Genomic DNA, 57,671 nt, shown 5'->3' with positions numbered 1-57,671 from the left:
GAGCAGCGACAACCCAATGGTTCCGTACAAAGCGATTTACGCTTCGTCGATCAGGGCTTCAACCTTGAGGATTTGCGCTTGCAACGTCGCCATGTCAGCGCAGCGCAGGTTGGCGTGACCGACTTTGCGGCCGACCTTGAACGCCTTGCCATAGTGATGCAGATGGCAATCAGCAATCGCAATCACCTTCTCAACCGGCGGCACGCTGCCGATGAAGTTGAGCATGGCGCTTTCACCCACTTTGGCTGTCGAACCCAGCGGCAGGCCGGCGATGGCGCGCAAGTGGTTTTCGAACTGGCTGCACTCGGCACCTTCGGTGGTCCAATGCCCGGAGTTATGGACACGCGGGGCGATTTCGTTGGCCTTGAGGCCACCGTCGACTTCAAAGAATTCGAATGCCATCACCCCAACGTAATCCAGCTGCTTGAGCACACGGCTGGAGTAGTCTTCAGCCAGGGCTTGCAACGGGTGATCGGTACTGGCAACCGACAGCTTGAGAATGCCGCTGTCGTGAGTGTTGTGTACCAATGGGTAGAACTTCGTTTCGCCATCACGGCCGCGTACGGCAATCAGCGACACTTCGCCGGTGAACGGCACAAACCCTTCCAGCAGGCACGCCACACTGCCCAGTTCAGCAAACGTATCCACGACATCGGCAGGGGTGCGCAGCACTTTCTGGCCCTTGCCGTCATAACCCAGGGTGCGGGTCTTGAGCACGGCAGGCAGGCCAATGGTGGCCACTGCTGCGTCCAGATCAGCCTGGGACTGGATGTCGGCAAATGCCGGCGTCGGAATGCCCAGATCCTTGAACATGCTCTTTTCGAACCAGCGATCGCGGGCAATGCGCAACGCTTCGGCGCTCGGGTATACCGGGACGAATTGCGACAGGAAAGCCACGGTTTCAGCGGGAACGCTTTCGAACTCGAACGTCACCAGGTCGACTTCGTCAGCCAACTGGCGCAAATGGTCCGGGTCGCTGTAGTCCGCACGCAGGTGTTCACCCAGCGAGGCGGCACAGGCATCAGGAGCCGGATCCAGGAAAGCGAAGTTCATCCCCAGCGGAGTGCCCGCCAGAGCCAGCATGCGGCCCAATTGACCGCCACCGATTACACCGATTTTCATCGTCAGAAACCTCAGGCTACGCGCGGGTCTGGATTGTCCAGCACGCTGTCTGTCTGTTCAGCACGGAATGCTTTCAAAACGGTATGGAACTGCGGATGCTTGGCGCCCAGGATGCTCGCCGACAACAGGGCAGCGTTGATCGCGCCCGCTTTGCCGATGGCCAGGGTTGCAACCGGGATGCCCGCCGGCATTTGCACGATCGACAGCAGCGAGTCTACGCCCGACAGCATGGCCGACTGGACCGGTACACCGAGTACTGGCAAATGGGTTTTGGCTGCACACATGCCTGGCAGGTGGGCTGCGCCACCGGCACCCGCGATGATGACCTCGATCCCGCGGCCTTCGGCCTCTTCGGCATACTGGAACAGCAGATCCGGAGTGCGGTGGGCAGAGACCACTTTCACTTCGTAAGGAATGCCGAGTTTTTCCAGCATATCGGCGGTGTGGCTGAGGGTGGACCAATCGGACTTGGAGCCCATGATCACGCCTACCAGTGCACTCATCGTCGCGCCTCTTCTCTTGGGCGCCCGCAGGCGCGTCAAAAAACAACAAGCCACGTGGAGGATCCGACGTGGCTTGTTATAGGAATTAAGGCCGGTCAAGCCAGCCGAAGGCCGCGCAGTATACCCCAAACATGTGCCTTGAAAGCACCTTTGACGACCATCTGTCATGCACATCGGATAATCCTGAATCCCCCGGTTTTATTGACCTGCAGGTCAACGCACTCCTCCTCGGCTACGGCCTCTGATCATCGGGTGCCACGCCTACATCGCACAGAGATAGAAACGACATAACTCGACGAATTCCAGCCACGGCGAAGCCTGGAATTAACGTCTTCACTTAAATTCAAACCGGTAACAGCAAAAACGTAAACAGTCCTGCAAGGATTGCAGGCTCCTTATTAAAAGGATATTTCCCATGCAACCGATCACACTTTATATTTTTATCCACAACGATGTCCCGCACCGCGCCATCAACACATTGGGGCGTGCATACTTCAAAGAGTTTACCGACGAAATCACGGCAATTACAAAACGATCTTTTATATTCAAGGACATACGTAACGTGCAGGGCATGACTGACTTCAACTATAAAAGTCAGTCCATAGACGATGTTCTTCATCGATGGGAATTGGCGGCCATCCGATACAAAAACCAACACGGGCTAAAGTGGGGTAAAACCGAACGCTACATTCTGGTTACGCACTCCCCGCTCAACGAAACCACCCTGGGCTGCGCTTACCCCGGACAACCCGCCGTCATTGCCAGCCTTAAACACTATCAAGTGATCGCCCATGAAGTAGGCCACAGTTTCAATGCATCCCACAACAATGCAGCACTCGGCCACAATCCATGGGGAAGCGTGTGTGAAACGTTCATGTTTCCCAACGCTTCAACTTTTCGAAGTAATTGTTACCGTTTCACGCCGGAAAACAGAGATAACATAAGAGCGTTCTTAAGTGATGCCCCCTAAGACCGGAGTCTCTAACAGACTTGTCAGTCATCACCTGAATGAAGGGCTAAAAATGCGACCGATCAATATATATACATTTGTTCATGACACTGTTCTTCAGAAAAACGATCGCCACCTAAAATATTTATTTTTCGATATTTTTACGCCCCAGCTATCAAAGATGACTGGCCGTTCGGTTAACGTTGTATTTCTGCGGAATATTCCCGACATCACAAATTTTGACTACCTGTCCTTCTCAGATAACCGTCTGGATATTGATCCAGTTATTGAAGCGCTGAGCACGGCCATTAAAGCCGTCTTTGCTGCATACATGGCTGAACATCGGCGGGCCGGAAAACCTGCCGATTTATACCTGATCCTGATTGATGGACTCCTCATGCCCTCGTTGGGGGTGGAGGGCCTGGCTATTCCAGAGGCCAACATCGCAATCGCCACAACACTTGGACGAACGGTGGTGGCCCATGAAATAGGGCACTGCCTCGGCGCTACCCATGAGGATGTTGCCTTGTATCGTGAGCCCGAACGTAATGATCCTTCTCACTGTGCAACCTTTATGGCAACGGGCCGCGAGGAGGGTGCTTGCTCTATCTTCAGCTTTAGCAGTGAAAATTACGCCAACATAAAGCAGCACCTAAAAAAAGCCCCTTAAAACCCGTAACAAAAAACCCATTCACTCCGGTTGAGTTCCACTTTCCAGCTTGCGCCACAACAACCGTACGTTGGCCTTGCGTACCAGGGCACACCGGTACAGGCGAATCTCCAGCGGCACATGCCATTGCGGGCCACCGCACACCACCAGCTCGCCCCGCGCCAGCTCGGCACGCACGCTCAAATGCGGCACCCAGGCGATGCCCAACCCTTCGAGCGCCATGCTTTTAAGGCTGTCGGCCATCGCGGTCTCATAAATAGTGGTAAAGCGCAGGCTGCGCTGGCGTAGCAGCAAATTCACCGAGCGGCCCAAAAATGCGCCAGCGCTATAGGCCAGCAATGGCACGCTGACATCGCCTTCCAGATCGAAAAGCGGCTTGCCGTCGGCATCGGCAGCACATACCGGGAGCATTTCGGTATTACCCAGGTGCAAGGACGGGAAAATTTCAGGATCCATCTGCAAGGCCGCATCCGGATCGTAAAAAGCCAGCATCAAATCGCAGCCACCTTCGCGCAAAGCATGCACCGCGTCTCCGACGTTAGTCGCAACCAGTCGTGTCGCGATGTTCAGCCCTTCATTGCGCAACTGGGCGATCCAGCGCGGGAAAAAACCCAGGGCCAGGGAGTGAGCGGCAGCCACTTGCATGACCTCACCCTGCCCGCCTTCGAGGTGATGAAGGTGACGCAGCACCTCACCCAACTGTTCGACGACCGTACGTGCGGTAACCAAAAACAGCTGACCGGCCGCAGTCAACTCCACCGGGGTGCGGGAACGATTCACCAAGGTCAGCCCAAGCGCCGCTTCAAGGCTGCGAATTCGCCGACTAAAGGCCGGCTGAGTGACGAAACGGCGCTCTGCTGCCTGGGAAAAACTGCGGGTAGCAGCCAGGGCACTGAAGTCCTCTAACCATTTACTTTCGAGATTCATCGAGTCCTCCCGGACGCGCACCAAAATGGGTCACACGCTCGACGCGCCTGCCGCGTCACGTCGCTATTATGCCGTTTATGCATAGGTTAGTGTTTAAAGGCATTGGCCCAAAATAGTCTGCAGGCCTAGGATTCGCAGCGTTCCGGCCCAGACCGGGTTCATATCGAGATGATTTCTATCATGTCCTCCGCTGCATCTTTCCGTACCGAAAAAGACCTGCTTGGCGTACTCGAAGTACCCGCTCAAGCGTATTACGGCATCCAGACCCTGCGAGCGGTGAACAACTTCCGTCTCTCCGGCGTTCCGATCTCGCATTACCCGAAGCTGGTTGTGGGCCTGGCCATGGTTAAACAAGCCGCTGCTGACGCCAACCGCGAGTTGGGTCATCTGAGCGACGCCAAGCACGCTGCCATCAGCGAAGCGTGTGCACGTCTGATCCGCGGCGATTTCCACGAAGAGTTCGTGGTGGACATGATTCAAGGCGGCGCTGGCACTTCAACCAACATGAATGCCAACGAAGTGATCGCCAACATCGCGCTGGAGGCCATGGGCCATCAGAAAGGCGAATACCAATACCTGCACCCGAACAACGACGTCAACATGGCGCAGTCGACCAACGACGCCTACCCGACGGCCATTCGTCTGGGCTTGTTGTTGGGTCACGACGCGCTGCTGGCCAGCCTCGACAGCCTGATCCAGTCGTTTGCAGCCAAAGGCGCCGAGTTCAGCCACGTCCTGAAAATGGGCCGTACCCAGCTGCAAGACGCCGTGCCAATGACCCTGGGTCAAGAGTTCCGCGCTTTCGCCACTACATTGAGTGAAGACCTGGCTCGCCTGAAAACCCTGGCACCAGAGCTGCTGACTGAAGTGAACCTGGGTGGCACCGCCATCGGTACCGGCATCAACGCCGACCCGCGTTACCAGATGCTGGCCGTGAACCGCCTGGCCACCATCAGCGGTCACCCGCTGGTACCGGCGGCCGACCTGATCGAAGCCACCTCCGACATGGGCGCCTTCGTACTGTTCTCCGGCATGCTCAAGCGTACCGCGGTCAAGCTGTCGAAGATCTGCAACGACTTGCGCCTGCTGTCCAGCGGCCCACGTACCGGCATCAACGAAATCAACCTGCCAGCACGTCAGCCAGGCAGTTCGATCATGCCAGGCAAGGTCAACCCGGTTATCCCGGAAGCCGTGAACCAAGTGGCATTCCAGATCATCGGTAACGACCTGGCCCTGACCATCGCTGCCGAAGGTGGCCAGCTGCAACTGAACGTTATGGAGCCGCTGATCGCGTTCAAGATCTTCGACTCGATTCGTCTGCTGCAACGCGCCATGGACATGCTGCGCGAACACTGCATCACCGGCATCACGGCCAACGAAGCGCGCTGCCGTGAACTGGTCGAGCACTCGATTGGTCTGGTGACTGCACTTAACCCGTACATCGGTTATGAAAACGCCACCCGTATCGCCCGTATCGCTCTTGAAAGCGGCCGCGGCGTACTGGAACTGGTGCGCGAAGAAGGCTTGCTCGACGACGCCATGCTCGACGACATCCTGCGCCCGGAAAACATGATTGCTCCGCGTCTGGTGCCACTCAAGGCCTGATGCTGTAACACGCTCAACGCTCACCAGGTCGAGGGACTAGACACCTCTCACCTTTTGAGGGCTTGCAGATACGTCTGCAGGCCCTTTTTTTTGGCCCTGGGATTTTGAAACCCCTCCCCCCTCTCCCAGAGGGAGAGAAGACTAAAGGCAAAAGCAGATCAGATTAACGCCACAAATCGAGCCCTTTGACCCTCAGGGAGAGGGCTGGGGTGAGGGCAATTTGACAATAAACAAAGCCATATCGGACAACTCACACATGAAAATTCAGTCACTTATGCAGACGCTTCCTGCGCTCCTAGGTATAGTGCCGCCCCTCTTCCTGTGCCCGGCCCCAGCACCAGCGGCCATCGTCAGCACGGAAACAGCATCGTAAACCAAGCAGCAACATGGCCAGGGTCACACTGATCGCCTACGTTTATGCCTTGCTCAAGCAGGTGTAACGCGATATTTCGATCCGGCCGTGTTGCCATCAGATAAAAACAGCGAGGAATAATCCATGCTTGAAGTCATCAATGACTTCCTCTCAGGGAAAGTGCTAATCGTGCTCATGGTCGGGCTCGGTGGCTACTTCACGATCCGCTCGCGTTTCGTTCAGTTTCGTTACTTTCTGCACATGTTTTCGGTTTTCAAGGACAGCCTGCGCAGCAGCGCCGGTGAGCTGAGCTCATTTCAGGCATTGATGCTGAGCCTGGCCGGCCGTGTCGGCGCGGGCAACATTGCCGGCGTCGGTATTGCCGTTACCCTGGGTGGCCCCGGTGCCGTGTTCTGGATGTGGGTGACCGCCCTGGTCGGCATGTCCAGCAGCCTGATCGAATGCTCCCTGGGCCAGCTGTACAAGCGTCGTGATTCGGAAGGCCAACTGCGCGGCGGCCCGTCCTTCTATATGAAGTACGGCCTGGGCAAAGTGTGGATGGGCAAACTGATGGCCGTGCTGTTGCTGATCACCTTCGGTTTTGCCTTCATGGGCCTGCAAGCCCATGCCGTGACCCACTCGCTGCAAGACGCCTTCGGCTTCAAGGTCAACTACTCGGGGCTGGCTATCGCCATCCTGCTGGGCCTGGTGTTTATCGGCGGGATCAAGCGTATCGCTTCGGTGGCCGACCTGCTGGTACCGGTCAAGACCCTGGCCTATATTGCGGTCACCCTGTATGTGATCGTACTGCAGTTCGACCACGTACCCGCCATGCTGGGCCATATCGTCAAGAGCGCCTTCGGCCTGGACCCTGTGTTCGGTGGCCTGATCGGCAGCGCAATCGTGATGGGCGTCAAACGTGGCGTCTTCGCCAACGAAGCCGGTCTGGGCAGCGCCCCGAACGTGGCTGCCGTGGCCGATGTTGAGCACCCGATCGCCCAAGGCGTGGTGCAGGCATTCAGCGTATTCCTCGACACCTTTGTGATCTGCACCTGTACGGCTTTGCTGATTCTGTTGTCGGGCTTCTACACCCCAGGTTTTGAAGGCGACGGCATTGCCCTGACCCAGAACTCCCTGGCAGCCGTGGTCGGCGAATGGGGTCGTGTCTTTATCAGCGTGGCCCTGGCGCTGTTCGTATTCACCTCGATGCTCTACAACTACTACCTGGGCGAGAACAACCTGCGCTTTTTGGTTGGAGAGAGCCGCAAAGCACTGATGGGTTATCGCGCACTGGTACTGGTGCTGATCTTTTGGGGGTCGATCGAAAACCTGCAAACGGTTTTCGCTTTCGCCGACATTGCCATGACCATGCTCGCCTTCGTTAACCTGGTTGCGCTGGCGATGCTGTTCAAGATCTGCATGCGCGTGCTCAAGGACTACGATGACCAGCGCCGCGCGGGGATCAAGACACCTGTCTTCGATTCCAGTAAATTCCCGGATCTGGATCTCGATCTAAAGGCCTGGCCGCCAAAGCCGGCCGCCCAGGTCGACGAAACAAAACGCTGATACTTGACGCGGCGGTTCTCCAGAACCGCCGCGTTTTTGCTTATGGAGACTCAATAATGACCGCAGCCACTCATCACACCTGCCAACACGTCATGGTGCTCTACACCGGCGGCACCATCGGCATGCAGGCCAGCGCCAGCGGTCTGGCACCAGCCTCGGGTTTTGAGGCACGCATGCGCGAGCACCTGGCCAGCCAACCGCAGCTGCAAGTACCGCAATGGGCCTTTCGCGAAATGAGCCCGCTGATCGACAGCGCCAACATGACGCCTGCCTACTGGCTACGCCTGCGCAGCGCGATCATCGAAGCGGTCGAGCAGGATGGCTGCGATGCTGTACTGGTCCTACATGGCACTGACACGCTGGCCTACAGCGCTGCGGCGATGTGCTTTCAACTGCTGGGCTTGCCTGCACCGGTACTCTTCACCGGCTCCATGCTGCCAGCGGGCGTACCTGACAGCGATGCCTGGGAAAACATCAGCGGTGCCTTGCAGGCGCTGGGCCAGGGCCAGCCTAACGGCGTGCAGTTGTACTTCCACGGCAAGCTGATGGCTCCAACTCGCTGCGCCAAAGTGCGCAGCTTTGGCCGTAACCCGTTTGTGACGCTGACACGCAACGGCGGCGGGACCAGGGCCAGCACCCTCCCGGCAGAACTGGCCTACAGCTACCCCAAACACCAGGCCAGCGTAGGCGTGCTGCCACTGGTGCCAGGGATTGGCGCCGCCCAGCTCGATGCCTTGCTCAACAGCGGGATCGAAGCCCTGGTACTGGAGTGTTTCGGCAGTGGCACCGGCCCTGGCGACAACCCGGACTTTCTCGCCAGTCTGCAACGGGCACAGGAAAATGGCATTGTGATCGTGGCCATTACCCAATGCCATGAAGGCGGTGTAGAACTGGACGTGTACGAAGCTGGCAGCCGCTTGCGTGAGGCGGGTGTGCTGTCAGGTGGCGGAATGACCCGCGAGGCCGTGTTCGGCAAACTGCATGCCTTGCTTGGCGCTGACCTGCCGCTGGCCGAGGTGCGCCGCCTGATCGAACTGGATGTGTGCGGGGAGCTGGCCTAAAAGCCCATAACCCGGCCTATGTAGCCGCTCTAGCAGGCTGTGATGGACTGTGCACCAGACCCGCCTTGATTGAAGGTCCTGCGGCCCTTATCGCAGCCTGCGGCAGCGGCTACAGGTTCGGTGTACATCCCCCGGCACACAACTTGCTCGCTTCCTGCACCTCCCAGGCAGGAAACGAGCATGCTCCACTCCCATCTCACAACGCTCAACGCCGTATCCCTGGTGCTCAGCACCTTCAACGCAGAAGGCTTGCCCAGCGAGATGCTGCTGGCCGGCAGCGGCATTCGGGCGGCGGACCTGAGCCGTGCAGACACTCGCATCACCACCAATCAGGAAATGCGCGTGTGCGCCAATGCCGTGGCTCTGCGCCGCGAAATCGGCCTTGAACTAGGGCGACGCATGCATGTGTCGTCCTACGGCATACTCGGTTACGCCCTACTCACCAGTGCCACCTTAGGTGACGCATTGCGTCTAGCTTTACGCTACCCGGCGCTGCTGGGAACACTTTTTGAGCTGAGCCTGGAGGTCGAGGGCGAACAGGTCCGGTTCTGTGCCAATGGCTATGCCGAGAGCCCGCAAATGGCGGTGTTCAATACCGAGCTATGCCTGGTTTCGCTCAAGGTTATATGCGAAGACTTGCTAGGCCAATCGCTGCCGCTATTGGGTGCACGCTTTATCCACAGCGCACCCGACTACCACGCCAGCTACGGGCAAAGCTTCGATTGCCCGCGTCAGTTCGATGCCGACAGCAATGCTTTCGCCTTCGCCAAGCGATGGCTCGACCAGCCTTTGCCACTGGCCGATGCGGTGACCCATCAAGCGATGGCCGAGCGTTGCCGCAAACAGAATCTGGAGTTCACCGGGAGACAAACCTGGCTGGAACGCATCCGCCAGTTGCTGGCCGCACAACTGCATGCAGCCCCCGGCCTCGAAGGGCTGGCCGAGCACATGAACTGCTCGCCGCGCACCCTGCGCCGCCACTTGCACGATATGGGTTGCAGCTACCAGACGCTGCTCGATGACCTGCGTTTTGAGCGCGCCAAGCTGCTGCTCAACGAAACCGAATGGCCCATTTACAAGATTGCCGAGACCCTGGGTTTCAGTGAAACCGCGAGCTTCCGCCATGCCTTCGTGCGCTGGAGCGGGGTTGCACCCAGCCAGTTCCGGGCCTGATTCAGAGGGGATGGGCAGGGGCCAATTACGGTCAACCATTTTGGCCACATACATCTCCTTTTGGCCGCTCCTGCCGTTCTCTCAAACCCCCGGCGCCGCAAGACTGTAGCCAACCGCTCATGCCCTGGGAGAACAAGACAATGCTGACGATCTATTCGGACGATCACCACCTGCATCATGGCCGTTGTGAGTTGATGGACGGGCAACTGTTGCCCTGCTTTGAAATGCCATCACGGGCCGACCATATTTTGCAACGTGTACAAACCCGTGAACTCGGCCCAGTGAGCGCCCCGCAAGACTTCGGCCGCGGGCCTATCGAGCGGATTCACAGTGCGGCCTACCTGGACTTTTTCCAGGGTGCCTGGGACCGCTGGGCCCAACATGGCCGCGACGGTGACTTGCTGCCTTATACCTGGCCTGCCCGTACTTTACGTGCCGTTCTGCCCACCAGCCTGCATGGCCAGCTTGGGTATTACAGCTTCGACGGCGGAGCGCCGATTACTGCGGGCACATGGCAAGCGGCTTACAGTGCAGCGCAAGTAGCCCTGACTGCCCAAGCCGAAATTCAAAACGGCGCCCACAGTGCTTTCGCACTTTGCCGGCCACCGGGGCATCACGCCGCCAGCGACTTGATGGGCGGTTACTGCTACCTGAATAACGCCGCCATAGCAGCCCAGGCCTTTCTCGATCAAGGCCACAGCAAGGTGGCTATCCTCGACGTTGATTACCATCACGGTAATGGTACGCAGTCGATTTTCTATGAACGTAACGACGTGCTGTTTACCTCGATTCACGGCCATCCTGAGGCCGAGTTTCCGTTCTTTTTAGGGTATGAAGATGAACTGGGCGAAGGGCCCGGGGAAGGCTTTAACTTCAACTACCCGCTGGCTGCGGGTTCGGCCTGGGATCGCTGGAGCGCGGCGCTGGAATTGGCCTGCGCTGAAATCGAGCGCTATGACGCTGGCGTAATCGTGGTTTCTCTGGGTGTGGATACATTCAAGAACGATCCAATCTCCCAATTCAAACTCGACAGCCCGGACTACCTGCGCATGGGTGAGCGTATTGCGCGGCTGGGCAAACCGACACTATTTGTGATGGAAGGTGGTTACGCCGTAGAGGAAATCGGCGTGAATGCGGTGAATGTGCTGGAGGGGTTTGAAAGCGCACAATGATCAAGCCCTTCCTGTGGGAGCGGGCTTGCTCGCAATTCAGCCGGTGCGGTCTGTCTGAATTAATGCGGTGCCCCCCTCGCGAGCAAGCCCGCTCCCACAGGTTCAACGGCTGCCATTCCACACCTTGCCCAGGCGCTCCAGCGCCGCTTTGATCTCCACTTCGGGTACCGCTGCAAACCCCAGCACCAATCCCGCGCGGTTATCCACAGGCTCACTCGAATCCTGCAACCAATAACTGCTCAGCCCGTTGATCTCCACGTCCACTGCCCGGGCCTGCGCCAGCAGTTGCTGCTCACGCGCCAAACTCGCCACCGGCACCGCCACATGCAAGCCCGCCGCGATACCCGGCATGGCCCCAACCTCCGCCAACCCCTGTGGCCAGTTGGCCAGCAACACATCACGGCGACTCAAAGCCGCGCGACGCATCCGCCGTATATGCCGCTGAAAATGCCCCGCCGCCATAAACTCGGCCATCACCGCCTGAGTGCCGACCTCCGAATGGCGCATATCCAGCGAGCGCCGGCGGGCAAACGGCTCGATCAGCCCCTTGGGCAGCACCAGATACCCCAGGCGCAACGCCGGAAACGCCACCTTGCCGAAGGTACCGACATAAATCACCCGCCCGCTGCGGTCCAGTGCTGCCAGCGGGGCCAGCGGCGCACCGCTATAGCGGTACTCGCCATCGTAGTCGTCTTCGACAATCCAGCCCTCTGTACGCTCGGCCCAGGCCAGCAGTTCCAGGCGCCGGGCCAGGCTCATGGTGACCCCGCTGGGGTATTGATGGGAGGGCGTGACATAGGCCAGCCGGCAGTTGCTCAAATGCGCCAGCGCCGAACAGTCCATACCGTCCTGATCCACCGCCACGCCCTGCACATTCGCCCCGGCAATCGCAAAGGCATAGGCAGCTGCGCGATAGCCGGGGTTTTCCACAGCCACCCCTTCGCCCGGCTCCACCAGCAGCTGTGCACAAAGGCTAATTCCTTGCTGCGCGCCACTGGTGATCAAAATTTGCTCAGCCGTACACGATAAACCTCGTGAAGTACGCAAATAAGCCGCAATCAATGCACGCAGACGCTCATCACCTGCAGGATCGCCGTAGCACAGGTGCTGCAACTCCGGCTTACGCCAAAAAGCCGCCTGCAGCTTGCTCCATACCTCGAAAGGGAATAAGTCGAACGCCGGAACACCCACCCGAAATGCGCGGGGAACACCACTGGGTGGCAGGTCCAATGCATGGGTTGCAACCCTGCTCAGAGCCGTGCTGTGGATAACTTTACTGGATGTAATTACAGGTATTTCAGGCTGTTTTGTGGATAACCCTGGGGATAAGCCTGTTGAAAAGCCTGTGGATAAGTTGGTGGACAACTTTTTTAGCGGCAGGGCTTTTTCTGGCAATTTGGCCACATAGGTACCGTCCCCAACTCTCCCCTCAATAAATCCTTCGGCATACAACTGGTCATAGGCCCGCATCACACTATTGCGGGAAATCCCCAAGGCACCGGCCATGTCACGGCTGGCGGGCAAGCGCGAGCCGCCATTCAAACGACCATCCAGCACACGTTGGCGCAATGCCAGATACAGCTGGCGGCTCAGACCCTTTTTGGGATCAAGCTCGATCCCGGCGGGGTTGAAGGCGATGGAAAGAACTGAATCCTTCATGGATTGGACCTATGAAATTGACCATTAATGGCTCTTACAACCAACCAATAGCCTGCCTAGGATAAAGCCAATCGCCAAGGATAATTTCCATGTACGTACCCCGCGCCTTCGCCGTAGACGACATTAAAATCCTGCACCAGCAGATGCAGGCCTCCCCCCTGCCCGTGCTGGTCACACATGCCAGCCAGGGCCTGCTCGCCAGTCATGTGCCTATGCTGTTGAACCCCGACGAAGGCCCGTGCGGCACATTGTACGGGCACCTGGCCCGGGCCAATCCACACTGGCAGGACCTGGCCCAAGGCACGGAAGCACTGGTGATCTTTGCCGGCGAACAGGCCTATATCAGCCCGACCTTTTACCCAGGCAAGGCCGACCACGGAAAAGCCGTACCCACCTGGAATTACCTGGCCGTACACGCTTATGGCATGGCCGAGGTGTTCGATGATGCCGAACGTTTGCTGGCACTGGTCAGCCGCCTGAGCGACAGGCAGGAAGCCAATCGCCCCGCGCCCTGGGCTGTCAGCGACGCCCCCGCCGACTATGTCGACAGCATGCTCAAGGCCATTGTGGGCTTTCGCCTGCCTATCACCCGCCTGCAAGGCAAACGCAAACTCAGCCAGAACCGCGACGCCCGCGACCAGGCTGGTGTACGCCAGGGCCTGCTGGCCAACCCCAACCCGCAAGACCACGCACTCGCTCATTTAATGGTTAAGGAATAACTGAAAATGGCTCAAATCCAGATCAAACCTGCCACCGCCACCGATCGCGAACAGTGGCTACCACTTTGGCAAGCTTACTTGCGCTTCTACAAAACCGAGCTGTCCGACGAAATCAGCCAATCCACCTGGGCGCGTTTTCTCGACCCGGCAGAACGGACCACCCTGGCCCTGGCCTGGCAAGACGACAAAGCGGTGGGCATGGTGCAGTGCGTTTATCACCGCACCAACTGGAGCATCAAAGACGCCTGCTATCTTCAAGACCTGTTTGTCAGTCCCGATGTGCGCGGCAAGGGGGTGGGTCGTCAGTTAATCGAGCATGTATACGCAGCCGCCCGCGCCAAGGACTGCTGCAAAGTGCATTGGCTCACCCAGGAAACCAACGCCACGGCTATTCAGTTGTATGAGCGCATTGGCGAGCGCCCCGGCTTTATTCAGTTTCGCAAAACCTTGTCATAAATAAGGAACGCGCAATGCCCGACTCTCTAGAACGTTGGCTGGCGGCTAAAACCCCGGATACCCGCACCCTCGAAGGGCGATTCATTCGTCTGGAAAAGCTCGACCCCGAACGTCATGGCGATGAACTATGGCTAGCCTTACAAGGGCCGCAGGCCGATCCCAAGCTGTGGGACTACCTGCCCTACGGTCCATTTAACGAGCGTCCGACCTTTGACGCTTGGCTGCAAAAGCATGCAGATAGCCGTGATCCACATTTCTATGCCGTTATCGACAAGCCCAGCGGTGAGGCACAAGGCTTGCTTAGCCTGATGTGCATCGTCCCGGAGCACGGGCGTATCGAGATCGGCCACGTCGCCTTTGGCGCACCCATGCAACGCTCACCGAAAAGCACGGAGGCGGTCTACCTGCTCGCCAAGGAAGCCTTCGCCCTGGGCAACCGGCGTCTGGAATGGAAGTGCAACAACGATAACGCAAGATCAAAGCGTACTGCAGTACGATTGGGGTACACATACGAAGGCGTTTTCCGCCAGCATATGGTGGTTAAAGGTAAAAACCGTGATACCACGTGGTACAGCATTATTAGTACGGAATGGCCCCCACTAGCGGCAGGTTTCGAAAAATGGCTGGCATTGGATAACCAACCAGAAAGCGGCCAAATAAAGACCCTGGAAGAATGCAGAGCCACAGTTGTATAAAATTTGATCAATACGCCCAGCAAGGACTGCTGGGCGTTTTTGTGCTTGGAATAAACACATTTGCGCTACGCGACCGCTTGATACCCCTGTTGCACAGGGAGAAGCGCAAACACTCGTAGCAGCGCGATGCACCTGAAACACCATGGCTCAGCGACCTATGTCTAACGCCTCGTACGGGCACACCACACCTCGCCCTACTTGCTAGGCGCTACAGGCGCTTTTCCAGCCTTGTCGTCGCCAGACTCCTTGAATCGAACCTGCGAAAAAGCCTCAATTCAAGAGCAAAAAAAAGGGGAGCACATGCCCCCCCGAGGTTTAAAGCGTTTACATCAAAGACAGTATCAGGCTTCGATTTCGATCAGAATTTCACCCGGATTAACGCGATCGCCCTTGATTACATGGATGGTGACGATTTTGCCTGCGATGCCGGCCTGGACTTCAGTTTCCATTTTCATCGCTTCGGTGATCAGTACCGACTGACCCGCCTTGACCACATCGCCTACAGCGACCAGTACATCAACGATGTTGCCTGGCATTGCCGTGCTCACATGGCCTGGCTCGCTGGCCTGCTTGCGCTTGCTTGAGGTGCCACCAACAAATTCGTTGAGGGGTTCGAACACCACCTCTTCCGGCATGCCATCGATGGACAGGTAGAAGTGACGCTTGCCTTCAGCCTTGACGCCCACACCGGTGATGTCAACGCGATAGCTCTCACCGTGCACGTCGATCACGAACTCGGTCGGCACGCCCTCACCGCTCGCCTTGGTGACACCGCCAGCCTCAGGGATAGGCAGCAGCACTTCTGGGGTCAGAGTGCCTGCAGCGCGCTCCTCAAGGAACTTGCGACCGATATCCGGGAACATGGCGAAGGTCAGTACGTCTTCTTCCGACTGGGCCAGGGCACCAATTTCAGCACGCAGCTTGACCATTTCGGGCTTTAGCAGGTCCGCAGGGCGTACGTCGATCAGCTCTTCGTTGCCAATGGCCTGACGACGCAGTTGCTCGTTGACCACGCCCGGCGCCTTGCCGTAGCCGCCTTGCAGGTAGAGCTTCACTTCGTTGGTGATGGTTTTGTAACGCTCACCCGCCAATACGTTGAAGAATGCCTGAGTACCCACAATTTGCGACGTCGGTGTTACCAGCGGCGGGTAACCGAGGTCTTCACGCACACGCGGGATTTCGGCCAGCACTTCGCTCATGCGGTTCAGCGCACCCTGCTCTTTGAGCTGGTTGGCAAGGTTGGAAATCATCCCGCCCGGCACCTGGTTAACCTGAACACGGGTATCAACAGCGGTGAATTCGCTTTCAAACTGGTGATACTTCTTACGCACTGCGTAGAAGTACATACCAATTTCCTGCAGCAGCGACAGATCGAGACCGGTGTCGTATTCACTGCCTTTGAGCGCGGCAACCATCGACTCGGTGCCCGGGTGGCTGGTGCCCCACGCAAAGCTGGAGATCGCGGTATCAATGTGGTCTGCGCCATTCTCGATAGCCTTGAGCTGGCACATGGCAGCCAGACCGGCGGTGTCATGGGAGTGAATAAAGATCGGCAGAGTGATTTCGGCTTTCAGCGCCTTGACCAGTTCGCCCGTGGCGTACGGCGTCAGCAGGCCAGCCATGTCTTTGATGGCGACCGAGTCGCAGCCCATGGCTTCCATCTGCTTGGCCTGCGCCACAAACGCCTCGGTGGTATGTACCGGACTGGTGGTATAGGCGATGGTGCCCTGGGCATGCTTGCCGGCAGCTTTGACCGCCTCGATGGCCACACGCAGGTTACGCACGTCGTTCATGGCGTCGAAGATGCGGAACACGTCGATACCGTTGACTGCTGCTTTGGCGACGAAGGCTTTGACCACGTCGTCGCTGTAATGGCGATAGCCCAGCAGGTTCTGGCCGCGCAGCAACATTTGCAGACGCGTGTTGGGCAAGGCGGCACGCAGTTGGCGCAGACGCTCCCACGGATCTTCCTTGAGGAAACGCACGCAGGCATCAAAGGTCGCGCCGCCCCAGACTTCAAGCGACCAGTAGCCGACTTTGTCGAGCTTGTCGCAGATCGGCAGCATGTCTTCAGTGCGCATGCGGGTGGCCAGCAGCGACTGGTGGGCGTCACGCAGGATGGTGTCAGTTACGAAAATCTTCTTGCTCATTATTCTTTTCCTCACAGGCCTGCGTGGGCGGCGATGGCGGCAGCGATGGCCAGGGCCAACTCTTCGGGTTTGCGCTTGATCGAATAGTTGGTCAGCTCAGGGTGGCTTTCTACGAAGCTGGTGTTGAACTGACCACTACGGAATTCCGGGTTACGCAGGATTTCCTGGTAATACGCGGCGGTGGTTTTGACCCCTTGCAGACGCATGTCGTCGAGGGCGCGCAAACCACGGTCCATCGCTTCTTCCCAGGTCAGGGCCCACACCACCAGTTTCAGACACATGGAGTCGTAATACGGCGGGATGGTATAGCCGGTGTAGATCGCCGTGTCGGTACGTACACCGGGGCCGCCGGGCGCGTAGTAACGGGTGATCTTGCCGAAACTGGGCAGGAAGTTGTTTTTCGGGTCTTCGGCGTTGATCCGGAACTGCAGGGCAAAGCCGCGATGCTGCACGTCTTCCTGCTTGATCGAGAGCGGCAGGCCAGAGGCGATACGAATCTGTTCACGAACAATGTCGATGCCGGTAATTTCTTCGGTGATGGTGTGCTCCACCTGCACCCGAGTGTTCATCTCCATGAAGTACACCTCGCCCTCGGCGAGCAGGAACTCCACGGTACCGGCGTTCTCGTAACCCACGGCCTTGGCTGCGCGCACAGACAGGTCGCCGATATAGGCACGCTGTTCCGGGGTCAGCTGCGGGCTCGGGGCGATTTCGATCAGCTTTTGGTTGCGACGCTGGATCGAGCAGTCGCGCTCAAACAGATGCACCACGTTGCCAAAGCTGTCGCCGAGAATTTGCGCCTCGATATGCTTGGGGTTGACGATGCATTTTTCGAGGAACACTTCGGCCGAACCAAAGGCCTTGGTCGCTTCCGAGATCACCCGCGGGAAGGCTTGCTCGAGTTCTTCACGGCTGTTGCAGCGACGAATGCCGCGACCGCCACCACCCGAGGTGGCCTTGAGCATCACCGGGTAGCCAATGCGTTCGCCTTCAATCAAGGCTTCGTGGATGTCGGCAACGTTGCCTTCAGTGCCCGGCGTGACCGGCACACCGGCCTTGATCATGCTGCGACGCGCTTCAGTCTTGTCGCCCATACGGCGAATGACTTCAGCGGCCGGACCGATGAACTTGATCCCGCGCTCGGCGCAGATATCAGCCAACTCAGCGTTTTCTGACAAAAAACCGTAACCGGGATGCAGAGCATCACAACCGGTTTCAACCGCCAGGTTCACCAGCTTGCGCGGATTCAAATAACCGGCCAGCGGGTCTTCGCCGATATTGTGTGCTTCGTCGGCGCGCTTGACGTGCAAGGCATGCCGATCAGCTTCGGAATAGACCGCTACAGAGCGAATCCCCATCTCGGCGCAGGCACGCACGATGCGGACGGCGATTTCTCCGCGGTTGGCGATCAGGATCTTTTTTATCACTTGGATTTTCCCTAAAGCCTATGGAACAAACGACCTGCTAGACCAGGTCGGCACGTGTCCAAATGTGTCTGAACCGTTGTGTCGTCACACTAGACCCACGCAGTGATAAACAAAAATCAATAATTCTTGGGTCGTGCATAAGTAACAACTTATAGTCAGATCACTTGTCGCTTCGGATAATTTTATAAAAATGCGTAAGTCATTGATGCGTATCACTTTTCGCCAATTACAGGTGTTTAACGAAGTCTGTGATTTGCGTTCTTACAGCCGCGCAGCAGAAGAAATGTCGCTGACGCAACCCGCCGTAAGTCTACAAATTCGTCAGCTTGAAGAGCTGGTTGGCCAACCATTGTTCGAGTACGTCGGCAAAAAGCTGTACATGACCGAAGCCGCTGAAGCGCTTCAGTTGGCCAGTCGGGATATTTTCGGCCGGCTGGAAAACCTCGACATGCAACTTTCCGACATGCTCGGGTCATTGCAAGGCCAGTTGAAACTGGCCGTAGAGTCGAGCGCGAAATATTTTGTGCCGCATCTGTTTGCGGCCTTCAAGCGCCAGCATCCGGAAGTCAATTTGCAACTGACGGTGGTCAACCGGGCGCAGGCCGTTCGTCGGCTGTCAGATAACCGCGATGATCTGGTGATCATGTCGATGGTGCCCCAGGACATGGGCCTGGAATTCTTGCCGTTTCTGAACAACCCGATTGTGGCCGTGGCTCCCGCTGATCATCCGTTGTGCAACCGGGGTCCGCTGCATTTGCAGGATCTGGAGCCTTATACCTTGCTGATGCGCGAGCAGGGTTCGGGCACGCGCATGGCGTGTGAGGAGTATTTCAAGGAAAAGCGCGTGCACTTCAATCAGACGCTGGAAGTGTCGTCCAACGAGTCGCAGCGCGAGTGCGCGGTAGCCGGGTTGGGCGTGGCGTTATTGACCCGCCACGCCGTCAGCCTGGAGCTGGCGACCGGCCTGCTGTGCGAACTGCCGGTCGAGGAGTTGCCGCTGTATCGCAGCTGGTGCGTGGTGCAGGCCAAGGCCAAGCGCCTGTCACCGGTGGCGCATGCATTTCTGGGGTTTATTCGCAGTGAGCGCCTGCAAATCAGCGCGTTGGTTGAGCGCTTCGACGGTCACTTGCCGACGCAGACTGCCAGTAGTTGATCGACCCCAGGTCAGGGTAATCAGAGGTTTCCAGACGCAGTTGGCGCTGGCTCGTATGGTCTTCAATCGCGCGACGGAAGGCCATGCGGCGCTGGTCTTCTTGCTGACGGCGGGTTTTGACGGCGCTATTGCGTTCTTCGTAAGGCTGAGCCATTTCGAGTCTCCCAAGGCGTGTACGGGAGCTTTACGATGCACCTTGTTTATGACGACTTGGCGAAGGTGGGATGACAGGGGGATGAACGCTGAATGTGAGCTCTGCGTGGGAGCGGGCTTGCTCGCGATTCAGGCGCTGCGGTGTGTCTGTCACACGGCGGCATTCCCTATCGCGAGCAAGCCCGCTCCCACAGAAGATGTTGTGCGCTTTTAATCTTCGTGGCTTTTCAGTGATTTAGGCGACAGGCGCAAGCTGCGCAGGCTGCGCTTGACGCTCTTGAGGTGGTTGACCAGGCTCGGGCCTCGGGCCATGGCAACACCCATTGCCAACACGTCAATCACTACCAGGTGGGCAATACGCGAGGTCAGCGGGGTATAGATTTCGGTGTCTTCATGCACATCGATCGCCAGATTGACGGTTGCCAGCTCCGCCAGCGGCGTCTGGCTCGGGCACAAGGTAATCAGGGTCGCGCCGCTTTCACGCACCAGGTTGGCGGTGATCAGCAAGTCTTTGGAACGGCCCGACTGGGAAATGCAGATCGCCACGTCGGTAGGCTTCAAGGTCACGGCCGACATCGCTTGCATATGCGGGTCGGAATAGGCCGCCGCGGTCAGCAACAGACGGAAAAACTTGTGCTGGGCATCCGCCGCAACCGCGCCCGAGGCACCAAACCCATAAAACTCGACACGTTGCGCTTGCGACATGGCCGTCACGGCACGCTGCAGCGCTATCGGATCGAGCTTCTCGCGCACGTCCATCAAGGTATGCAGCGTGGTGTCGAAAATTTTCAGGCTGTAGTCCGCTACCGAATCGTCTTCATGGATCGCGAACTGACCAAAACTGGCACCGGCCGCCAGGCTTTGCGCCAGCTTGAGCTTCAGGTCCTGAAACCCGGAACAGCCTATCGCCCGGCAAAAACGCACGATGGTCGGCTCGCTGATTCCGACACTGTGGGCAAGGTCGGCCATGGAACTGTGCATTACAGCCGCAGGATCAAGCAGCACGTGATCGGCGACCTTGAGTTCCGATTTACGTAACAGGTGGCGTGACTGGGCAATATGTTGCAGCAGGTTCAAAGGGCAGGACTCGGTCTGTAAGCGGCGGGCGCCGGGGATGTAGCAATCTTGTAGTTATACTACAAGAATTCGTTTTCTGCCCAGCCAATACGCCATCAACTATCCAGTTATCTCCCTTGATTCAAGCCGCCTGAGGGCCATGTAGCCCTTTTTGGCACTACAAAACCACTACACCGTTACGCAGTAAATCGCTGAATTGCACTGCGTTTATCGGACGACTGATCAAATAGCCCTGCACTTCGTCGCACTGGCGAGTCTTGAGAAATGCCAGCTGCGCCTCGTTTTCAACGCCTTCTGCCACCACTTTAAGGCCCAGACTGTGGGCCATGGCAATAATTGCGAGGGTGATGGCCTCGTCTTCGCTGCAACGACCCACGCCGTGAATAAACGTTTTATCGATTTTTACGTAATCCACCGCAAATCGCTTGAGGTAACTGAGCGATGAATAGCCGGTGCCAAAATCATCGATTGCCAGCTTCACCCCCAGTTCATGCAATTGCTGGAAGGTAGCGATGACGTATTCAACATTGTCGAGCAACTGGCTTTCTGTCAGTTCCAGTTCCAGGCAGTGCGGCGCCAGCCCGGTTTCTTCAAGTACCTGGCGCACCAGGCTGACCAGCTTGCCCTGGCGCAACTGATGCCCCGACAAGTTCACCGATACCCGTATTGGCGCCAGCCCTGCTCGTTGCCATTCACACGCTTGCCGGCAGGCTTCGCGCAGTACAAATTCACCGATGGCGCTGATCAGGCCGGTCTCTTCGGCAAGGACAATAAAGTTGCCTGGCGGCACATTACCCAGTTGCGGGTGATCCCAGCGCACCAACGCTTCGGCGGCGTGCAGACGCCCTGTGGCCAGGCACAGCTTGGGTTGATAGAACACGTTGAGCTGGCGTTCGCTAATGGCTTTGCGCAGTTGGTTTTCCAGCTGCAGCCGTTCAAGGGAGCTGCCATGCAGGCTGTCACTGTAGAACTGAAACCTGCCGCCGCCCAGGTGCTTGGCCTGCTGCATGGCCTTGTTGGCATGATGGACCAGGCTGGCAATATCGCGCGCGCTGTCGGGCAACATGCTGATGCCCATTGACACACTGATGACCAACTCATGGCCATCCACCACCAGCGGCCGACCGAGCTTGTCCAGCAGCCGGGTCGCGACCCGCGCCAGGCTGGTCAGGCTGTTATAGGCATCAAACAGCACTGCAAATTCATCACCCGACAGGCGCGCAATGGTGTCGGCCTCAGGCAAGGCCTTGGTGATGCGTTCGGCCATTTTTTGCAGCACATGGTCCGCCAGCTCATGCCCGAAATTGTCATTGAGCAATTTGAAACGATCGAGATTGATGTGCAGCAACGTCAGGTTGCACGAGCCCTGGCGTACACGCTGGCTAGCCTCCTCCAGGCGTTCCTTGAACAGAAGGCGGTTGGCCAGCCCGGTCAGCTCATCAAAACGGGTCAGGTGGCGCACCCGCGCTTCGCTCAAACGGCGTTGCTCGACCTCATAGGCAAGCTCGGTATTGAGTTGCTCACTACGGACATTGGCTTGCTGCAAATCTTCGCGCAAACCTTGATGCCGCAAGCGGCGCACCATGCGCCGTTGCCTGATCCGCTTGACCTGCCATCCCAGACCGCCCGCCAGCAGGAAAAAACCGATGCCTATGCCGAAAAAAACACCCGGCGAATTTAAACTCTGAACCATCGGCGAAATTCTTATCAGTAGATGAGCCAAAAAGTCGCCCGAGCATACACAAGCAATGCCCGTGACCAAACGCACAGGCGCTATTAAATGAATGAAATCAGCCAGGCACATTTATTGTCCGGCTTTTTGACCGCTCGGCCCAAGGCGGCCACGCAGCTAGCAATGAAACACCAACAGCCCCTAAAATGCCCCGATGCGCGATGATCTCTCTCTCTTGTTAAATTCTCTCAACGATGCCCAACGTCAGGCCGTCACGGCCAGTGTCGGGCGTCAGTTGGTCCTGGCCGGCGCTGGTTCCGGCAAAACCCGTGTGCTGGTGCACCGTATCGCCTGGCTGATCCAGGTCGAAAACGCGTCCCCGCACTCCGTGCTGTCGGTGACGTTCACCAACAAGGCCGCTGCCGAGATGCGCCACCGCATCGAGCAGTTGATGGGTATCAACCCGGCAGGCATGTGGGTCGGCACCTTCCACGGCCTGGCTCACCGTCTGCTGCGGGCTCACTGGCAAGAAGCCGGCCTTAGCCAGACATTCCAGATCCTCGACAGCGACGACCAGCAACGCCTGGTCAAGCGTGTGATCCGTGAGCTGGGGCTGGATGAACAGCGCTGGCCCGTACGTCAGGCCCAGTGGTTTATCAACGGTCAAAAAGACGAAGGCCTTCGCCCCAAACATATCCAGGCCAGCGGCGACTTGTTCCTGGCCACCATGCGCAATATTTACGAGGCCTATGAGGTCGCGTGCCAACGCGCCGGTGTGATCGATTTTTCCGAGCTGCTGCTGCGTGCCCTTGATTTGTGGCGCGACAACCCGGGCTTGCTGGCGCATTACCAGAAACGCTTCCGGCACATCCTGGTAGACGAATTCCAGGATACCAACGCCGTGCAATATGCCTGGCTGCGGTTGCTGGCCCAGGGCGGCGACAGCCTGATGGTGGTCGGTGATGACGACCAGTCGATCTACGGCTGGCGCGGCGCAAAAATCGAAAACATCTATCAGTACTCAACCGACTTCCCGGATGCCGAGACCATTCGTCTGGAGCAAAATTACCGCTCCACGGCGGGCATCCTCAAAGCGGCCAATGCCCTGATTGCCAACAACACCGGGCGCATGGGCAAAGAGCTGTGGACTGACGGCGGCGAAGGCGAAGCCATCAATCTGTACGCCGCGTTCAACGAACATGACGAAGCGCGCTACGTGGTCGAAACCATCGAAAGCGCTCTGAAAACCGGCATCGCCCATAGCGATATCGCCATCTTGTACCGTTCCAACGCCCAGTCGCGAGTGCTTGAAGAAGCCTTGCTGCGCGAGCGCATCCCTTACCGCATCTATGGTGGCCAGCGCTTCTTCGAACGCGCGGAAATCAAAAATGCCATGGCCTATATGCGCCTGCTCGAAGGTCGCGGCAATGATGCGGCGCTGGAGCGGGTGATTAACGTACCTGCCCGCGGCATTGGCGAAAAAACCGTCGAAGCCATTCGCGAACACGCACGTCACAGCGACGTGTCGATGTGGGAAGCAATGCGCCAGCTGATCGCCAATAAAGCCCTGCCGGGCCGTGCTTCGGGTGCCATTGCCGGCTTTATGGAACTGATCGAAAACCTCGCGGCAAAAGTCATGGACATGCCTCTGCATCTGATGACGCAAACCGTGATCGAGCAAAGCGGGCTGATTGCCTACCATCAGGCGGAAAAAGGCGAAAAAGGCCAGGCCCGGGTAGAAAACCTTGAGGAGCTGGTCAGCGCAGCACGCAACTTTGAGAACAATGACGAAGACGAAGAGCTGTCGCCATTGGCCGCCTTCCTCGGGCATGCCTCACTGGAGGCTGGCGATACCCAGGCCGAAGAGCATGAAGACGGTATTCAGCTGATGACGCTGCACAGCGCCAAAGGCCTGGAGTTCCCGTACGTGTTCCTGGTAGGCATGGAAGAAGGCCTGTTCCCGCACAAAATGAGCCTGGAAGAGCCCGGTCGCCTCGAAGAGGAACGACGCCTGGCCTACGTAGGCATTACCCGCGCCATGCAAAACCTGGTGATGACCTACGCAGAAACCCGACGCCTGTACGGCAGCGAAACCTACAATAAGGTTTCACGCTTCGTACGCGAAGTACCAAAGGGTCTGATCCAGGAAGTCCGACTATCCAACAGTGTCAGTCGTCCTTTCGGCGGCGGTCAAAAGCAGAGCGCCAGCACCCTGTTTGGTGGTTCGGAGATTCCCGAAACCGAATTCAAGCTCGGCCAGATGGTCAAGCATGCGGTCTTCGGCGAAGGCGTCATCCTCAATTTCGAGGGTGCAGGTGCCCAGGCACGGGTACAGGTCAACTTCAGCGAAGGCAGCAAATGGCTGATGATGGGCTACGCCAAACTTGAGGCGGTCTGACAGCAACCCGACAGCTTGGCGGGAATAAGGTAAGACAAACCGCTGTGGGAGCGAGCCTGCTCGCGAAGAGAGCACATCAGTCAATATTATTGTTGGCTGATACACCGCTTTCGCGAGCAGGCTCGCTCCCACATGTTCTCCTACGCAAAATAAATCCTAGCCCTACAAACAAATAAGCAAAAGCCCGAAACACTTCACCGCTAGCCAGTCACAACTCATCTGTGCAACATGGCGCGCGTGATATCCACAAATGGGAACCCCTTATGAAACGTTTTCTTAGCATCGCCATGGCGTTGTGCATCGGCTTGACGATGAGCATCGACGCGAACGCCAAGCGCTTCGGTGGCGGCAAAAGCGCGGGTGCAGCGCCTAGCCACCAAACGCGTCAAGCTGCTCCAGCTGCAGCCCCGGCGGCTGCCGGTGCCGCAGGCGCCGCAGCCAAGGCCGGCGGTGCTTCGCGCTGGCTCGGCCCTCTGGCCGGCCTCGCTGCCGGTGGCCTGCTGGCGTCCATGTTCATGGGCGGCGGCTTCCAGGGCATGCAGTTCTTCGACATCCTGATCATGGCGGTTATCGCCTTCCTGATCTTCCGCTTTATCGCGGCCCGTCGTCGCAAACAAGCTGACATGATGGCCCCTGCTGGCCACGCACCCATGCAACGCGAAGCGTTCGACGCCAAGCCTGCTGCTTCGATCTTCGGTGGTTCGGCTGCCCCTGCAGCACGTCCGGTGATCAACGCTCCAGCCTGGTTCAACGAGCAAAACTTCCTGGAAGCCGCGCGCAACCATTTCCAGTCCCTGCAACAGCACTGGGATGCCAACGAAATGGACAAGATCGCCGAGTTCGTGACCCCGCAGATGCTCGACTTCCTCAAGCGTGAACGCGCTGAGCTGGGTGATGGCTTCCAGTCCACCTACATCGACAACCTGACCGTGCAACTGGACGGCCTGGACGATCGCGCAGACAAAACCATTGCAACCCTGACCTTCAGCGGCGTGTCGAAAAACTCGCGCTTTGACCAGGGCGAAGCCTTCAGCGAAAGCTGGAACATGGAACGTCAGCAAGGCGACAACCAGCCTTGGCTGGTGGCAGGTATCCGCCAGAACGGCTAACCCTGCGAGTTACACATGCGTTTACCAAAGCCCCGGACTTGTCCGGGGCTTTGCATTTCACGATTGCACTTATAACGAGCTACTGTATAAAGCGCGTCATATAAACCGCGCCATAGAGCATGAGGATGAGGTCGTGGAAGAGATTATTGAAGAGCTACGCGAAAAAAACGAGCCTGTACCGGTTCCCCTGGAACTGCCTGAAGAAGACCAGTTGGTGGAAATCGAAGAACAGCTGTTCATCGATATTCCATTTGTCTTCAGAGAATTTCTGCTGACCGTCAGTGACGTGGTGTATGGCAGCCTGGAGCCGGTCACAGTGACCGATCCACAATCGCACACCTATCTGCCGGAAGTGGCGGCAAATGCCTGGGATGCTGGCGTTGATCGCAGCCTGATCCCTATTTGCCAGGACGGCGACGACTACTACTGCGTGGAAGAAGACGGCACCGTGGTGCTGTGGTCCGGCGAAGAAGAACTCGTCACTGAAGAAACCTGGGAATCGGTCTGGCACTGGGCGCGCGACGTCTGGCTGGAAAGCTGATACCTCCAGGGTTGGTTGACGTTTCGTTGTGAGCCACAACGAAACCTCAACAGCCCCCGGGCATCCCCGCTTTCCAGCCTTTGGTCAGCGGGCTGTCAGTGGCCCCCCTCCTTGTGGTTATCCAGCGTTTCCAGCAGTGCAACCTGCATGCGCGTGTGAATCCGGATAAACCAGCGCCACAACAGCGCCGCAACCCCCGCCGCCACCACCGCAATCACCATCAGCAACTCGTTGGTGGGCAGGATGCTTGCCGACAAGGCCGACAGCAGCAGAAAAATCACCAGCAACGACAGAATCGGGATGACTTCCGAGATCACCCGGCGCACGCGCTGCGTATGGCGCCCTGCCATTTCCGGCTTGACCCCCATCTCGGCCAGTAGCATCGAAAGCGCCTTGAGCTTGCGATACGCCGCAATCAGGAACGGCAACGACAGCAGCAAAGCAGCCCCCCAGATCATCCCTTTTTGCCAGCTCGGCTCCAGAATCCAGCCCTGCAAATAACGGCCGATGCGCGGTGCGAAATAACCGCCGGCAAAGAAAATAGCGATGACCAGGGCCAGATTGACCCCAACTTGCAGCAAGATCTTGCGAATCATGGCCGCCAACAACGCCCCTTCGCCCTGTGGCTGAATACTGCGCAGCCATTCGCCATATAACCCCAACACCCGTGACAAGCGACCAGGCACCACCTGTGCCAGCTTGAGCGAGAGCGGGTCTGCGGCGCGAATCAGGTAAGGGGTCATCAGGGTGGTCAATACGGAGACGGCCACTGCTACGGGGTACAGGAAGCTGCTGGTGACCTGCAATGTCATACCCAGCGCCGCGATAATGAAAGAAAACTCCCCAATCTGCGAAAGCCCCATTCCGACTCGCAGCGAGGTACGTCCATCATTGCCTGCGATAAAGGCCCCCAAACCGCAGGAGAGCATCTTGCCCAGTACCACGGCGATAGTGATCACCACAATTGGCAGCGCGTACTCCAGCAGGATGGCCGGGTCGAGCATCAACCCGATGGCGACAAAGAATATTGCACTGAACAAATCACGCACCGGTTCAATCAGGCGCTCGATTTTCAGTAACTGACGCGATTCGGCCATGATTGCACCGATCAAAAACGCCCCGAGCACCATGCTGTATTCCAGCTTGACCACCAGCAGGCAAAAGCCAAAACACAGGCCCAGCACAGTGATCAGCAGCATTTCATTGCTTTCGAATCGGGCTACATACGCCAGCACACGCGGCACCAGCAAAATGCCGATAACCAACGCCACGATCATAAACAATGACAATTTACCGACGGTCGAAAAAACCTCTTCGGGGCTGACGCTGCCGCTGACCGCAATGCTCGACAGCAGCGCAATAATCCCGATACCCAAAATATCTTCAACGATCAGCACGCCAAAAATCAGCTGGGCAAAGCGCTCGTTTTTCATCTTGAGGTCGTTGAGGGCCTTGACGATGATGGTGGTAGATGAAATGGCCAGGATGGCGCCCAGAAACAGCGAATCCATGGTGTTCCAGTCGAACCAGCGGCCAATTTCATAACCAATCCAGATCATCAGCGTGATTTCCATAAACGCTGCGATAAAGGCTGTGGCCCCGACCTTGAACAACTTGCGCAGGCTGAACTCCAGCCCCAGACAGAACATCAAAAAGATCACCCCCAGCTCAGCCAGGGTTTTGATCGTTTCTTCATCGTGAATCAGGCCAAACGGCGGGGTGTGCGGGCCGATAATAAAACCTGCAACGATATAGCCCAGTACCACCGGCTGTTTGAACCTGTGGAAAAGAATCGTCACCACACCTGCGACCAGCATGATGACTGCCAGATCCTGAATAAAACTGATGGCATGCATGGCGTGGCACTCCTTGTTTGATATTCACCAGGCAACATGACGACAGACACAGCCTGTCAGGCCGCGCGTATCGACTGTTTAAAATGTAGGAAGTATCCGACTAACGGACTTTTGCAGGTTAACACCGCGACTTGCGACAGAAAGGCGGTGCAATATATGGAAACAGATAGAGATAAGCGTGACGGCAGCCAACACGGCAGCGTCCCGTTAATCACTGTTTCAAAAATCGACAAGTATCCACAGAGATACCCATTTCACTGCTGCAACACAACCACGAGCCTGCTGCTATGGAACCCGGAAACTCCCAACTGTCGATGACGGTCTTGATGACCCCGGACATGGCCAATTTTTCTGGCAATGTTCACGGCGGAACCCTGCTCAAGTACCTCGATGAAGTCGCCTATGCCTGCGCCAGCCGCTATGCGGGGCGGTATGTGGTCACCTTGTCGGTGGATCAGGTGATTTTTCGCGAGCCGATTCATGTCGGTGAACTGGTGACCTTCCTCGCCTCGGTCAACTACACCGGCAACACCTCGATGGAAGTTGGCATCAAGGTCGTTACCGAAAATATCCGCGAGCGCTCGGTGCGCCACACCAACAGCTGCTTCTTCACCATGGTAGCCGTGGACGACGACCGTAAGCCGGCCGCTGTTCCTCCGTTGCAGCCAGTGAACAGCGAAGACAAGCGCCGCTTTATCCAGGGCAAGCAACGCCGCCAGATCCGTCAGGAGCTGGAGCAGCGCTACCGCGAGCTAAAAGACGAAACACTGTAAGCCCGCTCCCACAGGTTTTGTTCAGTTTGCTTACAAACTGATCGGCACTGCCTCAAACCGCACACGCGGATGGGCAATGCGGTCCTGGGCCCGTACCAGCTGCAATTCATAGCTGGTGCAGGCCTGGGTTTCCAGCAACACCTCATGCACCGCCGCAGCGGTAAATTCAAACGCAGCCACCAGGCTGTCGCCCAGCAGCACTCTCGCCAGGAACAAACCTGAGGTCAGGTCGCCTACGCCCACTGGCTGGCGCGGGAAGGCAAGCAGCGGCCGACGCAAGTGCCAGTTGCCCTCTGCCGTGACCAGCAGCATCTCGAAACTTTCAGGCGGTTTGCCCGGATACGACAAATGCTTCACCAGCACCGCTTTCGCGCCGCGGGTCAGCAAGCTGCGGGCCATGGCCAGGCAGTCAAACAACGATTGCGGATGACGGCCGCAAAAACTGTCCAGTTCGAGCTGGTTGGGGCACAAAAAATCGGCCATAGCGGCAGCTTCTTCAAGCAGAAAGTCACTGACTTCCTGAGGCACGATACAACCTTTCTCCGGGTGCCCCATTACCGGGTCGCACAGGTACAGTGCATGGGGATTAACAGCCTTGATACGCGCCACCCCGCTTAAAATGGCCCGCCCCTGCGCCGCACTGCCCAGGTAACCGGACAAGACCGCATCACAGCTGCCCAGCTCGCCGATGGCGGCGATTCCGTCGACCAGCGAAGGAATTTGCTCGGGAGCCAACACTTCCCCCGTCCACTGGCCATACTGAGTGTGATTGGAGAATTGCACCGTGTTCAGAGGCCAGACATTCACCCCGACGCGCTGCATGGGAAAAACCGCTGCGCTGTTGCCGGCATGGCCGAAAACCACGTGGGATTGGATGGCGAGTAAATGAGGTGTACGTTTCATGCCGGATTCCAGACTACGGGTGGATTCAAGCCACGCAGTATGCGACCAAACGCGGCCTGTACGACAGGTTGAAGACGCAGTTAAGCTGAGCACAATCTGTTGGAGCACATGTAATGCTGACCCTGGGAAATATGTTCGTCCTCATGCTGCTAGCTGCAGGCGCTGCCTGGCTGTGGCACAACCATGGGCTGCGCGAGCGGGCGCTGGAGCGGGTCAAGCAACACTGCAAAAACCTCGATATCGAACTGCTCGATGAAAACGTGGCGCTTAAAAAAATCGGTCTGATCCCCGACGCCAACGGCCATAAACGCCTGGCCCGTGTGTATAACTTTGAATTCACGGTGACCGGTGATCAGCGTCATACCGGAACCATCACCCAGTTCGGCGCCCACAGCGTAAAAATCGAGCTGCCGCCCTACCCGTTCCAGACCGAAGCCGAGCCAAGTGTCATTCCCAGCGCTCAGGTGATCGAACTCAGCCAGTGGCGCCAGGAACACAGCAAGACCCGCCACTGAGCCCTGCCTTTCAGCGCCTGCATGCCGGGCGCCTGTGGATAACTTTCCGCGCAACCTCGCTAAAACCATTGAGATAGACACCTCCGTGAGGTTTTAACGGTGCAAATCTCCTGCGCACACTTCAAGTTGTAGGACAATTTTACCAGCACAGAACCCGCTAAAACCCTGGGTTTTGTGCCTCGCAACACGGGCCTGCTACCTAAAAAACCTCCTTGAGTAGACAACTTTCCAGCCCCGAGCAAAGCAAATCCAGATCCTGGGGCTGAGCAAAAATCAATTCGAGGCGTGAATCCTTGCGCCACTCACTCGATCTCCATTGCGCGATCGAGTTATCCACAGAATTGTTCGAAAACCAGCCCGCCGAACCATGAATAACCAGCTTTGCACGCTGCCAATCCAGGCTTTCGAGCCACTGTTGCAACAGATCCAGGTCAAATTGCCGAGAGGGGTGCCAGCGCCAACCTGCGCTCCATCCTTCGGGCTGATGTTGAGTCATCACCATCGGCGTACGCGGGTCGGAAAACACACTGCCAATATGATTAAAATCCTTATAAATCAATGAGTTATCCACAGCATGAGCGATATTCATATGGGCTACAGGCAGCGTATTTAAAGGGATGCGGCCATGCTCGACCCATAAAACAGGGCACTTTGGCAGGCTGCATGCAATCTGCTCACGTTGCTCATTTGGGACACTATTAGATTTATTCATGACCAGTAAACCGGCACTTTTCAGGGCCTCTTGCTGGGTTTTTGGCAAAGGTTTGCCCTGAGCCATCGCTTGCGCATCGAGCACCATGACGCACGGCTGGAGTGCCAAAACCCCCAGCCAGGGCGCTTCACCGAGCTGCTTTAGAATCTGTGCGGGATGGCCTAAACCGGAAGGCTCGATAAACAGGCGATCGGGCCTGGACTTGCGCAAAAGGCGACTCAAACCGATCTGAAAAGGTGCGCCATTGACGCAGCACACACAGCCACCCGCCACTTCGGTGATAGCAATGTCATCGCTTCCCTGGCTCATCAGGGCCGCATCCAGGCCGATCTGACCGAACTCATTGACCAGCACCGCCCAGCGTTCGTGTGGCGGTTTGTGCGCCATCAGGTGCTGAATCAGACTGGTTTTGCCGGCGCCAAGCGGCCCGGCAATCACGTGGGTAGGTATGTTTTGCAACATGAGGCCAGCTTCTGTACGGATTGAAGCAAGCAATATGCCTCAGGCCAGCCAATCGAGGGTCAAAATCAGCCTGCGCTCGCCCGGTGCCAGTGCCGGCGAACGATGGATCAACCCCGCTCCCTCGTTACCCTGCCACTTCTCCCCCTTGAGCAAGGCAACTTCACCGGCGTTTATTTGCTGAATCAACTCTGCACGGGCGGGTTCGGCCTGCACCTGCCCTAACTGACGACGCTCCATTACGCCTTCCTGCAGCCACTGGCTACCAATCCCTGCATAAGTGGTAATAAGACGTACAGGTACATGATCCACATGAAAGCGGGGGCACATGGCTTTATCCAGGGCTCTGAGACGCAGCCCAATGCGTTTTGCGCCCAACAGGCACGCGTAGGCACTCACCAGCCAGGAAACGTCTGCAATAAAGCCTGCATAGCCTTCCAGATCATTAAACCTGGCAGCCAGGCCTGTCAGGTTGGGGTGAGCCTTTTCGTTGGGCATATCTATCACGATGGCGTCAGCCAATGGCTCGTCCAGCGAAAGCAATAAAGCCCCGAAATCGACGATATGCACAGGTAACTGACGCTGCCAGATGGCCAGGTTGACGTCTTCATCCAGAATTCGGGTCATGATTTCAGGCGTCTGCCCACGAACCTGATCGATCAACGGCTGAGCGGTAAAGGCAAATGCATTCTTCATGCAGCCACCTCTTCATACCAGTCGCCAAAAGGATCGCTCAGCAATTTCCAGCTCGCTTCGCCCAAGGCCATTTCAGCATCGTTGAGCAAGCAGGCATCGAGTTCAGCCGTCAGCCGGGCGAAGTCGATGTGCTGACCGATAAACACCAATTCCTGGCGGCAATCTCCCGTATCCGGCAGCCATTTTTGCAATATTTCTGCCTTGGCTTGCGGCTCCTGCGGCCATTGGTCGCGGGGCACAAAGCGCCACCAGCGACCGGCAAACCCATAGCGCATCAGACCGCCAGCCTGAGACCAACTGCCCGCCTCCTGAAATTTACTGGCCAGCCAGAAAAAACCTTTGGAGCGCAGCAGTTTGCCATTGGTCCAGGGCCGCTCGATAAAATTGAAAAAACGTTCGGGATGAAAAGGCCGGCGCGCACGATAGGCACTGGAGGCGATGCCATATTCTTCGGTTTCGGGCACATGCTCACCGCGTAACTCTTGCAACCAGCCCGGTGCCTGCGCAGCACGGTCAAAGTCAAACCGGCCGGTATCGAGAATTTTATGCAGCGCAATTTCACCCATGACCATAGGCATTATTTCGGCCTGAGCGTTGAGGCGTCGCAGAATGGCCATTAATTCTTGCCGTTCGTCGGAACTTATTAAATCAATTTTGCTGATTAAAATGACGTCAGCGAACTCAACTTGTTCGATCAATAAATCAGTAATTGACCGTTCGTCTGATTCTCCAAGGGTTTCACCCCGTGAATCCAGGCTCTCTGCGGCTTGATAATCCTGAAGAAAATTCAGCCCGTCGACCACTGTAACCATCGTATCCAGGCGCGCAATATCGGCCAGGCTTTGTCCTGATTCATCACGAAACGTAAAAGTTTCTGCCACAGGCAGCGGTTCTGAAATACCGGTCGACTCGATCAATAAATAATCAAATCGACCCTCCCTGGCCAGTGCGCTGACCTCTTCAAGCAAGTCTTCACGCAGGGTGCAACAGATGCAGCCGTTGCTCATTTCGACCAGCTTTTCTTCAGCCCGGTTCAAGGTCACATCGCGCTGTACTTCACCGCCATCAATATTTATTTCGCTCATATCGTTAACGATCACGGCCACGCGCAAGTTGTCGCGGTTGCGCAAAATATAATTGAGCAGCGTGCTTTTACCTGCACCTAAAAAGCCTGAGAGAACAGTTACAGGAAGACGATTCGACATCTGGATATTTCCTCATCAGGGCTGCAGGTCAAAACGCCCGCTTGGCAGTCAATCCGATACCGGATCAATAAATGATACATTATAACAATACATTTAAGACAACCCTGAAGTGACGAACGTACTGTTTTTCTGTTCGTTAACCCACGCCATATGGCTGCTGGCGGGCGGATTTTTCTGAAAATAAGCGATTAATCCGTTAAATAAACCCTCGGCTACCGCCTGTTGATGACGCGCGGTGATCAAGCGCTCGCTGTCGCGGGGGTTGGACATAAAGCCCGTCTCTACCAGAATCGACGGAATATCCGGCGACTTGAGCACGGCAAAACCGGCCTGTTCCACGCGTTTTTGATGCAGTGAGGTGATGCCCGAAAGGCTGCCCAGAATGGTGTTGCCCAACTGCAAACTGGCCGCGATGGTGGCATTCATGGACATATCGAGGATCACGCCTGCGAGCATCGGGTCTTTGTCTTTAAGGTTCAAAAGGCGGGTGGCACCGAGCAAATCCACACCATTTTCACGCTGTGCCATATACCGCGCCGTGGCCGATGTAGCCCCACCCTCCGAGAGCGCGTACACCGACGCTCCAGACGCCGTAAGACGCGGCGCTGCGTCTGCATGCACCGAAATAAACAGGTCTGCATTGTGCTTGTGAGCGACTTCTACCCGCTTGCGCAGGGGGACAAAGAAATCATCATTGCGCACCAGCCGTGCATCAAAGCCTTTTTCACGCTTGAGGCGCTTGGCCAGCAGCTGGGCGATGGACAAAACAACATCCTTTTCACGATGGCCTTTGGCGCTCGTCGCACCCGGATCCTTACCCCCGTGCCCGGGGTCAATCACCACAATAATGTCGCGTTTGGGGTGTGTGTTGCTTGGCGTTGCCGCTGCCACACCCAGTTTGGCGACCGCACTTTTGGCCAGGTCTAGCACCAGCCTGTGACCTTGCCCGCCCTGGGGTGGCAGCAGAAAACTGCTGAGCTGAACCGGCTCATCCAGGTCCAGCACGATGCGCGTATCACCCTGGCCGTAATGCCCGGAGCGAATCGAACGCAGGCCCGTATTGGCCAGTACCAACTCACTGAAATCCCCCTTCAGGCTGGCACCACTCACATCAATAATCAGCCGATCGGGAGCCGTTAATGAGAAGGTTTTGTACTGCACCGGCCCACTCAGATCCAGAACCAGACGCAGGGTATTCCCGGTGCGCCATAGCCTGGCGTGCTGAATTTGGGCAGCTGAAATTCCCAGCGGCAATGTGAATACGGAACTGGCAAGCAGCCAGTTGAGCAGTTGACGTCTGTGCATGGCCTGTACCGCAGATAAGGGAGCATCCGTACTCAAGATTGCTGTGTGTATGCCCCAGCAAAAAAGCATCGTCGACTTTATAGTTATAATATAACATGTCAAAACACTCTGCGACGGATCTCACTTTATGAATGCGCTGACTTTGCCAGATATCGCCGCGCAGTCATCCCAGCAAGCAATAGCGCTTGAATGGGTCGGTATGTGCGGCATTGCTTCCCCGGTATTAATCAACGGCCAACGCCTCAGCGCGAAAATAGATGCCGGCGTCAATCTCGTAGATGCCACTGCACGGGGCATTCACATGTCTCGCCTGTATCTGGCGTTGGATCAGCTGGAAACGGAAAACCTTACGCCTGCCCTGCTCAGGCAACTATTGCAGTGCTTTCTCGACAGCCACGAAGGTTTATCGAACAAAGCCTATGTGCGAATTCACAGCGATGTACTGCTCAAACGCTCGGCCTTAGTCAGCCCATTGGCAGGCTGGAAAAGCTATCCAACAAGCATTGAAGCGAGTTTGAAAAACGGAATGTTCCACGTGGAACTAAAAATTCTCGTGAGTTACTCCTCCACATGCCCCTGCTCAGCGGCGCTCGCACGGCAATTAATACAGCGACAATTCATCGATGATTTCGCCAACACATCACTGCAACACGCAGATGTTCTTGCTTGGCTCGGTAGTTCAAAAGGTATCGTGGCCACACCACACAGCCAGCGAAGCGCTGCACATCTAACGATTCGTTTGGAACATCAGTTCCCACAACTGCCTCTGGAAACAATCATCAATAATGCCGAAGGCGCATTAGGGACTGCCGTTCAAACAGCGGTAAAACGCGCCGACGAACAAGCCTTCGCACTGGCCAACGGTCAAAACTTGATGTTCTGCGAAGACGCGGCCCGAAGGCTCAACACGGTGTTGCAGAAAAGTTCTGGCGTGGAGGCGTTCAAACTTAAAGTTGTTCACGCAGAAAGTTTGCACAGCCATGACGCCGTGGCCGAAAGCTTTTGGAATTGGGAGGCGTGATGATCGGTTGTCAGCATCTGACTTGGGGCGTTCCGGGTCAGCCCCTCACTCCAGCGCTAAATATGAACCTGGTCAAAGGCAGCCTCACAGCCGTAATAGGCGCCAATGGTTGCGGCAAAAGCAGTTTGCTCAAAGTGATTGCGGGGCTGCAAAAGCCGCTCTCGGGAAAAGTTGTGCTGGATGTTCCACGCCAAGGCAACGTGGCCTTTATGCCTCAACAACAATTTATGGATCGGCAATTCCCCATCAGTTTGCAAGAGTTGGTGGCTGCGGGATTTTGGGGCAAGAAGCAAACGGCCCAACAACGAAACGACCGGTTGAACGCTGTCTTGGCAGACTGGCATTTAGACGGCCTGGAACACCGACCGCTTATGGCCCTGTCGGGCGGTGAATTGCAACGCTCGCTTCTGGCCCGCTTATGCCTTGCCGATGCCTCGGTGTTGCTACTGGATGAACCCCATGCAGCTCTCGATGAACTGGGGCAAGAACTGCTCTGGCAACATATCCAGAGATGGCAAACCGAAGGCCGAACGTTGCTGGTTGTGTGCCATGACCTTAACGCCGTTCGCAAACATATCCCCCAAACATTATTGATTAAAAGCAGCGGCAACTTACTGGCGCCGACCGAGCAACTGATCAACCCGCCGCAGGTCGCCTGATGGTTATCGCCAGCCAGTTATGGCAACCGTTCCAGGAATTTGTCTTTATGCGCCGAGCCTTATTTGGCGGTCTGGTACTGGCATGTAGCACGGCCCCCCTGGGCGTTTTTTTGATCTTGCGGCGCATGAGTTTGATTGGTGATGCAGTCGCACACGGCATTCTCCCCGGAGCTGCGCTGGGTTTTTGGTTTGCCGGGCTGAGCCTGCCTGCTTTGACATTGGGGGGGTTGGGGGCGGGTTTGAGCATGGCCGGAGTGTCAGCCTGGATCACTCGGCGCACCGGCTTGCGTGAAGATGCCAGCCTCGCGGCGATTTACCCGATCTCATTGGCCAGCGGCATATTGATCCTTGGCATCGCCGGTAAACGTCTTGATCTGCTCCATCTGTTGTTTGGTTCAGCCTTGGCCGTCGACAGCCAGACGCTCACGGGCATGCTCTGGGTAACCGGCTTCAGCATGCTGCTGATGGCAGCCATCTACCGCCCATTGTTGCTCGACACCCTGGATCCTCTATTCCTTCGCAGTGTCAGTCGGCTGGGGCCATTGGCTCACGGGCTATTCCTGACATTGGTGGTGTTGAATCTGGTGATCGGCTTTCAGGCTATCGGCGCACTGATGGTGGTTGGCCTGATGATGTTGCCGGCTATTGCCTCGCGCTTCTGGAGCCGTCGACTGCCTGTGCTGATCCTGATCTCGGCTGCGATTGGCTGCGTTTCGGTTTGGCTGGGCCTTTTGCTGTCGTTTTATTACTCACTGCCCAGCGGCCCGGCCATCGTGCTGATAGCGGGTTGCAGCTATGCGTTGTCTGTCATTTTTGGTCCGGTACACGGTTTGCTGCGCCGACCGCCTTTGCTGTCATCCCGATGAGGTGCAACACGATGCGTGCTCTAACCATGATATTCAGTATGTGCGTGGCGATGGGCTTGTCCCTTGGCGTCGCGGCTCAGACACCGAAAATACCTGTCGTTGCCAGCTTCAGCATTCTCGGCGACATGACCCGGGCAATCGGCGGCGAACATGTGCACGTCAGCGCGCTGGTCGGCCCTGATGAGGATGCACATACCTATGAGCCCACCCCGGACGATGCCAAGGCACTGCTCAATGCCAAGATCATTATCAAAAATGGCCTGGGGTTCGAGCCCTGGCTTGATCGCCTGGTGAGCAGTACCGAAACCCCGGGGGCTATCGTGACTGCCAGCAAAGGAGTGGCTGCTCACACGATGGAGGAAGACGGCGAAACCATCCCCGACCCTCACGCCTGGCACAACCTGACAAACGCAAAACTGTATGTGAACAACATCACTCAAGCGCTGATCAAGGCCGACCCGGCCGATGAGGCGTACTACAACCGCAACCTTGCGGCTTATCTGAAAAAGCTGGATCGACTGCAAGCCGAGGCCATAACTGAGCTGGGCAACCTGCCCGCCGGCAATCGCCGTATCGTGACCTCCCATGATGCCTTCGGCTATCTGGGCCAGGCCTATGGCATCGACTTTATGGCACCTCAGGGCTTGTCCACTGAGCGCGAACCTTCGGCCGCTGAAGTCGCTTCGCTGATTCGTCAGATACGGGCCGACAAGGTGAGGGCCGTATTTATGGAGAACATTAAAGACTCGCGTCTGTTGCAGCAGATTGCCGATGAAAGTGGCGCACAAATTGGTGGCACGCTGTACTCCGATGCCCTGGCCAGTGAAGGTCCGGCCAGCACTTTTCTTGGCCTTTTCGAATACAACCTCACCACCCTGCACAACGCATTGAGCACACCATGATCCGAAAAAATCCATCAGGCGACTTGCCACAAATCGCCGAGTCCGCCTATGTCGACAGAACGGCCATCATTTGCGGCAAAGTAGTGATCGGCGAAAACGTATTTGTCGGACCGTACGCCGTGATCCGCGCCGATGAAGTCGACAAGGACGGCGGCATGCAACCGATCAGCATCGGCGCTAATTCAAATATTCAGGACGGCGTGGTCATTCACTCAAAGTCCGGCGCGGCGGTCATCATTGGTGAAAACACTTCGATAGCACATCGTTCCATCGTTCACGGGCCATGCCGTGTTGGCGATAGGGTATTTATCGGTTTCAACAGTGTGCTGTTCAATTGCGAGTTGGGTGATGGCTGTGTGGTGCGGCATAACTCGGTCGTGGATGGCCGCGACCTGCCGGATAACTTCTATGTGCCGTCCACGACCCGAATCGGACCAAACACGGACCTGAGCCAATTTGCGCCAGTGAGTGTTAGCGCATCGGAGTTTTCAGAAGATGTAGCGCGCACCAATGTGGATTTGGTGCGCGGCTATAAAGCGCTGCAAAACGAGTTCTGATCAAGTACGCGGTTTGACGGTTCCACAGTTTTGTCCCAACCAGACAGCACGGGTATCCATGCTGCCCTTCTGCTGTATCCCGGTCGCATTGAAGGTGCCATTTACTTGGGTGGTGAACTCCCGATCACTGGCAAACGTTGCCACACCTGCGCCCTGGGCTTTTGGACAACTAAAGCGAAACTTCCACTGATTTCCACTACGCTCAGTGATCTGCTGGGTACACCCAGACTTGGGGTCAGTCAGCGGAATGTTGTCTGACTTCACTTGCTCGGGCGTCAGGCACACCCGCACACCTTTGCCCGCCATGGTCAGCCCCTGGCTTTCCAGTTGGGCTTTTTGTTCCGGGGTCAGCATATTCTGTAATTGGCCTAACATTACCTGCAGTTCAGGCAGCTGTTGGCCATCTACCTGCATATTGCTGGAGCTGAGTTCCCAAAGCCCCGGTTGCAGCATCTGGGCCTGAGCCACAGGAATCGACAAACCACAGGCCATGAACAGCCCAAGCAGACGAACATTCATCAAGCAACTCCTACGCGATTGTCAGCGTTAGACGTCAAAAAAGGGCAAGTGTTGCGCCCGCAAACAAATAGGACATTCATAACAGATCATGGTCTGTTAGTACTGGCATTGGACATTTTGGAGTAAGGATACGCATGGATTATCTAGGCCCGCACGTACTTGGTTATCTGATTTTATTAATCCACAGCTTAGGCCTGATTGCCGCCGTGCATGCAGTGCTGACGGTCAGGACTGCGCAGGGCTCGATTGCCTGGGCTATGTCGCTGTTCTTTATTCCTTACTTCACCCTGATCCCGTATCTGATCTTTGGCCGTAGTACTTTTGACGATTACATTCGAGCCCGTCGCGATGCCAACCAGGAAATGCGTGAAGCCATCACCCATCTGAGCTGGCGCCCATGGGTCGAAGAAGCACTGGCCGCACGCAGCTCAAAAGCCTACGCCTCGCTGCGCGCAATGCCCAGACTGGGTCGCATGCCATGCCTGGCCAACAACAGCGTGCGCCTGTTGATCAATGGCACGGCGACATTTGACGCCATTTTCGATGCCATTCGCTCAGCCAGAGAAGTGGTGCTGGTGCAGTTTTTTATCATCCACGACGATGACCTGGGCATGAAACTGCATGCACTGCTGCTCGAAAAAGCCGCGCAAGGGGTCGCGGTGCATCTGCTGTATGACAGTATCGGCAGCCATGCCTTGCCAAAAGTTTATGCCGAGACCCTGCGCGCAGGTGGCGTGCAAACTTATGCGTTTGCCACCCGTGGCGGCTGGATCAGTCGTTTCCAGGTCAACTTCCGTAACCATCGCAAAGTGGTGGTCGTGGATGGCGTGCGCGGTTTTGTCGGCGGCCATAACGTTGGCGATGAGTATCTGGGTGCCAAGCCCCCGCTGTCGCCGTGGCGCGATACCCATGTGGAAGTCACCGGCCCTGTTGTGGCCTGCCTGCAGGAGTCGTTTGCCGAGGACTGGTTCTGGGCCGCACGCAAACTGCCGCCCCTGATCCTGCCACAAAGCTACCCGGACGGTGGCGTGCTCTGCCAGTTCCTGGCCAGCGGCCCGGCAGATCCATACGAAACCTGTTCGCTGTTTTTCGTTGAAGCTATCCATGCCGCCAATCAACGGGTGTGGATTACCAGCCCTTACTTTGTACCTGACGAAGCGGTGTTTTCCGCGCTCAGGCTCGCCGTGCTGCGCGGCGTGGATGTACGCATCCTGATACCTTCACGCCCGGACCACAAAGTCGTGTACGCCGCATCCAGCCTGTATGCCTTCGAGGCAGTACGCGCAGGCGTACGGATCTTCCGTTACCAGCCCGGTTTTGTGCATCAAAAAGTAGTACTGGTCGATGACGAGATCAGCGCCATTGGCAGCGCCAATATGGACAACCGCTCGTTCCGTCTCAACTTTGAAGTCATGCTGCTGACCGTCGACCAAGACTTCGCCAGGCAAGTCGAGCATATGCTGCTTGATGACTTCGCACTGGCCCGTGAAATCACTGATGCCGATATCAAAGCCACACACCGTTTGCAGCAACTGGGCATGCGAATAGCCAGACTGGTTTCACCGGTTTTATAGCTGTGTAGGACGGATCTGAATTACTCAGGGCAGGCAAAAGCGTCAAGCAGGATTCCATAAACTGAATGGCCCGGAATAACCCGGGCCGTTCAGTTTAAGGAATAAAAATAATGAGATTCTCGTTAATGGGTGTGCTCTTCACTATCAGCACGCTTGCTTCAGCTCAGGCCAAAGACACCCCTCACACCCCGCCGCTAATCAACGTAGAAGTGGGCCAGCCAACGTTTATCCACCGGCTGCACTACAAGAAGATGTATAGCGAAAAGCCCTTTGAAGAAGCGGTGTTGTACTACTACGACAATGGCCTCTACAAAATCATCTCCCCGGGAGAGAACCATTACGGCGTGTATGTGGTGGAGGGAGATTTTACTGACGACCAGTACCGCATCAGTTACATCTCCCTCCCCTCACCGGACTGGGGCGGCAATGTCGCCCGCCACGACCTTGTTTTCAACAAAAGCTCACTGACGTTTGAGCAAAAAGCCCTGGCCAAGGTTGATCAAAATATCGGGCTCCAGAATGGGCGCTTCGTCCTGGACAGAAACCTGATACAAGACCCGCAACCCATCACCTGGGAAACCCACGCTCAGCGGTAAATATCCGCCCTGGTCGGTGGTAACTCCAACGAGCCATCGGCATGGGGCTTGGTCGCCAGAATCTGGTCGATGTTGATCCAGCCATGGGCAAAGGCGTAGGCACAACCGGCCAGATACAAACGCCAGATCCGCAGGGCCTGCTCCGGTACCTGCTTGGCGGCAGCATCCAGTTTTTGCTCCAGGCGCTGGCTCCAATGCTCCAGCGTACGCGCGTAATGCAGGCGCAAACTTTCAACATCGACCACTTCCAACCCGGCCTCGCTGATTTCGGCAGTCATCATCGACAGATGCGGCAACTCGCCATTGGGGAACACATAACGATCGATAAAATCCCCTGCACCCCGACCAACCTGGCGGCCATCGGTGTGCTTGGAAGTGATCCCGTGGTTCATCACCAACCCGCCTTCGCGCACCGCTCTGGAGAGAATTTCGCAGTATTCGCGCAGATTGGCGTGCCCGACGTGTTCAAACATCCCGACGCTGACGATTTTGTCGAACCGGCCATCCTGCGGCAGATCGCGATAATCGAGCAGTTGCAGATCAACCTTGTCTTGCAAACCTTCAGCGTTGACGCGCTCACGGGCAAGTTTGAGTTGTTCCTTGCTGAGGGTAATCCCGAATACCTTGACCCCATATTCGCGTGCGGCAAACCGCGCCAGCCCGCCCCAACCGCAGCCTACATCCAGCAAGTATTCGCCGGGCTTGAGTCGCAGCTTGCGGCATAACAGACGAAACTTGGCTTGCTGGGCTTCGTCCAGACTCTCTTCCCCGGTTTCAAAATAACCACAGGAATACGCCATGTCGCGATCAAGCCACAGCTGGTAGAAGTCATTGGACAGGTCGTAGTGATAAGAGATGGACTCGGCGTCAGTCGCCTTGTCGTGATAAACCCGGGGTGGCGGGGCGTAGTCATCATCATCTACCAGCGCCTGGCTCAACTCATCGCATACCCGAATCGCTTCGCTGATAGAGCCTTCCAGTTCAAGCCGACCCTCAACGAAGGCACTGCCCAGCAAGTCGAGGCTGGGGTGGGTAAATTGAGCCACCAGGGTCGGGTCCTTGACCACGATCGTGACGCTGGGCGTCGGGCCGAAATTGAACTCGTGCCCGTCCCACAGCCTCAGGCGTAATGGAAGTTGAAGTTTCTGTAAGGCCGGTGGAAGTTGCGCGAGCATCTGTAATCCTCCTTCATTTCAGATATCAAAACTATAGGTTAGACGAATAACGAAAACTGTCAGCTTCGCGGACAGGAGGTCGACGCTAGAGCGGGCGCGACCGTTTATCCGAATCACTTTCAAGCCAACTTCAACGGCTGCAGGGGTTCATGAAACCGCAGCAAACGCCCGGCATTGCCCAGCACCAGCAATGTGCTGAGGTTATGCAACACCGCGGCGATCATCGCGCCGGCGGCCCCCAGCCAGCCAAACGCCGCCGCCGCGACAATCGCCAGGGTCCAGCCCAGGCCGATGATCACATTGACCTGCAAAGTATGCCGGCACTCACGGCTCAGGCGCACGCAGGTGCCCAGCCGACGCAAATCGCTGCCGATCAACACGATATCCGATGACGCCAGCGCGATATCCGCGCCACCGGCGCCCATGGCAACCCCCACCACACCGGCCTTGAGCGCCAGCGAATCGTTGATACCATCGCCCACCACCATAGGCCGAAAGCCGTTGCCGATTTCACTCAGCACACGTTCGAGCTTGTCTTCGGGCAGTGCCTGCGCCTGAACTTCGTTGATGCCCACAGTGTGCGCCAAATGCTCGGCCACGCTCTGGCGGTCGCCGGTCAGCAGCACCTGGCGCCCAAGCCCCAGTTCACGTAATTCACTTAACGCCTGTCGGGCTTCGGGTTTTACGCTATCTGCCAGCAACAGCCAGCCCAGGAAATTGCCATTGAGGGAAAGCCCGGCAATGGGGCCATCGTGGTCAGGCACGGCACTGGTGGTGATGTTCAATTGACTGAACAATTCAGGACGGCCCAACGCTGCTTCACCCTGCCCGGTGCTGGCCACAATGCCCAACCCTTGTCGCTCGCGCACATCATTGAGGGTGAGCATCTGCTCGTGGCTCACCAACCCGGCCAGCGCCCGGCTCACCGGGTGGCTGCTGGCGGCGCCCAAACTGGCGGCCAGTTGCAGCAGCGGTTGCTCGTGCAGCACATCGGTTTCGATCGCTTGCAGGCGCAAAGTGCCGTAGGTCAGGGTGCCGGTTTTATCCACAACCAATGAGCTGAGGTCTGCCAGCTCTTCCAGAAACGCCGAACTACGGATCAAGATCCCGTGGCGCGCCGCCACGGCAATCCCGGCAATCGCCGTCGCCGGTGCCGACAACACCAGCGCACAAGGGCACGCAGCCACGAGCACTGCCAGCATGGCCTGGGCATCGTTGGTGATAAACCAGGTCACTGCTGCAATCATCAACACCAACACCATATAACTGCCAGCATAGCGTTCAAGCAAACGGGTGATCGGCGGCTTGGCGCGCTCGGCGCTTTGCATCAGGGCGATGACTTTACCTAATGTCGATTCTTCACCGGTGCGGGTAACCTGTACCCGCAGTAAACCATCGAGGTTGATGGCCCCACCAAAGACCGGCATGCCGCTACCGACTTCCAGCGGCACTGACTCACCGGTAATAGAGGCCGTATCCAGGCTGGCCTGCCCTGCCAGTACCAGACCATCGGCGGGCACCCGATCTCCAGCGCGCACCTCTACCTGATCGCCGCTTTTAAGGGTGGCGTTGTCGACTTCCAGCAAACTGCCGTCAGCCTGAAATAAACGCGCCTGGCTGCGGGTCAGTTTGCCCAGGGCATGGATCGCTTCCTGGGAGCCAATCACACTGCGCTCTTCCAGCACATGGCCAAAAATCATGATGATCGGCAGCAAAGCCGCCGTCAGCAAATCGCCGGTGGCCCAGGCGCCGAGCATGGCCAAGGCAATTAACTGGTCGGTAATCCCGTGCAGGCTCGGGTAGCGCAGGCTGTACCAGGCCGAACGCATGACCGGCACGGCCACCAATATTGAAGCAAAACCCAGCAGCAACTGACTGACGCCGATTTGCGCGGGCATCAGCCAGCGCCATACCAGCCCCAAACCCAACAAGCCCAGCGCCAGCATGGCCAGTGTCAGTTGGCGCGCTGCGCGACGTTGTTCGGGACCGGTCAACAGGCTCACGGCGGGTTGAGTGGCAGACGCATTCATTGTTCGGCTCCCTGAATAATCAGGCGGGAATCATCGTTGGGATCGACGCTGGTGACAGAACCGGCCTGCCCCAGAATCCTGGGCATGCGTTCGCGGTACAGGCGCAACATCAAGCCAGAATCATTGCCGGCCTGCTGTACCTTGGCCAGGTTGATGATGGTAGACGTATCTGCCTGAGCCTTGGCCAGACGCTCGCTGGCCTGGGCCTGGGCCTGCTCGACACTGCGATCAGCCTGCTGGGTGGCCGATTGGGTGACTTTGGCCGCTTCATTGCGCGCTGCAGCCACCGCTTGCTCCGCATGCTGGCTGGCCGTCAGTACCGCATTGAAGGCATTCACCGCAGGGCCCGGCAAACTCGATTGCACATCCACCCGTACCACTTGCAAACCAATACCCTGCCCGGTGGCACTCAGGGATGCGAGTTGTTGGTTGATGCCTTGCACCAGATCACCGCGCAGGCGCTCACGGCGTTCAGCTGCCTGGCTGTCGCTGCCGATCAGTTCCGGGCGCGCCACCAGAATCGTGTCCAGATCGCGGGCGGCGCTCAGCGCAACGGCGCTACGTGTCACCAACCGGTCCAGCGCAGGCAGTACATGCTCACCTTGCAGCACAAACGCATAGGGCTCGGTGACGTTGTAAAACACCCGTACATCCAGTTGCACCACGCCAGCATCACCGGTCAGCAAATACCCGGAACCGGCCAGCGCATCGCTGACCGGCGTGGCGAACGAAGCTTTTCGATCGGCCTGCAACGCCACATCCGAGCGCAGCAGATTTTCAATCCGGCGTTCACTCACGCGGTCTGCTGCGGGGACGATCACCACTTGCTCGAAAGGCTTTGGCCACGCCCACAACAAGCCGGCATTCTGGATACGGTCCAACGCGCCCATGCGCAATACCACGGCACGATTTTGCGGATCGATCTGACGCACATTGGAAAACCCCCAGGCAACCGCCGCGAATACAGTCACCGCGTACAGGCCCAAAAATGCCAGTCGCCCCGCCTGTTGCCATGGGCTGCTGACACCTTTGATTTCATCAGGTGCCTGGCTCATGGCTGCGATCCAGCCTTGGCATCCAGCTTCGGCGGGCCATCGACCAGTACCCGGAAGGGTGCGGCATCGGTGCGCAAAATAATTTTTGTGCCGGGATTAACCATTGTTCCCAGCGTATCGAGCGCGCGCAGTTCGTTGTACAGCGCGGGCGAACTGGCATAGGCACGACCATAAATCTGCGCGGCTTCTACCCGCGACTGCGCTTCGATATCCGCGGCCTTGATGCTCGCATCGGCCTGCAGGATGCGCGCATCGCGTTCGGCAGCGGAGCGGATTTGCGCCGCTTCGCGCTTGCCTGCGGCGGTGCGCTCCGTGGCGATGGTTTCGCGCTCGGCACGCATGCGGTCAACCGTCGCCGTGAGCGTGACCGATGGCAAAGTCAGGCGCTCCACGCCCACTTGCAGCACACGCACACCATAGGTGTTGAGCAATTGCTGTTCGATCTGCTGACGCAATTGCGCTTCAAAGTCGGCAATTTTGACCTGGCTGGCATCGGTGTTCACCAGGCTTGAAAGATCAAAACTGGCAGCCGTCGTTTCCAGTGCCGACCCCACAAATGTACGGATCTGCCGCGCCGCTTCGTCAGGCTGATTTTGTACGGCGCGCATAAAGCGCTGCACATTCTCGGCATCGGGCTGCACCTGCCAGGCCACATAGGCCTGCACAATAATCCGCAGACCATCGCGAGTGCCCACGTCCTGCAGGCCGCTGGAGGTGGTGCGCAAACGCAGATCCACCGGCACGCTGACTTCAAATGGCGCCGGCCAGCGCCAGCCCAGACCGGGCTCCAGCAGCACCCGGGCCGGGTTGCCAAAGCGGGTAATTACCGTGGCTTCGCCGGAACGTACTTGCACCAGGCTCGCCGCGGCGATGGCAAACAGCACCAGCAATGCCGCCCAGCCCATGCGTCGCCACGGGAAGGGGCTTGGCTCAAGGGTATCGTCATGATGGTGATGGCCGTGGTGGGAACAGCCATGATGATGGCTGCTGTGATCGTGGGATTGAGACAAGAGAAGACTCCTTACTGAGCAGCTTTACGCGGCGCGACAGGATCGGCCGGCAGCGTGAAAGAACGCAGGTCGAGGGTCGGCGCACTGCTGCCCCCAAGGCGATGGTCGAGGATCAGCAATCGGGCATTGTTCAGCCCCTGGCTTAACTGGCTCAGGTACTGTTCCAAAAGGAACGCATGACCGGCACTGGCGTAGGCTTTTTGCTCGGCGCCAAAGCGCAGATCAGCTGTCAGTGCGGTGGCATTTATTTCACGCGCCAGCGCATGGGCTTGATCCAGGGCAACGCTGGCCTGCAATTGCGCCACATTGGCTTGTTCACTGGCCGCGCCCCGTTCGCGGGCAATCAGGGCCTGCGCGCTGATCTGTGCTGCCTGCACACCGTGATAGGCATTGGCGGCCCCGGCAGGTGGGTGGATGGCTTCAACCACGGTGGCAAGAATTTCTACCCCGCTGTCCAGGCCATCCAGATCAGCCTGCACGGCGTGGCCTATATCATCGGCCAGCGCACTGCGCTGCTCACCGAGCACACCATCAAGCGTCCGAGAGGCAAAGTCGTGTACCAGAATGCGGCTGGCGGTAGTGCGAATCAGCGTCGGTACATCAGCACTGTGATAAGTGGCGGCAATGGCGGCGTGGTCGCTCAGGCCAATGCGATAGACAAAACGCACGTCCATATTGACGATCTGAAAGCCCTGTTTGTCGCCACTGTCGCTGGCAATCACCTGGGACTTGTCATTCACATGGGTGGCATCCCACAGGCGATTGGCGGTAAGCGGTGGTAAACCATCGGCAGGCGTGAGTAGCGGATCGACAGTCGATTCTGTGCTAGTGGCCAACTCATGTACCACACCGTTTTCCACCGCCAGGACTCGCCCAAAAGGCCATGGCAGGCCCACGTGCAAACCCGGGCCCAACACTTCAACCGGCTCACCAAAGCGCTCATAAATCCCTCGACCTTGCAGCGGGATTTCACTCACACCGCTCAGCACCCAGCCGACAGCAGCAACCACCGCCAGCACCGGGAAAAACGCTTTGCGCATAAAGGTAAAAGCCCAGATTTGGCGCAGGTCGATGCCGAACCGGTTATGCAATTCGCTCTGCAGCGTCAGCAATGGCTGAGGCGGCCAACGCAACATACCAGCGACAAAGCTTTGCCCGATCATGCGCGGTTCTAGTTTGTCGCGGCGCGGGATGAACAGTGCAGCCAGCGCCCTCAGAATCAGCTCAATAGCCACGGCAGCAGGTAGCAACCCGGTCAGCACCGCGAGGCGGGCAGGCCACACCGCATCGTCGCTGCTGAAAATCAGGCACACGGCGCTCAGGAGCAAAGTGAGGATGGGCACGCGAACCAACGGTGCCAGCAAACGCGCCTCCGGCCATTGGCCAGGGTGTTGCTGCGCCAGGAAACGTTCGAACACTAACAGTGCAAACGCGCACAGCACCGCAATGCCAGCCGCGACACTGCCCCAGGTTCCCAGAGCCAAACCGGGTAAAGCCAGGTTCCAGGTGTGCTGGGCGCTCCACCAGGCGACACCGCTCACGCCTGCCAGCCACAAAACGGGCGCGCCGATGGTGGCCAACACCTGTTTTGCCCCGGCATCAATCCGCTGGTTAAAACGTTCAATGCCACGCAACTGTTCGTCGGGCGCGACCTCAGCCACCTGTGGTGCGGGGTTGAGTGCGTCATTGCGCCAATCCGCCACCCAGTAAGCCGATTGAACGCCTGCGGCCAGCACCAGCATGGCTGCTGCGTTATTGCCCAGCAGCACCGGCCACAGCGATTCCGATGAAAACAGACCTATAAAAAATGCCAGCACCCACGCCAGCAACGCCAGGACTGCCAGCACTACCCCCAGTAGATAGAGCTGACGAGCCTGTGCGCTGGCGCTTTGGAAACGAGGCAAAGACTCGAGCCGGCCCTCCTCTGCCTCTAAATCGACACGCATGGAAACACTCACTTATGAAATATCTAGTTACGATATCGCAGAAATGATGAAACTTTTGTCGAGCTTACGGATTCTTCATCTTGGTTTAAAAACGGCGAAACGCCGCTATGGGAGCCGGTCAAGCACGACTCCCAGCGTTTTTTGGCGCTATCAGTCCGGGTGAGTCATCAACTGTTTGGCCAGGGCTTCAAATGCAGGAATAGTCACCGGATCGTTAGCCGAGTTGCTGGCAACCGGGTTGGAGGCATAACGCACAATAACCATTTCGGCTTTCGGGTCAATGTAGGTGCGCTGACCGTAAACACCGCGCGCCATAAAGGCACCATCCGCGTTGTGCGTCACCCACCACATGTCGCGATAGCTGGCGCCCTTGAGCAAGTCATAACCGGCTTTGGCAAAGGCCGCTTTATCGCCGCCACCACGAATGTCATCGACAACCGCCTTGGGTACGATTTGCTTGCCGAGATACTGACCATTGTTACGGATCATTTCTCCAAAGCGGGCCATGTCCCGTAGCCCTGTATTCAAACCACCCCCCGCAAACGGGGTACCGATTGAATCCACGGTGAAATAGGCCGATTGTTCAGCGCCAATGCGCTGCCAGATTTTTTCCGAGAGCAATTGCGCAACGTTACGCCCTGTCACTCGTGCAATGACCCAGCCCAGCACATCGGTGTTCACGGTTTTATAAGCGAAGGCCTCGCCGTGCTCCCCCTCCGGCTCGACCGTCTGCAAATATTCCATATAACTTTGCGGGCCGGTGTAGTCCTTGGGTTTGGGTAGCGGGTTACCGGCCTGTGCATGCTTCCAGACTTCAGCATTGGGGTCGGCATAATCTTCGCTGTATTTAAGCCCCGTGGTCATGTCCAGCACCTGGCGCAGGGTGGCGTTGCCAAAGGCCGACTTGGCCAGCTCGGGGACATACTCAGCAATTTTTTTATTGGCATCCAACGTGCCATCAGCCACCAGCATCGCGCCCATAGTACCCACCACGGACTTGGTCATCGACATGGCGCCGTGCTGGCCTTCGGGGGTCAGCACACCAAAGTAACGCTCATAAACAATTTTGCCGCGGTGCAGCACCACAATGCCGTCGGTGTAGTTCGCCGCCAGCGACTGTTCCCAGGTCATCGGCTCCTTGCTGCCCAGTGGCACGAAGGTCAAGGCGTCGATATCCGTGCGCAAGGCTCTGGCCAGCGGCACGGGCGCACCCAGGCCACGGGAGACATTGGTGGTAGGCATCAATTGACGGAAGTTGGAAACACTCCAGCGCATGGCGGGAAACTGGAAATAACTGCCGTCGGCAAAGCGCACGATGCGATCCGGCGGGGGCGGTGCACCGACCATCCAGCCCAGCTTCGCCGGGTCGCTGGCAGCGGCGTCCGGGTAACTGGTTTTATCGCTGGCACAGGCGATGGAAGCCGCCAGGCAAGTCACTAGAAAAACCGCACCGGTGCGGGCGGGTTTGATAAATTGCTTGATCATCGAAAATTCCTTTTCAGTTCATGGCCGTGCCCTACCCTGCGGGATAAGCAGTGGGAATGTATAGCGCACACCAGCACCCGCAGGCGATTTTGCGCACCTGAAATTTATTTTTTTATTTTTTCGATCAACCCTTCCAGCTCATGAAAGTCGCTGTGGATGGTTCGTTCACGGCTCCAGATCATGTCCAGAGTGAAAGTCGGAAAACCGGGCGGCGGTTGGAGAACTTTAATGTTTGGCGGCACATTCAACGTCGCCACTATTTTTTTCGGGATCACGATCAGTGCCGGCACCGCCAATAAAACATTGACCCCGGCGTGATAGGAGTTGGCCCGGGTAAAAATACTTCTACGCCGCGACTGTTTTTCCAGCCAGCCATCCACCATGTTTTTTTCCGACAGCCACGGCGTTGGAAATATGTGCGGCGTGTCACAAAATTCATCAATATCCAAAAAAGATTTAGCCTGATGTTTTGCCACGCTGGACAGGCACACAAAAGAATCTTCAGTAAGGCTGCGATAGCCCAGCAACGGATGCCGTTGGTGATAGCCCGGGCCGAAGCCAAAGCAAACGTCGGTGTCAGAAGCCAATAACTCACTGATGGGCAAATCCTGGCCCAGGCGGCTCACACTCAACGCCCAGTTGCGCCCGGTTGAACGCACCTGCTGCAACACTGCAGGCAACATGAGAATTTCAAAATATTCCGGGGCAGTGATATTCCACTGACGCAGCGCGGTGCCCTGCCCTGCTCCTTCCTTGGCGCACTGATTGATGCACTGCAGGATGTTTTGCAGATAGGGCTTGATCGCCAGCACCCGTGCCGTGGGTTGCATGGCGCCGTCGGTGTTCTCGAAGAGTTTGTCGTCGAAACAGTGGCGGAGTTTTTTCAGGCTGTAACTGATGCTTGATTGGCTGAGATTCAACATTTCTGCCACACGCTTGGCGCTGCGATTTTCGATCAACAGCAAGACAATCGAAATATCCTGCATATCCAATTGTTTCAGCGCATTGGTGTAAAGCATGCCAGCTCCTTGCTGAAGTTATCCACAACCCAGAAGCCACAAGACATCCACGTACATTTGCTGGCGCTGCTTGCGGCGAGGCTCTGGGTCGGACCAAAGGGTAAACGAAGATATCCCCGAACTCTCCCGACCATTCGGCATTACTTGCGTTATGTCTTAAAATAGCCGGTTGCCGAAAGAACCGTCATGGCCGTAGCCATGAAGGGCTTTCATCCCTTGAAAATAAGTGTGGTGAAGATGAACAAGCCTTTCATTTCGCTGTGCCCGGAAGTTACTCGGGCGCATGCGTTGACGTTGATGGATTGGTTGGAAGATGAGCGCGTCACCTGTTATCTGAGCGATTCACGTCATGTCTCCCGCTCCATCGAGCAAGCCATTGATAGAACCCAATTGCCAATCCTGACCCATCTGTTCAACCAGGGCGGCCGATTCTTCATGGCTTATGACCGGCATGACGCCCCGGTAGGCTTTGTCCGTCTGATCAAGACCGGCTCAAATTGCGAGATAGTCCTGGTCATCGGAGACAGCGACAAATGGGGCCGAAACCTTGGCGCCCGCACGATCCGCGAAGGCATGAAACTGGCCTTCCTCGACATGCGGGCCAAGAAGCTCATCGCCAAGATCCACCCGGACAACACGCGCTCGGTAAAAGCCTTTCTGCGCAGCGGCTTTGTGCTTGAAAGCGAAACGCCCACATTGAAGTCATTTTCCATGGCAGCGGGGCGCTATCTCCAGCTCTTGCGCGAAGGTACCGTTGGCGACTCCACCAGGATCTACATCACTGAAATCGACAAGGCCAGGCTAGAGAGTCTCATCGCTCTGGAGCAAGGTCCGACGGTTGTTGAGCTCGAACATGAGCTTGAACGAGCCATTGTCGTCAAGCCGCAGCAGGTGGCGGGCAATGTCGTCACGATGAACTCCAGGGCTTTAGTGCAACTGGACGACGAAGAGATCGAAGTGGCCCTGGTCTACCCGGAAGACGCGGACAGCAACGCAGGGAAGCATTCCGTGTATTCCGACATTGGCGCCGCAATTTTGGGCTATCAGGAGGGGGACGCCATTGACTGGCGAATTTCTGATCGGACCCGCCGAATTGAGATCAGGAAAGTGCTTTACCAGCCAGAGGCTGCGGGCCATTTCCACCTGTAATTGAGTGTTTCCCTCAGTGTTGGTCAAGCAACCTGGAAGAAGGGGATCTGTCGAAGAAGGGAGCCCGTAAGTGGCTCCCTTCATTCGCGACAGTTTTAATTCTCTAAAACCACCACTGAGTAGTGCCGCAGCTGTGATTTATTCCACAGTCACGGATTTAGCCAGGTTACGCGGCTGGTCCACGTCAGTGCCTTTAAGCACGGCCACGTAGTACGACAGCAATTGCAGCGGGATGGTGTAGAGGATCGGCGCCAGCACATCGTGGATATGCGGCATGTTGATCACATGGGTGCCTTCGCCGTTGCTCATACCGGCTTGTTCATCAGCAAACACAATCAGCTCGCCACCGCGGGCACGCACTTCTTGCAGGTTGGATTTAAGTTTCTCCAACAGCTCATTGTTCGGAGCAACGGTCACTACCGGCATATCGTTATCCACAAGTGCCAGAGGGCCGTGCTTCAACTCGCCCGCCGGGTACGCTTCAGCGTGGATGTACGAAATTTCTTTGAGCTTGAGTGCACCTTCCATTGCCACCGGGAACTGAGCGCCACGGCCCAGGAACAGGGTGTGATGTTTATCGGCAAACAATTCAGCCACTTTTTCAACCACCGAATCCATCGCCAGGGCTTCGCCCAGACGCGCTGGCAAACGACGCAGTTCTTCTACCAGCTGTGCTTCAACGCCCTCTTCCAGGGTGCCGCGCACCTGGCCCAGAGACAGGGTCAGCAGCAACAGGCCTACCAGCTGGGTGGTAAATGCCTTGGTGGAAGCCACACCGATTTCGCGACCTGCTTGGGTTAGCAGCGTCAGATCAGACTCACGAACCAGCGAGCTGATACCTACGTTGCAAATCGCCAGGCTACCGAGGAAGCCCAATTCTTTTGCATTGCGCAGTGCTGCCAGGGTGTCAGCGGTTTCGCCCGATTGCGAGATCGAAACAAACAGGGTGTCCGGTTGCACCACAACTTTGCGGTAGCGGAACTCGCTGGCCACTTCAACCTGGCACGGAATGCCTGCCAGGCTTTCGAGCCAGTAACGGGCAACCATGCCGGCGTGGTAGCTGGTACCACAGGCGACGATCTGAACATTGCGAACCTTGGCGAACAATTCCTTCGCTTGTGGACCGAAAGCTTGAACCAGTACATGGTCAGCACCCAGGCGGTTTTCCAGGGTGCGTTGAACTACAGCTGGTTGCTCGTGGATTTCCTTGAGCATGTAGTGGCGATACTCGCCCTTGTCGGCCGCTTCGGCGCCATCGCTGTATTGCACGGCTTCGCGTTGAACGCTCTGACCGTTTACGTCCCAGATCTGCACGCTGTCACGACGGATTTCAGCGATATCGCCTTCTTCCAGGTACATGAAACGGTCAGTGACCTGACGCAGTGCCAATTGGTCGGAGGCCAGGAAGTTTTCACCCAGGCCCAGGCCAATCACCAGCGGGCTGCCGCTGCGGGCTGCAACCAGACGATCCGGTTGCTTGGCGCTGATCACAGCCAGGCCGTAGGCACCGTGCAACTCTTTAACGGTGGCCTTGAGGGCCTCGGTCAGGTCGCTGTGATCTTTGAGTTTGTGGTTTAGCAGGTGGGCAATGACTTCGGTGTCAGTGTCCGAGGTAAACACATAGCCCAAGCCTTTGAGCTGCTCACGCAGGGCTTCATGGTTTTCGATGATGCCGTTATGTACTACAGCCAGATCGGAACCGGAGAAATGCGGGTGAGCGTTACGCTCGCACGGCGCACCGTGGGTGGCCCAACGGGTATGGGCAATGCCCAGACGACCGGCCAATGGCTCACCGGCCAGAGCTTGTTCCAGCTCGGCCACTTTGCCGTTGCGGCGCATGCGTTCCAGGGTGCCGTTGTTGGTGAAAACAGCCACACCTGCGCTGTCGTAACCACGGTATTCAAGACGTTTCAGGCCTTCCAGCAGAATGGCCGTGATATTACGTTCAGCGACTGCGCCAACGATGCCACACATAAAGTTCTCCTAGCTTAGGGCCGCGCATAACAATGTTATGCCCCGGGCCTGAATCTGTTCGCGTGCCTCAAGGGGCAGGCGATCATCGGTAATAAGGGTATGGACGCTGCTCCAGGGCAGTTCCAGGTTGGGTATTTTTCGACCAATCTTGTCCGACTCGACCATCACGATCACTTCACGCGCGACGTCAGCCATGACCCGGCTCAGACCCAACAACTCGTTAAAAGTTGTCGTGCCGCGCTGCAGGTCTATGCCGTCAGCACCGATGAACAGTTGATCGAAGTCGTATGAGCGCAACACCTGTTCGGCAACCTGTCCCTGAAAGGACTCGGAGTGCGGATCCCAGGTGCCCCCGGTCATCAGCAATACAGGCTCATGTTCCAGTTCACTGAGTGCATTGGCGACGTGCAGGGAGTTGGTCATCACTACCAGGCCAGGTTGCAGGCCCAGTTGTGGAATCATCGAGGCCGTGGTGCTGCCGCTGTCGATGATGATGCGCGCATGCTCTTTAATCAGACCAACCGCTGCACGGGCAATGGCTTGCTTATAAAGAGAAACTGGCTGAGGGACATCACTGACCAGTTCTTGCGGCATGGTGATCGCGCCGCCATAACGACGCAATAAAAGCCCGTTACTTTCGAGTGCAGCCAGATCCTTGCGAATCGTAACCTCAGAGGTTTCGAAGCGCTTGGCCAGTTCATCCACACTGACTTCGCCCTGCTCGGCAAGCATGGCCAGGATGTTGTGTCTGCGTTGTGGCGTATTACGTTTGGACATAACGGCTTAAGTTTCGTTTCGAAAGATAACGAAAGCAATGAAACCGTATCTCGAAACCTTCGTCAAGAAAATGTTGTGGGCTATTTTCTATGAATAAGTCGATATGGGCCTGTGTTCATTGGCCAAAACGCTTATTTAAGCCCGCAAAAAACAAAGCCTTATCCACAGGGCGTGAATAAGGCTTCAGGTAACTTATTGATTTAAAACAGTTATAGGATGACTTGTTAATAACCTTAAATCATCATCGCCTATCTGTGGATAACTTTAAATCAAGGCTTTGGCTGTTTAACCGGACGCTTCCAGCCATCAATGTTGCGCTGGCGCGCACGACCAACGGCCAGTTGCTCCGCGGCAACATCCTGATTGATGGTCGAGCCTGCAGCAGTGGTAGCACCGTTGGAGATATCCACAGGTGCAACCAACGAGTTGTTCGAACCAATAAATACATCAGCGCCCAACACGGTCTTCCACTTGTTGGCGCCATCGTAGTTGCAGGTGATGGTGCCAGCACCGATATTGGTGCGCGGGCCGACCTCGGCATCGCCCAGATAAGTCAGGTGACCGCATTTGGCGTCTTCACCCAAGTGGGCGTTTTTCAATTCGACAAAGTTACCCACATGGGCACGGGCATCCAGCACACTGCCCGGGCGCAGACGAGCGAACGGACCGGCATCACTGTTCTCGCCCATCACGGCACCGTCGAGATGGCTATTGGCCTTGACCACAACACCTTTGCGCAAGGTGCTGTCCTTGATTACGCAATTCGGGCCGATGACCACGTCGTCCTCAATAACCACGCGACCTTCAAGAATCACGTTGATATCGATCAGCACATCACGACCCACGGTGACTTCACCGCGCACATCGAAACGCGCCGGGTCACGCAAGGTCACACCCAAGGCCATCAGGCGACGGGCTTCGCGCAACTGGTAATGACGTTCCAGCTCACTGAGTTGTTTACGATCGTTGGCGCCCTGCACTTCCATCGGGTCAAGGGCATGCTCGGTGGCCACGACCAAACCATCGCTAACCGCCATGGAGATAACGTCGGTCAGATAGTATTCGCCCTGTGCGTTGTTGTTCGACAGACGGCTCATCCAGTCAGCCAGGCGACGGGTCGGCAAGGCGAGGATCCCGGTGTTGCCTTCGGTAATTGTACGTTCGGCTTCGGTTGCGTCCTTGTGCTCAACAATCGCACACACCTTGCCATCCGCATCACGCACGATACGACCATAACCAGTCGGGTCGGCCAGGTTGACGGTCAGCAGGCCCAGTTGCTCGGGGCCAACTTGCTTGAGCAGACGTTGCAGGGTCTCAACCTCGATCAGCGGTACATCGCCGTACAGGATCAACACGTTTTCTGCGGTCAGAAATGGTAGCGCCTGAGCCACGGCATGGCCGGTACCCAGTTGCTTGTCTTGCAGCACAAAGTTCAGGTCATCAGCAGCCAGACGTTCACGCACCAGTTCGGCTCCGTGACCAATGACGACGTGGATGCGGGTCGGTTCAAGCTGACGAGCGCTGTGGATAACATGGCCAAGCATGGAGTTGCCTGCCACGGGGTGCAGAACCTTGGGAAGGGCAGAACGCATGCGGGTGCCCTGACCTGCGGCGAGAATAACGATATCGAGAGACATGACTGGCTACCAATCCTGGGTGGTCAGCGGTTGCGACCAAAAAGTATTTCGCGGAAAAAGAAAAAGGGTAGCCGAGGCTACCCTTTTTAATCAATCACACAATAAGACAGGAGGCTTAGCCGCCAAACTTCTTGCGGATTTGCTGGACGGTGCGCAGCTGAGCTGCGGCTTCGGCCAGACGTGCAGCAGCAGACCCGTAATCGAAATCTGCGCCTTTTTCGTTCAGTGCCTTCTCGGCAGCCTTTACGGCTTCCTGAGCGGAGGCTTCATCCAGGTCGGCAGCACGTTGCACGGTGTCGGCAAGAACCTTGACCATGTTCGGCTGAACCTCGAGGTAACCACCGGAGATGTAAAACACCTCCGATTCCCCGCCCAGCTTGATCAGGCGGATCGGACCTGGCTTGAGTTCAGTGATCAGCGGAGCGTGACCCAGAGCGATACCAAGATCACCCAGGCTGCCGTGCGCAATCACCATCTCGACCTGACCGGAAAAGATTTCTCCTTCCGCACTGACGATATCGCAATGGACTGTCATCATATTAGCCATCTGATTGCCTCAACCTGATTAGCGCCCGTTGCCGGGCGCTGGAATTACAGTTTCTTGGCTTTCTCGATCGCTTCTTCGATGCCGCCGACCATGTAGAACGCTTGTTCTGGCAGGTGGTCGTAGTCACCGTTGAGGATGCCTTTGAAGCCAGCAATGGTGTCTTTCAGGGAAACGTATTTACCCGAAGCGCCAGTGAAGACTTCAGCCACGAAGAACGGCTGAGACAAGAAACGCTGGATCTTACGAGCGCGGGATACCAACTGCTTGTCGGTTTCCGACAGCTCGTCCATACCCAGGATCGCAATGATGTCCTTCAGTTCTTTGTAACGCTGCAACACGTACTGAACGCCGCGAGCGGTGTCGTAGTGTTCCTGGCCAATTACGTTCGGGTCCAGCTGGCGCGAAGTCGAATCCAGTGGATCTACTGCTGGGTAGATACC

At 57.0% G+C, this 57,671-nt stretch carries 52 protein-coding genes (1 of these 52 cut by a window edge); 24 read left to right on the top strand and 28 right to left on the bottom strand.

The window, feature by feature from the left end:
• Positions 1-36: 36 nt before the first annotated feature.
• Complete coding sequence (locus EQV96_RS16870) at positions 37-1,122, bottom strand: 5-(carboxyamino)imidazole ribonucleotide synthase (protein WP_094999530.1); 1,086 nt, start codon at positions 1,120-1,122, stop codon at positions 37-39.
• A gap of 11 nt (positions 1,123-1,133) precedes the next feature.
• Complete coding sequence (gene purE, locus EQV96_RS16865; RefSeq protein WP_016782937.1) at positions 1,134-1,625, bottom strand: 5-(carboxyamino)imidazole ribonucleotide mutase; 492 nt, start codon at positions 1,623-1,625, stop codon at positions 1,134-1,136.
• A 415-nt stretch (positions 1,626-2,040) separates the two neighbouring features.
• Between purE and EQV96_RS16860 the strand changes: the two genes are divergently transcribed.
• Both EQV96_RS16860 and EQV96_RS16855 read left to right on the top strand, forming a co-directional pair.
• Positions 2,041-2,595: a hypothetical protein gene (locus EQV96_RS16860; protein WP_095031581.1), complete on the top strand. Its 555-nt coding sequence runs from the start codon at positions 2,041-2,043 to the stop codon at positions 2,593-2,595.
• A gap of 52 nt (positions 2,596-2,647) precedes the next feature.
• A complete protein-coding gene (locus tag EQV96_RS16855) occupies positions 2,648-3,244 on the top strand; it encodes a hypothetical protein (protein WP_095031580.1) in 597 nt (198 codons plus the stop codon).
• Between the two features lie 21 nt (positions 3,245-3,265).
• Here the strand turns inward: EQV96_RS16855 and EQV96_RS16850 are convergent, their stop codons facing one another.
• On the bottom strand, positions 3,266-4,171 hold the full coding sequence (locus EQV96_RS16850; protein WP_095017945.1) for a LysR substrate-binding domain-containing protein: 906 nt from the start codon (positions 4,169-4,171) through the stop codon (positions 3,266-3,268).
• 180 nt (positions 4,172-4,351) lie between these two features.
• On the opposite strand from EQV96_RS16850, the gene aspA reads away from it, so the two are divergent.
• From aspA to EQV96_RS16825, 5 genes are all read left to right on the top strand, one after another.
• A complete protein-coding gene (gene aspA / locus EQV96_RS16845; protein ID WP_094999533.1) occupies positions 4,352-5,776 on the top strand; it encodes an aspartate ammonia-lyase in 1,425 nt (474 codons plus the stop codon).
• Positions 5,777-6,272: 496 nt separating this feature from the next.
• Positions 6,273-7,694 (top strand): alanine/glycine:cation symporter family protein, encoded by a 1,422-nt coding sequence (locus EQV96_RS16840; protein WP_094999534.1) that lies wholly within the window; start codon positions 6,273-6,275, stop codon positions 7,692-7,694.
• Positions 7,695-7,750: 56 nt separating this feature from the next.
• On the top strand, positions 7,751-8,755 hold the full coding sequence (locus EQV96_RS16835) for an asparaginase (protein ID WP_094999535.1): 1,005 nt from the start codon (positions 7,751-7,753) through the stop codon (positions 8,753-8,755).
• Between the two features lie 180 nt (positions 8,756-8,935).
• Positions 8,936-9,928, top strand: a complete 993-nt coding sequence (locus EQV96_RS16830; protein ID WP_094999536.1) for an AraC family transcriptional regulator — start codon at positions 8,936-8,938, stop codon at positions 9,926-9,928.
• 140 nt (positions 9,929-10,068) lie between these two features.
• A complete protein-coding gene (locus tag EQV96_RS16825) occupies positions 10,069-11,100 on the top strand; it encodes a histone deacetylase family protein (RefSeq protein WP_095020581.1) in 1,032 nt (343 codons plus the stop codon).
• Positions 11,101-11,202: 102 nt separating this feature from the next.
• On the opposite strand, the gene EQV96_RS16820 is transcribed toward EQV96_RS16825, so the two are convergent.
• Positions 11,203-12,759, bottom strand: coding sequence for a PLP-dependent aminotransferase family protein (locus tag EQV96_RS16820; protein ID WP_095020582.1), 1,557 nt, complete (start codon positions 12,757-12,759; stop codon positions 11,203-11,205).
• Between the two features lie 89 nt (positions 12,760-12,848).
• Here EQV96_RS16820 and EQV96_RS16815 point away from each other — a divergent pair, with 89 nt between their 5' ends.
• The 3 genes from EQV96_RS16815 to EQV96_RS16805 are packed head-to-tail and all read left to right on the top strand — an operon-like array spanning position 12,849 to position 14,629.
• Positions 12,849-13,478: an FMN-binding negative transcriptional regulator gene (locus tag EQV96_RS16815; protein ID WP_095023132.1), complete on the top strand. Its 630-nt coding sequence runs from the start codon at positions 12,849-12,851 to the stop codon at positions 13,476-13,478.
• Positions 13,479-13,484: 6 nt separating this feature from the next.
• Complete coding sequence (locus EQV96_RS16810; protein ID WP_240882201.1) at positions 13,485-13,934, top strand: GNAT family N-acetyltransferase; 450 nt, start codon at positions 13,485-13,487, stop codon at positions 13,932-13,934.
• A 14-nt stretch (positions 13,935-13,948) separates the two neighbouring features.
• The gene (locus EQV96_RS16805; RefSeq protein ID WP_240882200.1) at positions 13,949-14,629 is read left to right on the top strand and encodes a GNAT family protein; all 681 of its coding nucleotides are present in this window, start codon (positions 13,949-13,951) and stop codon (positions 14,627-14,629) included.
• Between the two features lie 341 nt (positions 14,630-14,970).
• On the opposite strand, the gene oadA is transcribed toward EQV96_RS16805, so the two are convergent.
• Together oadA and EQV96_RS16795 are read right to left on the bottom strand one after the other, a co-directional pair.
• On the bottom strand, positions 14,971-16,779 hold the full coding sequence (oadA, locus tag EQV96_RS16800; protein ID WP_094999542.1) for a sodium-extruding oxaloacetate decarboxylase subunit alpha: 1,809 nt from the start codon (positions 16,777-16,779) through the stop codon (positions 14,971-14,973).
• A gap of 11 nt (positions 16,780-16,790) precedes the next feature.
• On the bottom strand, positions 16,791-18,206 hold the full coding sequence (locus EQV96_RS16795) for an acetyl-CoA carboxylase biotin carboxylase subunit (RefSeq protein WP_016782925.1): 1,416 nt from the start codon (positions 18,204-18,206) through the stop codon (positions 16,791-16,793).
• A 190-nt stretch (positions 18,207-18,396) separates the two neighbouring features.
• Here EQV96_RS16795 and EQV96_RS16790 point away from each other — a divergent pair, with 190 nt between their 5' ends.
• A complete protein-coding gene (locus tag EQV96_RS16790) occupies positions 18,397-19,359 on the top strand; it encodes a LysR family transcriptional regulator (protein ID WP_094999543.1) in 963 nt (320 codons plus the stop codon).
• Here EQV96_RS16790 and EQV96_RS16785 read toward each other — a convergent pair.
• From EQV96_RS16785 to EQV96_RS16775, 3 genes are all read right to left on the bottom strand, one after another.
• A complete protein-coding gene (locus EQV96_RS16785; RefSeq protein ID WP_094999544.1) occupies positions 19,301-19,513 on the bottom strand; it encodes a hypothetical protein in 213 nt (70 codons plus the stop codon). The genes EQV96_RS16790 and EQV96_RS16785 overlap by 59 nt on opposite strands.
• Positions 19,514-19,722: 209 nt before the next feature.
• Positions 19,723-20,589, bottom strand: coding sequence for a transcriptional regulator HexR (hexR, locus tag EQV96_RS16780; RefSeq protein WP_094999545.1), 867 nt, complete (start codon positions 20,587-20,589; stop codon positions 19,723-19,725).
• Between the two features lie 157 nt (positions 20,590-20,746).
• Positions 20,747-22,282, bottom strand: a complete 1,536-nt coding sequence (locus EQV96_RS16775; RefSeq protein ID WP_133144667.1) for an EAL domain-containing protein — start codon at positions 22,280-22,282, stop codon at positions 20,747-20,749.
• A gap of 193 nt (positions 22,283-22,475) precedes the next feature.
• Between EQV96_RS16775 and uvrD the strand changes: the two genes are divergently transcribed.
• The 3 genes from uvrD to EQV96_RS16760 all read left to right on the top strand — a co-directional run bounded on the left by uvrD (position 22,476) and on the right by EQV96_RS16760 (position 26,309).
• The gene (gene uvrD, locus EQV96_RS16770) at positions 22,476-24,659 is read left to right on the top strand and encodes a DNA helicase II (protein WP_094999547.1); all 2,184 of its coding nucleotides are present in this window, start codon (positions 22,476-22,478) and stop codon (positions 24,657-24,659) included.
• Positions 24,660-24,922: 263 nt separating this feature from the next.
• Positions 24,923-25,768, top strand: a complete 846-nt coding sequence (locus EQV96_RS16765; protein WP_094999548.1) for a TIM44-like domain-containing protein — start codon at positions 24,923-24,925, stop codon at positions 25,766-25,768.
• Between the two features lie 133 nt (positions 25,769-25,901).
• Positions 25,902-26,309, top strand: a complete 408-nt coding sequence (locus EQV96_RS16760; RefSeq protein WP_016782918.1) for an SMI1/KNR4 family protein — start codon at positions 25,902-25,904, stop codon at positions 26,307-26,309.
• 95 nt (positions 26,310-26,404) lie between these two features.
• On the opposite strand, the gene EQV96_RS16755 is transcribed toward EQV96_RS16760, so the two are convergent.
• Positions 26,405-28,165 carry a cation:proton antiporter gene (locus EQV96_RS16755; RefSeq protein ID WP_094999549.1) on the bottom strand — a complete coding sequence of 587 codons (1,761 nt, stop codon included), beginning with the start codon at positions 28,163-28,165 and terminating at the stop codon, positions 26,405-26,407.
• Positions 28,166-28,452: 287 nt separating this feature from the next.
• Here EQV96_RS16755 and EQV96_RS16750 point away from each other — a divergent pair, with 287 nt between their 5' ends.
• A complete protein-coding gene (locus tag EQV96_RS16750; protein WP_094999550.1) occupies positions 28,453-28,938 on the top strand; it encodes an acyl-CoA thioesterase in 486 nt (161 codons plus the stop codon).
• A 30-nt stretch (positions 28,939-28,968) separates the two neighbouring features.
• Here EQV96_RS16750 and pdxY read toward each other — a convergent pair whose 3' ends face one another.
• A complete protein-coding gene (gene pdxY / locus EQV96_RS16745) occupies positions 28,969-29,841 on the bottom strand; it encodes a pyridoxal kinase PdxY (protein ID WP_240882199.1) in 873 nt (290 codons plus the stop codon).
• 113 nt (positions 29,842-29,954) lie between these two features.
• On the opposite strand from pdxY, the gene EQV96_RS16740 reads away from it, so the two are divergent.
• The gene (locus tag EQV96_RS16740; protein WP_094999552.1) at positions 29,955-30,356 is read left to right on the top strand and encodes a DUF3301 domain-containing protein; all 402 of its coding nucleotides are present in this window, start codon (positions 29,955-29,957) and stop codon (positions 30,354-30,356) included.
• A gap of 199 nt (positions 30,357-30,555) precedes the next feature.
• Here the strand turns inward: EQV96_RS16740 and EQV96_RS16735 are convergent, their stop codons facing one another.
• The 4 genes from EQV96_RS16735 to EQV96_RS16720 form a co-directional block, all read right to left on the bottom strand.
• Positions 30,556-31,530, bottom strand: coding sequence for a CobW family GTP-binding protein (locus EQV96_RS16735; RefSeq protein ID WP_095020587.1), 975 nt, complete (start codon positions 31,528-31,530; stop codon positions 30,556-30,558).
• A 39-nt stretch (positions 31,531-31,569) separates the two neighbouring features.
• Positions 31,570-32,223 carry a DUF1826 domain-containing protein gene (locus tag EQV96_RS16730; RefSeq protein WP_094999554.1) on the bottom strand — a complete coding sequence of 218 codons (654 nt, stop codon included), beginning with the start codon at positions 32,221-32,223 and terminating at the stop codon, positions 31,570-31,572.
• Positions 32,220-33,428 carry a zinc metallochaperone GTPase ZigA gene (gene zigA, locus EQV96_RS16725; protein WP_094999555.1) on the bottom strand — a complete coding sequence of 403 codons (1,209 nt, stop codon included), beginning with the start codon at positions 33,426-33,428 and terminating at the stop codon, positions 32,220-32,222. The genes EQV96_RS16730 and zigA overlap by 4 nt, the downstream gene beginning before the upstream one ends.
• 93 nt (positions 33,429-33,521) lie before the next feature.
• Complete coding sequence (locus EQV96_RS16720) at positions 33,522-34,733, bottom strand: N-acetylmuramoyl-L-alanine amidase (RefSeq protein ID WP_094999556.1); 1,212 nt, start codon at positions 34,731-34,733, stop codon at positions 33,522-33,524.
• A 127-nt stretch (positions 34,734-34,860) separates the two neighbouring features.
• Between EQV96_RS16720 and folE2 the strand changes: the two genes are divergently transcribed.
• The 5 genes from folE2 to EQV96_RS16695 are packed head-to-tail and all read left to right on the top strand — an operon-like array spanning position 34,861 to position 38,738.
• Complete coding sequence (gene folE2, locus EQV96_RS16715; RefSeq protein WP_240882198.1) at positions 34,861-35,754, top strand: GTP cyclohydrolase FolE2; 894 nt, start codon at positions 34,861-34,863, stop codon at positions 35,752-35,754.
• Positions 35,754-36,413, top strand: a complete 660-nt coding sequence (locus EQV96_RS16710) for an ATP-binding cassette domain-containing protein (RefSeq protein WP_095020590.1) — start codon at positions 35,754-35,756, stop codon at positions 36,411-36,413. Before folE2 ends, EQV96_RS16710 begins: the two co-directional genes overlap by 1 nt.
• Complete coding sequence (locus tag EQV96_RS16705) at positions 36,413-37,279, top strand: metal ABC transporter permease (RefSeq protein ID WP_095026785.1); 867 nt, start codon at positions 36,413-36,415, stop codon at positions 37,277-37,279. The genes EQV96_RS16710 and EQV96_RS16705 overlap by 1 nt, the downstream gene beginning before the upstream one ends.
• An 11-nt stretch (positions 37,280-37,290) precedes the next feature.
• On the top strand, positions 37,291-38,181 hold the full coding sequence (locus tag EQV96_RS16700; protein ID WP_095023138.1) for a metal ABC transporter substrate-binding protein: 891 nt from the start codon (positions 37,291-37,293) through the stop codon (positions 38,179-38,181).
• The gene (locus tag EQV96_RS16695; RefSeq protein WP_095020592.1) at positions 38,178-38,738 is read left to right on the top strand and encodes a DapH/DapD/GlmU-related protein; all 561 of its coding nucleotides are present in this window, start codon (positions 38,178-38,180) and stop codon (positions 38,736-38,738) included. Before EQV96_RS16700 ends, EQV96_RS16695 begins: the two co-directional genes overlap by 4 nt.
• On the opposite strand, the gene EQV96_RS16690 is transcribed toward EQV96_RS16695, so the two are convergent.
• A complete protein-coding gene (locus EQV96_RS16690) occupies positions 38,739-39,257 on the bottom strand; it encodes a DUF3617 domain-containing protein (RefSeq protein ID WP_153379700.1) in 519 nt (172 codons plus the stop codon).
• 134 nt (positions 39,258-39,391) lie between these two features.
• Here EQV96_RS16690 and cls point away from each other — a divergent pair, with 134 nt between their 5' ends.
• Both cls and EQV96_RS16680 read left to right on the top strand, forming a co-directional pair.
• Positions 39,392-40,831: a cardiolipin synthase gene (gene cls, locus EQV96_RS16685; RefSeq protein WP_095023139.1), complete on the top strand. Its 1,440-nt coding sequence runs from the start codon at positions 39,392-39,394 to the stop codon at positions 40,829-40,831.
• Between the two features lie 110 nt (positions 40,832-40,941).
• A complete protein-coding gene (locus tag EQV96_RS16680) occupies positions 40,942-41,427 on the top strand; it encodes a hypothetical protein (RefSeq protein ID WP_095017933.1) in 486 nt (161 codons plus the stop codon).
• On the opposite strand, the gene cfaB is transcribed toward EQV96_RS16680, so the two are convergent.
• From cfaB to EQV96_RS16645, 7 genes are all read right to left on the bottom strand, one after another.
• On the bottom strand, positions 41,418-42,602 hold the full coding sequence (gene cfaB / locus EQV96_RS16675) for a C17 cyclopropane fatty acid synthase CfaB (RefSeq protein WP_088378578.1): 1,185 nt from the start codon (positions 42,600-42,602) through the stop codon (positions 41,418-41,420). The genes EQV96_RS16680 and cfaB overlap by 10 nt on opposite strands.
• A gap of 119 nt (positions 42,603-42,721) precedes the next feature.
• A complete protein-coding gene (locus tag EQV96_RS16670; RefSeq protein ID WP_094999564.1) occupies positions 42,722-44,632 on the bottom strand; it encodes a cation-translocating P-type ATPase in 1,911 nt (636 codons plus the stop codon).
• Complete coding sequence (locus tag EQV96_RS16665) at positions 44,629-45,687, bottom strand: protease modulator HflK (RefSeq protein ID WP_095017932.1); 1,059 nt, start codon at positions 45,685-45,687, stop codon at positions 44,629-44,631. Before EQV96_RS16665 ends, EQV96_RS16670 begins: the two co-directional genes overlap by 4 nt.
• Positions 45,684-46,697, bottom strand: coding sequence for a protease modulator HflC (locus tag EQV96_RS16660; protein ID WP_094999566.1), 1,014 nt, complete (start codon positions 46,695-46,697; stop codon positions 45,684-45,686). Before EQV96_RS16660 ends, EQV96_RS16665 begins: the two co-directional genes overlap by 4 nt.
• Positions 46,698-46,708: 11 nt before the next feature.
• The gene (locus EQV96_RS16655) at positions 46,709-48,643 is read right to left on the bottom strand and encodes a protease modulator HflK (RefSeq protein ID WP_095031568.1); all 1,935 of its coding nucleotides are present in this window, start codon (positions 48,641-48,643) and stop codon (positions 46,709-46,711) included.
• Between the two features lie 150 nt (positions 48,644-48,793).
• Positions 48,794-50,128: a serine hydrolase gene (locus EQV96_RS16650; RefSeq protein WP_095020597.1), complete on the bottom strand. Its 1,335-nt coding sequence runs from the start codon at positions 50,126-50,128 to the stop codon at positions 48,794-48,796.
• 104 nt (positions 50,129-50,232) lie between these two features.
• The gene (locus tag EQV96_RS16645) at positions 50,233-51,147 is read right to left on the bottom strand and encodes a LysR substrate-binding domain-containing protein (protein WP_095020598.1); all 915 of its coding nucleotides are present in this window, start codon (positions 51,145-51,147) and stop codon (positions 50,233-50,235) included.
• 186 nt (positions 51,148-51,333) lie between these two features.
• Here EQV96_RS16645 and EQV96_RS16640 point away from each other — a divergent pair, with 186 nt between their 5' ends.
• Positions 51,334-52,296, top strand: coding sequence for a bifunctional GNAT family N-acetyltransferase/nucleoside diphosphate kinase regulator (locus tag EQV96_RS16640; protein ID WP_094999570.1), 963 nt, complete (start codon positions 51,334-51,336; stop codon positions 52,294-52,296).
• Positions 52,297-52,434: 138 nt separating this feature from the next.
• On the opposite strand, the gene glmS is transcribed toward EQV96_RS16640, so the two are convergent.
• The 5 genes from glmS to atpD all read right to left on the bottom strand — a co-directional run.
• Positions 52,435-54,270: a glutamine--fructose-6-phosphate transaminase (isomerizing) gene (glmS, locus tag EQV96_RS16635; RefSeq protein ID WP_094999571.1), complete on the bottom strand. Its 1,836-nt coding sequence runs from the start codon at positions 54,268-54,270 to the stop codon at positions 52,435-52,437.
• 9 nt (positions 54,271-54,279) lie between these two features.
• On the bottom strand, positions 54,280-55,047 hold the full coding sequence (locus tag EQV96_RS16630) for a DeoR family transcriptional regulator (RefSeq protein ID WP_088378585.1): 768 nt from the start codon (positions 55,045-55,047) through the stop codon (positions 54,280-54,282).
• A gap of 269 nt (positions 55,048-55,316) precedes the next feature.
• Positions 55,317-56,684 (bottom strand): bifunctional UDP-N-acetylglucosamine diphosphorylase/glucosamine-1-phosphate N-acetyltransferase GlmU, encoded by a 1,368-nt coding sequence (gene glmU, locus EQV96_RS16625; RefSeq protein WP_240882197.1) that lies wholly within the window; start codon positions 56,682-56,684, stop codon positions 55,317-55,319.
• Between the two features lie 115 nt (positions 56,685-56,799).
• A complete protein-coding gene (locus tag EQV96_RS16620) occupies positions 56,800-57,219 on the bottom strand; it encodes a F0F1 ATP synthase subunit epsilon (RefSeq protein WP_029611653.1) in 420 nt (139 codons plus the stop codon).
• A gap of 56 nt (positions 57,220-57,275) precedes the next feature.
• A protein-coding gene (atpD, locus tag EQV96_RS16615; protein WP_016782877.1) for a F0F1 ATP synthase subunit beta crosses the window boundary here: on the bottom strand, positions 57,276-57,671 show its final stretch. The gene runs 984 nt beyond the window's last position; the window shows 396 of its 1,380 coding nt (coding positions 985-1,380); its start codon lies beyond the right edge, outside the window — the gene reads right to left on this strand; it ends in the stop codon at positions 57,276-57,278.

It is taken from the genome of Pseudomonas sp. TMW22080 (assembly GCF_022496745.1).
Classification (GTDB): domain Bacteria; phylum Pseudomonadota; class Gammaproteobacteria; order Pseudomonadales; family Pseudomonadaceae; genus Aquipseudomonas; species Aquipseudomonas bubulae.
This window is presented reverse-complemented; position numbering and strand designations above follow the sequence as displayed.

Excerpts from the sequence above, each read along its gene's own strand:
- EQV96_RS16870 (WP_094999530.1), bottom strand. The coding sequence starts at position 1,122 with ATGAAAATCGGTGTAATCGGTGGCGGTCAATTGGGCCGCATGCTGGCT.
- purE (WP_016782937.1), bottom strand. The coding sequence starts at position 1,625 with ATGAGTGCACTGGTAGGCGTGATCATGGGCTCCAAGTCCGATTGGTCC.
- EQV96_RS16860 (WP_095031581.1), top strand. The coding sequence starts at position 2,041 with ATGCAACCGATCACACTTTATATTTTTATCCACAACGATGTCCCGCAC.
- EQV96_RS16855 (WP_095031580.1), top strand. The coding sequence starts at position 2,648 with ATGCGACCGATCAATATATATACATTTGTTCATGACACTGTTCTTCAG.
- EQV96_RS16850 (WP_095017945.1), bottom strand. The coding sequence starts at position 4,171 with ATGAATCTCGAAAGTAAATGGTTAGAGGACTTCAGTGCCCTGGCTGCT.
- aspA (WP_094999533.1), top strand. The coding sequence starts at position 4,352 with ATGTCCTCCGCTGCATCTTTCCGTACCGAAAAAGACCTGCTTGGCGTA.
- EQV96_RS16840 (WP_094999534.1), top strand. The coding sequence starts at position 6,273 with ATGCTTGAAGTCATCAATGACTTCCTCTCAGGGAAAGTGCTAATCGTG.
- EQV96_RS16835 (WP_094999535.1), top strand. The coding sequence starts at position 7,751 with ATGACCGCAGCCACTCATCACACCTGCCAACACGTCATGGTGCTCTAC.
- EQV96_RS16830 (WP_094999536.1), top strand. The coding sequence starts at position 8,936 with ATGCTCCACTCCCATCTCACAACGCTCAACGCCGTATCCCTGGTGCTC.
- EQV96_RS16825 (WP_095020581.1), top strand. The coding sequence starts at position 10,069 with ATGCTGACGATCTATTCGGACGATCACCACCTGCATCATGGCCGTTGT.
- EQV96_RS16820 (WP_095020582.1), bottom strand. The coding sequence starts at position 12,759 with ATGAAGGATTCAGTTCTTTCCATCGCCTTCAACCCCGCCGGGATCGAG.
- EQV96_RS16815 (WP_095023132.1), top strand. The coding sequence starts at position 12,849 with ATGTACGTACCCCGCGCCTTCGCCGTAGACGACATTAAAATCCTGCAC.
- EQV96_RS16810 (WP_240882201.1), top strand. The coding sequence starts at position 13,485 with ATGGCTCAAATCCAGATCAAACCTGCCACCGCCACCGATCGCGAACAG.
- EQV96_RS16805 (WP_240882200.1), top strand. The coding sequence starts at position 13,949 with ATGCCCGACTCTCTAGAACGTTGGCTGGCGGCTAAAACCCCGGATACC.
- oadA (WP_094999542.1), bottom strand. The coding sequence starts at position 16,779 with ATGAGCAAGAAGATTTTCGTAACTGACACCATCCTGCGTGACGCCCAC.
- EQV96_RS16790 (WP_094999543.1), top strand. The coding sequence starts at position 18,397 with ATGCGTAAGTCATTGATGCGTATCACTTTTCGCCAATTACAGGTGTTT.
- EQV96_RS16785 (WP_094999544.1), bottom strand. The coding sequence starts at position 19,513 with ATGGCTCAGCCTTACGAAGAACGCAATAGCGCCGTCAAAACCCGCCGT.
- EQV96_RS16775 (WP_133144667.1), bottom strand. The coding sequence starts at position 22,282 with ATGGTTCAGAGTTTAAATTCGCCGGGTGTTTTTTTCGGCATAGGCATC.
- uvrD (WP_094999547.1), top strand. The coding sequence starts at position 22,476 with ATGCGCGATGATCTCTCTCTCTTGTTAAATTCTCTCAACGATGCCCAA.
- EQV96_RS16765 (WP_094999548.1), top strand. The coding sequence starts at position 24,923 with ATGAAACGTTTTCTTAGCATCGCCATGGCGTTGTGCATCGGCTTGACG.
- EQV96_RS16755 (WP_094999549.1), bottom strand. The coding sequence starts at position 28,165 with ATGCATGCCATCAGTTTTATTCAGGATCTGGCAGTCATCATGCTGGTC.
- EQV96_RS16750 (WP_094999550.1), top strand. The coding sequence starts at position 28,453 with ATGGAACCCGGAAACTCCCAACTGTCGATGACGGTCTTGATGACCCCG.
- pdxY (WP_240882199.1), bottom strand. The coding sequence starts at position 29,841 with ATGAAACGTACACCTCATTTACTCGCCATCCAATCCCACGTGGTTTTC.
- EQV96_RS16740 (WP_094999552.1), top strand. The coding sequence starts at position 29,955 with ATGCTGACCCTGGGAAATATGTTCGTCCTCATGCTGCTAGCTGCAGGC.
- EQV96_RS16735 (WP_095020587.1), bottom strand. The coding sequence starts at position 31,530 with ATGTTGCAAAACATACCTACCCACGTGATTGCCGGGCCGCTTGGCGCC.
- EQV96_RS16730 (WP_094999554.1), bottom strand. The coding sequence starts at position 32,223 with ATGAAGAATGCATTTGCCTTTACCGCTCAGCCGTTGATCGATCAGGTT.
- zigA (WP_094999555.1), bottom strand. The coding sequence starts at position 33,428 with ATGTCGAATCGTCTTCCTGTAACTGTTCTCTCAGGCTTTTTAGGTGCA.
- EQV96_RS16720 (WP_094999556.1), bottom strand. The coding sequence starts at position 34,733 with ATGCACAGACGTCAACTGCTCAACTGGCTGCTTGCCAGTTCCGTATTC.
- folE2 (WP_240882198.1), top strand. The coding sequence starts at position 34,861 with ATGAATGCGCTGACTTTGCCAGATATCGCCGCGCAGTCATCCCAGCAA.
- EQV96_RS16710 (WP_095020590.1), top strand. The coding sequence starts at position 35,754 with ATGATCGGTTGTCAGCATCTGACTTGGGGCGTTCCGGGTCAGCCCCTC.
- EQV96_RS16705 (WP_095026785.1), top strand. The coding sequence starts at position 36,413 with ATGGTTATCGCCAGCCAGTTATGGCAACCGTTCCAGGAATTTGTCTTT.
- EQV96_RS16700 (WP_095023138.1), top strand. The coding sequence starts at position 37,291 with ATGCGTGCTCTAACCATGATATTCAGTATGTGCGTGGCGATGGGCTTG.
- EQV96_RS16695 (WP_095020592.1), top strand. The coding sequence starts at position 38,178 with ATGATCCGAAAAAATCCATCAGGCGACTTGCCACAAATCGCCGAGTCC.
- EQV96_RS16690 (WP_153379700.1), bottom strand. The coding sequence starts at position 39,257 with ATGAATGTTCGTCTGCTTGGGCTGTTCATGGCCTGTGGTTTGTCGATT.
- cls (WP_095023139.1), top strand. The coding sequence starts at position 39,392 with ATGGATTATCTAGGCCCGCACGTACTTGGTTATCTGATTTTATTAATC.
- EQV96_RS16680 (WP_095017933.1), top strand. The coding sequence starts at position 40,942 with ATGAGATTCTCGTTAATGGGTGTGCTCTTCACTATCAGCACGCTTGCT.
- cfaB (WP_088378578.1), bottom strand. The coding sequence starts at position 42,602 with ATGCTCGCGCAACTTCCACCGGCCTTACAGAAACTTCAACTTCCATTA.
- EQV96_RS16670 (WP_094999564.1), bottom strand. The coding sequence starts at position 44,632 with ATGAATGCGTCTGCCACTCAACCCGCCGTGAGCCTGTTGACCGGTCCC.
- EQV96_RS16665 (WP_095017932.1), bottom strand. The coding sequence starts at position 45,687 with ATGAGCCAGGCACCTGATGAAATCAAAGGTGTCAGCAGCCCATGGCAA.
- EQV96_RS16655 (WP_095031568.1), bottom strand. The coding sequence starts at position 48,643 with ATGCGTGTCGATTTAGAGGCAGAGGAGGGCCGGCTCGAGTCTTTGCCT.
- EQV96_RS16650 (WP_095020597.1), bottom strand. The coding sequence starts at position 50,128 with ATGATCAAGCAATTTATCAAACCCGCCCGCACCGGTGCGGTTTTTCTA.
- EQV96_RS16645 (WP_095020598.1), bottom strand. The coding sequence starts at position 51,147 with ATGCTTTACACCAATGCGCTGAAACAATTGGATATGCAGGATATTTCG.
- EQV96_RS16640 (WP_094999570.1), top strand. The coding sequence starts at position 51,334 with ATGGCCGTAGCCATGAAGGGCTTTCATCCCTTGAAAATAAGTGTGGTG.
- glmS (WP_094999571.1), bottom strand. The coding sequence starts at position 54,270 with ATGTGTGGCATCGTTGGCGCAGTCGCTGAACGTAATATCACGGCCATT.
- EQV96_RS16630 (WP_088378585.1), bottom strand. The coding sequence starts at position 55,047 with ATGTCCAAACGTAATACGCCACAACGCAGACACAACATCCTGGCCATG.
- glmU (WP_240882197.1), bottom strand. The coding sequence starts at position 56,684 with ATGTCTCTCGATATCGTTATTCTCGCCGCAGGTCAGGGCACCCGCATG.
- EQV96_RS16620 (WP_029611653.1), bottom strand. The coding sequence starts at position 57,219 with ATGACAGTCCATTGCGATATCGTCAGTGCGGAAGGAGAAATCTTTTCC.